This window comes from Massilia aquatica (genome assembly GCF_011682045.1).
Lineage (GTDB): Bacteria > Pseudomonadota > Gammaproteobacteria > Burkholderiales > Burkholderiaceae_D > Telluria_A > Telluria_A aquatica.
The window spans coordinates 1-57,171 of the sequence record NZ_VVIW01000014.1; the positions used below are offsets into that span (position 1 = coordinate 1).

General features: G+C 64.2%; 53 protein-coding genes. 40 read left to right on the forward strand and 13 right to left on the reverse strand.

Features of this window, described 5'->3' with window-relative positions; genetic code table 11:
* The 15 genes from F1609_RS34305 to F1609_RS35080 all read left to right on the forward strand — a co-directional run.
* On the forward strand, positions 1-341 hold a 341-nt coding region (locus tag F1609_RS34305; protein WP_206752968.1), incomplete at its 5' end, for a hypothetical protein.
* Positions 342-413: 72 nt separating this feature from the next.
* Positions 414-707 (forward strand): hypothetical protein, encoded by a 294-nt coding sequence (locus F1609_RS21050; RefSeq protein WP_167078622.1) that lies wholly within the window; start codon positions 414-416, stop codon positions 705-707.
* A 36-nt stretch (positions 708-743) separates the two neighbouring features.
* Entirely contained in the window at positions 744-938 is a 195-nt protein-coding gene (locus tag F1609_RS21055) for a hypothetical protein (RefSeq protein ID WP_167078623.1), read from the forward strand.
* Between the two features lie 11 nt (positions 939-949).
* Positions 950-1,162: a hypothetical protein gene (locus F1609_RS21060; protein WP_167078624.1), complete on the forward strand. Its 213-nt coding sequence runs from the start codon at positions 950-952 to the stop codon at positions 1,160-1,162.
* 386 nt (positions 1,163-1,548) lie between these two features.
* Positions 1,549-2,133, forward strand: coding sequence for a PEP-CTERM sorting domain-containing protein (locus tag F1609_RS21065; protein WP_229421986.1), 585 nt, complete (start codon positions 1,549-1,551; stop codon positions 2,131-2,133).
* 166 nt (positions 2,134-2,299) lie between these two features.
* Entirely contained in the window at positions 2,300-2,896 is a 597-nt protein-coding gene (locus F1609_RS21070; protein ID WP_167078626.1) for a hypothetical protein, read from the forward strand.
* Between the two features lie 65 nt (positions 2,897-2,961).
* Positions 2,962-3,711 (forward strand): ATP-grasp domain-containing protein, encoded by a 750-nt coding sequence (locus tag F1609_RS21075; RefSeq protein ID WP_167078627.1) that lies wholly within the window; start codon positions 2,962-2,964, stop codon positions 3,709-3,711.
* A 341-nt stretch (positions 3,712-4,052) separates the two neighbouring features.
* Positions 4,053-4,409: an immunity protein PIM1 family protein gene (locus F1609_RS21080; RefSeq protein ID WP_167078628.1), complete on the forward strand. Its 357-nt coding sequence runs from the start codon at positions 4,053-4,055 to the stop codon at positions 4,407-4,409.
* 271 nt (positions 4,410-4,680) lie between these two features.
* The gene (locus tag F1609_RS21085; RefSeq protein ID WP_167078629.1) at positions 4,681-5,817 is read left to right on the forward strand and encodes a hypothetical protein; all 1,137 of its coding nucleotides are present in this window, start codon (positions 4,681-4,683) and stop codon (positions 5,815-5,817) included.
* 389 nt (positions 5,818-6,206) lie between these two features.
* Positions 6,207-6,887: a hypothetical protein gene (locus F1609_RS21090; RefSeq protein WP_167078630.1), complete on the forward strand. Its 681-nt coding sequence runs from the start codon at positions 6,207-6,209 to the stop codon at positions 6,885-6,887.
* Between the two features lie 55 nt (positions 6,888-6,942).
* Positions 6,943-7,110: an ATP-grasp domain-containing protein gene (locus F1609_RS34165; RefSeq protein WP_187363092.1), complete on the forward strand. Its 168-nt coding sequence runs from the start codon at positions 6,943-6,945 to the stop codon at positions 7,108-7,110.
* Positions 7,111-7,319: 209 nt separating this feature from the next.
* Positions 7,320-7,580, forward strand: coding sequence for a hypothetical protein (locus F1609_RS21100; protein ID WP_167078631.1), 261 nt, complete (start codon positions 7,320-7,322; stop codon positions 7,578-7,580).
* 1 nt (position 7,581) lies between these two features.
* Positions 7,582-9,012, forward strand: a complete 1,431-nt coding sequence (locus F1609_RS21105; RefSeq protein WP_167078632.1) for an MbnB/TglH/ChrH family RiPP precursor modification enzyme — start codon at positions 7,582-7,584, stop codon at positions 9,010-9,012.
* 97 nt (positions 9,013-9,109) lie between these two features.
* Positions 9,110-10,261 (forward strand): serine hydrolase domain-containing protein, encoded by a 1,152-nt coding sequence (locus tag F1609_RS21110; RefSeq protein ID WP_167078633.1) that lies wholly within the window; start codon positions 9,110-9,112, stop codon positions 10,259-10,261.
* A gap of 3 nt (positions 10,262-10,264) precedes the next feature.
* A complete protein-coding gene (locus F1609_RS35080; RefSeq protein ID WP_267876803.1) occupies positions 10,265-10,390 on the forward strand; it encodes a hypothetical protein in 126 nt (41 codons plus the stop codon).
* 6 nt (positions 10,391-10,396) lie between these two features.
* On the opposite strand, the gene F1609_RS21115 is transcribed toward F1609_RS35080, so the two are convergent.
* Entirely contained in the window at positions 10,397-11,176 is a 780-nt protein-coding gene (locus F1609_RS21115) for a glutaminyl-peptide cyclotransferase (RefSeq protein ID WP_167078634.1), read from the reverse strand.
* Between the two features lie 135 nt (positions 11,177-11,311).
* Here F1609_RS21115 and F1609_RS21120 point away from each other — a divergent pair, with 135 nt between their 5' ends.
* From F1609_RS21120 to F1609_RS21130, 3 genes are all read left to right on the forward strand, one after another.
* The gene (locus tag F1609_RS21120) at positions 11,312-11,809 is read left to right on the forward strand and encodes an arsinothricin resistance N-acetyltransferase ArsN1 family B (protein WP_187363093.1); all 498 of its coding nucleotides are present in this window, start codon (positions 11,312-11,314) and stop codon (positions 11,807-11,809) included.
* An 85-nt stretch (positions 11,810-11,894) separates the two neighbouring features.
* A complete protein-coding gene (locus F1609_RS21125; RefSeq protein ID WP_167078635.1) occupies positions 11,895-15,215 on the forward strand; it encodes a DUF2339 domain-containing protein in 3,321 nt (1,106 codons plus the stop codon).
* A 17-nt stretch (positions 15,216-15,232) separates the two neighbouring features.
* Entirely contained in the window at positions 15,233-16,657 is a 1,425-nt protein-coding gene (locus F1609_RS21130; protein WP_167078636.1) for a DUF3999 family protein, read from the forward strand.
* A gap of 22 nt (positions 16,658-16,679) precedes the next feature.
* On the opposite strand, the gene F1609_RS21135 is transcribed toward F1609_RS21130, so the two are convergent.
* From F1609_RS21135 to F1609_RS21145, 3 genes are all read right to left on the reverse strand, one after another.
* On the reverse strand, positions 16,680-17,915 hold the full coding sequence (locus F1609_RS21135) for a DUF445 domain-containing protein (protein WP_370661652.1): 1,236 nt from the start codon (positions 17,913-17,915) through the stop codon (positions 16,680-16,682).
* 26 nt (positions 17,916-17,941) lie between these two features.
* Complete coding sequence (locus tag F1609_RS21140) at positions 17,942-18,445, reverse strand: pyridoxamine 5'-phosphate oxidase family protein (RefSeq protein ID WP_167078637.1); 504 nt, start codon at positions 18,443-18,445, stop codon at positions 17,942-17,944.
* A gap of 301 nt (positions 18,446-18,746) precedes the next feature.
* On the reverse strand, positions 18,747-19,805 hold the full coding sequence (locus F1609_RS21145; RefSeq protein ID WP_167078638.1) for an SDR family oxidoreductase: 1,059 nt from the start codon (positions 19,803-19,805) through the stop codon (positions 18,747-18,749).
* Between the two features lie 349 nt (positions 19,806-20,154).
* On the opposite strand from F1609_RS21145, the gene prsT reads away from it, so the two are divergent.
* The gene (gene prsT, locus F1609_RS21150; RefSeq protein ID WP_167078639.1) at positions 20,155-22,938 is read left to right on the forward strand and encodes an XrtA/PEP-CTERM system TPR-repeat protein PrsT; all 2,784 of its coding nucleotides are present in this window, start codon (positions 20,155-20,157) and stop codon (positions 22,936-22,938) included.
* Positions 22,939-23,209: 271 nt separating this feature from the next.
* Here prsT and F1609_RS21155 read toward each other — a convergent pair whose 3' ends face one another.
* Both F1609_RS21155 and F1609_RS21160 read right to left on the reverse strand, forming a co-directional pair.
* Positions 23,210-24,880, reverse strand: a complete 1,671-nt coding sequence (locus F1609_RS21155) for an FAD-binding oxidoreductase (RefSeq protein WP_167078640.1) — start codon at positions 24,878-24,880, stop codon at positions 23,210-23,212.
* A 12-nt stretch (positions 24,881-24,892) separates the two neighbouring features.
* Entirely contained in the window at positions 24,893-25,636 is a 744-nt protein-coding gene (locus F1609_RS21160; protein WP_167078641.1) for an N-acyl amino acid synthase FeeM domain-containing protein, read from the reverse strand.
* A 304-nt stretch (positions 25,637-25,940) separates the two neighbouring features.
* Between F1609_RS21160 and F1609_RS21165 the strand changes: the two genes are divergently transcribed.
* The 4 genes from F1609_RS21165 (at position 25,941) to F1609_RS21180 (ending at position 30,913) form a co-directional block, all read left to right on the forward strand.
* Positions 25,941-26,882 carry an EDSAP-1 family PEP-CTERM protein gene (locus tag F1609_RS21165; protein WP_167078642.1) on the forward strand — a complete coding sequence of 314 codons (942 nt, stop codon included), beginning with the start codon at positions 25,941-25,943 and terminating at the stop codon, positions 26,880-26,882.
* Between the two features lie 354 nt (positions 26,883-27,236).
* Entirely contained in the window at positions 27,237-28,766 is a 1,530-nt protein-coding gene (locus F1609_RS21170) for an XrtA system polysaccharide chain length determinant (protein ID WP_167078643.1), read from the forward strand.
* 18 nt (positions 28,767-28,784) lie between these two features.
* Complete coding sequence (locus tag F1609_RS21175) at positions 28,785-29,570, forward strand: XrtA-associated tyrosine autokinase (protein ID WP_370661653.1); 786 nt, start codon at positions 28,785-28,787, stop codon at positions 29,568-29,570.
* Between the two features lie 158 nt (positions 29,571-29,728).
* The gene (locus F1609_RS21180; protein ID WP_167078644.1) at positions 29,729-30,913 is read left to right on the forward strand and encodes a TIGR03088 family PEP-CTERM/XrtA system glycosyltransferase; all 1,185 of its coding nucleotides are present in this window, start codon (positions 29,729-29,731) and stop codon (positions 30,911-30,913) included.
* Positions 30,914-30,922: 9 nt separating this feature from the next.
* On the opposite strand, the gene F1609_RS21185 is transcribed toward F1609_RS21180, so the two are convergent.
* On the reverse strand, positions 30,923-32,005 hold the full coding sequence (locus F1609_RS21185) for a glycosyltransferase family protein (RefSeq protein ID WP_167078645.1): 1,083 nt from the start codon (positions 32,003-32,005) through the stop codon (positions 30,923-30,925).
* A gap of 181 nt (positions 32,006-32,186) precedes the next feature.
* Between F1609_RS21185 and F1609_RS21190 the strand changes: the two genes are divergently transcribed.
* Entirely contained in the window at positions 32,187-33,080 is an 894-nt protein-coding gene (locus tag F1609_RS21190) for a polysaccharide deacetylase family protein (RefSeq protein WP_167078646.1), read from the forward strand.
* Between the two features lie 15 nt (positions 33,081-33,095).
* Here F1609_RS21190 and F1609_RS21195 read toward each other — a convergent pair whose 3' ends face one another.
* Positions 33,096-34,667, reverse strand: coding sequence for an acyl-CoA ligase (AMP-forming), exosortase A system-associated (locus F1609_RS21195; protein WP_167078647.1), 1,572 nt, complete (start codon positions 34,665-34,667; stop codon positions 33,096-33,098).
* A gap of 196 nt (positions 34,668-34,863) precedes the next feature.
* Between F1609_RS21195 and F1609_RS21200 the strand changes: the two genes are divergently transcribed.
* Both F1609_RS21200 and F1609_RS21205 read left to right on the forward strand, forming a co-directional pair.
* Positions 34,864-35,721, forward strand: a complete 858-nt coding sequence (locus tag F1609_RS21200; RefSeq protein ID WP_167078648.1) for a hydrolase 2, exosortase A system-associated — start codon at positions 34,864-34,866, stop codon at positions 35,719-35,721.
* On the forward strand, positions 35,721-36,392 hold the full coding sequence (locus F1609_RS21205; RefSeq protein WP_167078649.1) for a hydrolase 1, exosortase A system-associated: 672 nt from the start codon (positions 35,721-35,723) through the stop codon (positions 36,390-36,392). Before F1609_RS21200 ends, F1609_RS21205 begins: the two co-directional genes overlap by 1 nt.
* A 15-nt stretch (positions 36,393-36,407) precedes the next feature.
* Here the strand turns inward: F1609_RS21205 and prsR are convergent, their stop codons facing one another.
* Together prsR and F1609_RS21215 are read right to left on the reverse strand one after the other, a co-directional pair.
* The gene (gene prsR, locus F1609_RS21210) at positions 36,408-37,763 is read right to left on the reverse strand and encodes a PEP-CTERM-box response regulator transcription factor (RefSeq protein ID WP_167078650.1); all 1,356 of its coding nucleotides are present in this window, start codon (positions 37,761-37,763) and stop codon (positions 36,408-36,410) included.
* A gap of 31 nt (positions 37,764-37,794) precedes the next feature.
* Positions 37,795-39,186: a TIGR03013 family XrtA/PEP-CTERM system glycosyltransferase gene (locus F1609_RS21215; protein WP_167078651.1), complete on the reverse strand. Its 1,392-nt coding sequence runs from the start codon at positions 39,184-39,186 to the stop codon at positions 37,795-37,797.
* Between the two features lie 183 nt (positions 39,187-39,369).
* On the opposite strand from F1609_RS21215, the gene nadB reads away from it, so the two are divergent.
* The 11 genes from nadB (at position 39,370) to F1609_RS21270 (ending at position 51,269) form a co-directional block, all read left to right on the forward strand.
* Complete coding sequence (gene nadB / locus F1609_RS21220; RefSeq protein ID WP_167078652.1) at positions 39,370-40,986, forward strand: L-aspartate oxidase; 1,617 nt, start codon at positions 39,370-39,372, stop codon at positions 40,984-40,986.
* A gap of 27 nt (positions 40,987-41,013) precedes the next feature.
* Entirely contained in the window at positions 41,014-41,919 is a 906-nt protein-coding gene (locus tag F1609_RS21225) for a DMT family transporter (protein WP_167078653.1), read from the forward strand.
* A 10-nt stretch (positions 41,920-41,929) separates the two neighbouring features.
* Positions 41,930-42,331, forward strand: coding sequence for a PPC domain-containing DNA-binding protein (locus tag F1609_RS21230; protein WP_167078654.1), 402 nt, complete (start codon positions 41,930-41,932; stop codon positions 42,329-42,331).
* A complete protein-coding gene (locus F1609_RS21235; RefSeq protein ID WP_167078655.1) occupies positions 42,321-43,154 on the forward strand; it encodes an NAD-dependent protein deacetylase in 834 nt (277 codons plus the stop codon). Before F1609_RS21230 ends, F1609_RS21235 begins: the two co-directional genes overlap by 11 nt.
* Positions 43,155-43,265: 111 nt before the next feature.
* A complete protein-coding gene (locus F1609_RS21240) occupies positions 43,266-45,452 on the forward strand; it encodes a TonB-dependent siderophore receptor (RefSeq protein ID WP_229421987.1) in 2,187 nt (728 codons plus the stop codon).
* Positions 45,453-45,469: 17 nt separating this feature from the next.
* Positions 45,470-47,650, forward strand: a complete 2,181-nt coding sequence (locus F1609_RS21245) for a TonB-dependent siderophore receptor (RefSeq protein ID WP_167078656.1) — start codon at positions 45,470-45,472, stop codon at positions 47,648-47,650.
* A gap of 18 nt (positions 47,651-47,668) precedes the next feature.
* A complete protein-coding gene (locus tag F1609_RS21250; protein WP_167078657.1) occupies positions 47,669-48,397 on the forward strand; it encodes a DUF4198 domain-containing protein in 729 nt (242 codons plus the stop codon).
* Between the two features lies 1 nt (position 48,398).
* The gene (locus F1609_RS21255; protein ID WP_167078658.1) at positions 48,399-48,704 is read left to right on the forward strand and encodes a DUF3649 domain-containing protein; all 306 of its coding nucleotides are present in this window, start codon (positions 48,399-48,401) and stop codon (positions 48,702-48,704) included.
* Positions 48,701-50,320, forward strand: coding sequence for a PepSY-associated TM helix domain-containing protein (locus tag F1609_RS21260; RefSeq protein ID WP_167078659.1), 1,620 nt, complete (start codon positions 48,701-48,703; stop codon positions 50,318-50,320). The genes F1609_RS21255 and F1609_RS21260 overlap by 4 nt, the downstream gene beginning before the upstream one ends.
* Positions 50,317-50,673 (forward strand): DUF3325 domain-containing protein, encoded by a 357-nt coding sequence (locus F1609_RS21265; protein WP_167078660.1) that lies wholly within the window; start codon positions 50,317-50,319, stop codon positions 50,671-50,673. The genes F1609_RS21260 and F1609_RS21265 overlap by 4 nt, the downstream gene beginning before the upstream one ends.
* A 71-nt stretch (positions 50,674-50,744) precedes the next feature.
* Positions 50,745-51,269: a lipocalin family protein gene (locus F1609_RS21270; protein WP_167078661.1), complete on the forward strand. Its 525-nt coding sequence runs from the start codon at positions 50,745-50,747 to the stop codon at positions 51,267-51,269.
* Here the strand turns inward: F1609_RS21270 and nadC are convergent.
* The 3 genes from nadC to F1609_RS21285 form a co-directional block, all read right to left on the reverse strand.
* Positions 51,259-52,125, reverse strand: coding sequence for a carboxylating nicotinate-nucleotide diphosphorylase (nadC, locus tag F1609_RS21275; RefSeq protein WP_167078662.1), 867 nt, complete (start codon positions 52,123-52,125; stop codon positions 51,259-51,261). The two genes, F1609_RS21270 and nadC, sit on opposite strands and share 11 nt — an antisense overlap.
* Entirely contained in the window at positions 52,122-53,255 is a 1,134-nt protein-coding gene (gene nadA, locus F1609_RS21280) for a quinolinate synthase NadA (RefSeq protein ID WP_167078663.1), read from the reverse strand. The genes nadC and nadA overlap by 4 nt, the downstream gene beginning before the upstream one ends.
* A gap of 121 nt (positions 53,256-53,376) precedes the next feature.
* Positions 53,377-54,975, reverse strand: coding sequence for an ABC-F family ATPase (locus tag F1609_RS21285; protein ID WP_167078664.1), 1,599 nt, complete (start codon positions 54,973-54,975; stop codon positions 53,377-53,379).
* A 203-nt stretch (positions 54,976-55,178) separates the two neighbouring features.
* On the opposite strand from F1609_RS21285, the gene F1609_RS21290 reads away from it, so the two are divergent.
* From F1609_RS21290 to F1609_RS21300, 3 genes are all read left to right on the forward strand, one after another.
* Positions 55,179-55,364 carry a hypothetical protein gene (locus F1609_RS21290; protein ID WP_167078665.1) on the forward strand — a complete coding sequence of 62 codons (186 nt, stop codon included), beginning with the start codon at positions 55,179-55,181 and terminating at the stop codon, positions 55,362-55,364.
* A 684-nt stretch (positions 55,365-56,048) separates the two neighbouring features.
* The gene (locus F1609_RS21295; protein WP_167078666.1) at positions 56,049-56,684 is read left to right on the forward strand and encodes a hypothetical protein; all 636 of its coding nucleotides are present in this window, start codon (positions 56,049-56,051) and stop codon (positions 56,682-56,684) included.
* A gap of 58 nt (positions 56,685-56,742) precedes the next feature.
* Complete coding sequence (locus tag F1609_RS21300) at positions 56,743-57,171, forward strand: hypothetical protein (protein ID WP_167078667.1); 429 nt, start codon at positions 56,743-56,745, stop codon at positions 57,169-57,171.

Genomic DNA, 57,171 nt, shown 5'->3' on the forward strand with positions numbered 1-57,171 from the left:
AAATCGCCCAATTCGAGGCCGGAAGCTTCTATTTCATTCGACTTTCGCACGCGAAAGTGAATCGCTATCGACGGCGGCGAAGACGCGCCTGGCATGCTCAGCGAAAAAACTGTCTGCCGCGCAGACTGCTAGCGGCGACCGGAAGAAGTATTCCACCCGAGAATTCGGTGCACAGCCTGGAGAATCTTCCTCAACATATTTTGGACGATCTGAATGCCATTCATGAAAAATGCGTGAGCTCGCTCTATGCGTTCGCTTACCTTTATCATGTGTCAGACGCGCCATTCGGGGAAGTGAAACATTATTTAGATCAAAGAGGCTGGCTCAGGGATGTGGACTAGGTTTTTACAGTCTCTCGTGGCCGCACACGCTCAGACTAGTATTGATGGGCTGTTTAATGAATGAATACCGACATGCGCAACGACAATTTAAGGATCGACCTGACCTACGCTCGCTCGGCGCTCTACGTGCGCCAGACCATTGCACAGGCGTTTGGTATCCCCCTCGGCCGGGAATTCACCTGGCACATCCTGCGGGATCTCATTTGCGGACTGCCTGCATCAGCGCTGCCAATATCGATCACATTCGCAGGCTGGGCACGAATGAGTATGGTAATCCGCGAAGAATCGGAAAACCTGAGCGCCTTCCTGAGCGAGCTTAAAAGAGTTCATCCCGACATCAAAGTCTGGATCATCATTCTTGACTGACATTTCATCAATACCCGGAGACTCCTGACCACACTCATGACGACTCAGATTACGAACGACAACATCGTGAATCTTGAGGGGACCATCAGCGCAGCCGATTTGCGCTCACTCGCCCAAAATGGCCCGATCGGCAAGCTTTGCCTGACCAAGATGCCCAAGCTGACTGCGCGCATTGCCACGGGCCTGTCTTCCTTGCCGTCGGTCGACCATGTGTGGCTGTGGTGCGAGTGACGCGTACTGCGATGCGCCACGTCGTTTCGATTCCTGGATTGCGCGTGCTGGATGTGCTCGACGTCGTAAAACCAGGCCGTCTGGAGGGTTGGCAGTTCGACGACGCCATGGCCGAGCAAACCTCTGTCGGCGCTGCCGTCGCTAAAAACGCATCTGGCTTGATGCTATCACCCCCACTTCGGCGCAACGAGATGCACTGGCGGCGCGCTACGAACACGTTCTGACCACGTGAATTGTCTCGATGAGCGCGGCGACAGGAGGCGAACTGTGGCGCCATTTCACTGCGCTGGTACAAAAATACCACAGCTTCACCATTCTTTTTACTCCTCGTCGAGGTCAAAATTATTATTTTCAGGAAACTCATGTTGGCTTAATGGCCAAATGCGTTGCACTGTGAAATAAGACGCTCCGCCGGCGCCAATAAATCATGACATACACACAAATTAAAATATGATAGGGAAATTAAAATATCCACGAGAGAATAATTACGTTAATCCTGTATTGACAAATGAAATTCGATCAATTTTATCAATGTATTAATTGTGACCTTCCCCTCCATACTGGTACCGCCATTTGGCCAACCTTATTGGAGACAGTCATGACGTCGTACATGAACAAGCTACTGACCGCACTTACCGTCGCTGCACTGAGTTTGCCGCTCTCGGCGGCGGCGGCTACCTATACGCTGACCGCCTCCGATACGGACCAATCCTGGATGTCCAACCCCGGAAACTTTGAAATCGGCCGTTTTTCCCTTCAATCGGACATCGTCGATATCATCAGCCTCAACTCATCGGTCACATTAATCGACCAGGGATGGGGCGGCGAGAATCCAGACAACGGTGTATCCGTCAGGCTGTTTGCAGGCGAAACCCAGATCTATTCCCTGCATGTGGCCGGTGCCAATCACGAGTGGAAGACGGAACTTTACTCCCTGACCTCAAACCCCGCAGACTTTGCCGGCTTGAATGCCGCGCTCGACAACGCCCAATGGGGCGCCGGCGTCACGGTGCGCATGTACACCAATGCGTGGGGCTATCCGGGATGGGAGCTGCACACCCGCAATGTGAGCCTGGACCTGACCTCGGGCGTCATCGCCGCAGTGCCCGAGCCGGCTACGTATGCGATGCTGCTGGGAGGCCTGACCGTGCTCGGCGCCGCCGCGCGCCGCCGCCGGGAACGCAAACTGCCGTAATGCAGTCGCGCGGCATGCAAGCAGCCTGCCGGCGCTGGCATGCCGCATAGTGAGCTCGGCTATGCATCACCAGTATATGAAATTACCCCGAGGCGCAGCAGCTTATCGAGCCTGACCAAACCGGATGCACCAATCTATAATGGCCATTTAATACCAAGTTTCCACCATGCTGACGCGCGACCAGATTGAAGAACTGAACGAACGCCTTGTCAGGATTCCTGACGAACCGTTAAAGGAACTGTACCAGCAGTGCGGCGCATTTAAACACGCTTCGCACTGCCAGACCTGGAATACGGTACAGCTATACCCGGTGAGCACGCTGCTGACCTGGCTGCATGCGGTCGCCGGTACCAAGCCAGCCGTCGGACTGCTTGGATATATTCACGACGTGTGGGGAGGACGCACGGAGCTGGACGTGATCGACGCGGAATCGGCCAAAATAATCAACGAAAACTACATCGTTTTCGGCGAGCGATGCATCAGCGACGACGTCTACGAGTACTGGTATTTCGACCGCAATGGTTTGTTTGGCAGCCTGTATTTCGACCAGGACCAGGGCGCTTACAACGTCTGGAAGCTCGAAACACTGGTCAACATCATCCCGCCCGATTCCATGGGCTTGTCCCCTGAGGCACGGCGCGCCTGCACACTGGCCGAGATCGCCACTGTGTCATCCGATGAAAACAGCTTCCCCAACAAGGAGTTGGACGCGTTGATTACGCAGCAGTTCGACGATTGCGCGCAGAGACTGGCGGAAGGCTAGAATTGCTACGTTGAAACGCGGCGCAGCCCGCCTTATCCCGAACAGCCACTCCCGAACCTTGCACCATGCCGACCCTGATCCTCACGCCCCGCTACACCGACGACGCCCAAGCACTGTGGAAAGCCGCCGCCGCACTTGGCTGGCAAGTCGAGCGCCTGGTCAGCTGGCGCGTGCCGGCCGCGCTGCAAACGCTGTCCGAGCCGGTGTTGTACGGCGAAGCACTGTTCGGCCCCGCGCTCGCTGCCGAACTGGGTCTGGACCTGCTGGGTCCGCCGGAAGACTGGCTGGTGCGGCTGCCGTTCGCCTACCGCAAACGCGCCATTTCGCTGAGCACGCTCGGGCAGGCGCGCCAGCTAACGGCGCCGGCGTTCGTCAAGCCGCCCAACGACAAGAGTTTCCCGGCCGCCGTCTACAAGGGCGCCGATCTACCAACGGAATACGACGACGACATGCCGGTGCTGGTGTCCGATGTCGTCACCTGGGAAAAGGAATTTCGCTGCTTCATCCTCGACCGCACCCTGCGTACCTTCTCGGTCTATGCGCGCGCGGGCGAGTTGCAGCGCGATGCCGACTTCCACAGCACCCCCGAAGAAGATGCCCAAGTGCAGGAATTCATTGGGCGCCTGCTGGCCGATCCGGCTGTCGACTTGCCGGCCGCCACCGTGGTCGATGTCGGCACGATCGCCGGCCTCGGCTGGGCCTGCGTGGAGCAAAACGCGGCCTGGGGCGCAGGCATCTACGGCTGCGACCCGTCCCAGGTGCTGGAGGTCTTGCAACGCGCCTCCATCAAGCTGGACAACAAGGATCGTCGTTAACAACGTCCAGAATGTCGCAAATCAAAGACCCAGACCGCAAGCCGCTTTCAAAACGATATCTAACCTCCGACTGCCAACTGGCCGCGAAGAACTTCCGCTTTCGGTCATCAGCAGGCGTTGTAAACTGACATGGAATGCCAGTGGAATACTGCTGGATCAAAAATCCGGTGTGACACCTACTCGCGAAACCATGAAAATACGTCATTTTGATGTAAGTAGATTTCCAGGTGTAACCCTCAAGCTGCGGAGAGTTAACAAAGACGATCTCTCGTTGTTCTCGAAAAAGAGTCTCCGTCGGCCCACACTGTGGATCCACCATGTAAGGGCTTATAGGAGAAGCGATGCAAACCAGCGACATTTTAGGCAAGATCAACGACGGCGTATTTTTCGAACGAATTTTCGGGCAGGAGCGCGACTGGGATGCAGCGCTCGACGCAAGAGACAGTCCCGCCTTCGATGCCGACTGGCTTGAGAGCAACGAAAAGCTGGCGGTCGGCTATCCGGTAGACGAGACGGCGACCATGGAGGTGAGGGAAGCGGTCTTTCAGACCGTGTTTCGACTAACGGCCAATCCAGACTTGGCCGCCTATGTTTCCGATGATTTTGATCTCATTACCCAGGCCAATCTCCATGGCGCTGATATTGCTTTCATCCGCCGGCTATGGGATTCGTATGTCCATGGTATTTTTCCAACGTAGCCAGATGGAGATAGACACCCAATGCACTGGCTGGCGCTGCGCAGGCGACGCCGTTCTTCCAGTCGAGCGCCGGAACGACAATGCATACGCTTGTGTAGACGTGACAAAGGCGGCGGTATAGAATTGTGCAAGGTGCCCACCTTACTTGCACACGAGTAAAAAAAGGCCTTGCCTCACTCTCACTGAAAACTTCTCTTTTGAGCCTCGTCGTCGGGGTCTTAAACGTGTGCGCCTGACCCGACATCGGCGTGGCATTTAGGAAAGGTTTTTCATGACAATCAGGGAACTCGCGTACGCCGCGCAGCAACACCTTCAAGTCAACACCAGAGGCATATTCAAGCGAGCCCATGTATACGAGCTGTTGGCAGCTTGCTTCGGCTTCAATTCATACGCCGCATTCGGTGTTGATACCGTATTCATGCAACTTCGCCAGAACGACACACCGGTGCCACCTCAACGCGCGTTAATCACGCGGCGTTGCATCGAACTTGGATTTCAACCTGACAAAGCGGTTCTGATCCCGGCCGTGCTGGAATCCTTCCTGGCTCAGCGCCAGATTGGTGTCGCAAGCATGTCGTCGTTAATCCGCTGCCTCCGAGGCGAGCCCCCCAATCAAGACGATTACCTCGCAGGCGAAGCAAACAGGCTGTTCAGCGACGACCAGGACGATCTATCCGATCCTGCTGACAACGTTGGATTCGGACAGGTCTTGGGGAGCGCTCTGGAAGCGGCCGCCAGTAAGGGACATGCCCTGGCCCATTACGCGCTCGCACTGATCAATGCCCCCGACAATGAAGACGACGAAGCTGACCCTGGGAGCGCCTACTGGCACGCGCAGGGGCAACAAGGTCGCGTGCTTATCGGGGTGGAAAAGGAATGGGCCGAAGCGTACGAGGCTCGTCTCACGCGAACAGAAAAGCACTTACGCCATCTTCGAGAGGCTGGTCGACTGGGCAATCAGCAAGCGCTTCTCGACTTGGCTGACGGGTTTGATGACCCGTCCTTCTTCGAGCAGTCGCGGCGCGATGTTGACGCAGACCCGGCAGTAGTGGCCGCTATCGCCGAGCGCATCGGGCGTTCTACCGATGCCAAGCATTGGTTGACCGTTGCTGCCGAGAGAGGGGACACGGATGCCATGCTCCAGCTTATCGAGAAACACGATCAAGATGATCTGCTCCGTTGCTGGATGTGGGTGTATCTCTCGCAGCTCGTGGGGACGGATCTGGCCGAGGATGCGTACTTCGCGATTCACGAGGATGGTTCCGGCTACGACGACGATGTTGGTGGGTCTGCCTATGTCGCTGGTCGCGATGGCGTCAATCTCGACCGGCTAAGTACGGAGCAAGACGCCGCTGCCAGGCTTGCGGCACACGAAGTGTTTGGTCAAATGCAGCGACATGGTGCATGATCCCGCTGCCGTAGCGTTGATTTGTAAAGCGATCTAACGGATGGCGAGGGGCGGCTCGAGGGGCGGCGCGAAGCTCCGCAATGGAGCGGCAGCCGCAGAGCCGTCAAGTACAATTCCAACAGTCGGCGAACGGCGGTGCGTTCATTTTCGAAAGCGGTGATATTTTATGACCGTCCGCTTCGGGGCGTAAGCGGCCTTCCATGCGGGCTGGAAGACCTTCTACGTTGCGCCGTAGGCTTAGCGTGCTTTTCCCCCGGGCGCCCCTCCTCTCCCTACCAGACCCCGCGCCGTCGGGCAAGTGACATTTTCGCTTCACAGCATGCGATGTTATATCGCTGACGTCCATATTAACTCGTCGTTTTTTCGATCTATTACAGGTTTGATTTCACATGCTATCTACCGATCAAATTTATCAACTACAAGAAACGCTTGAAGCTGCTGGCAAACGGCGCGAAGCCGCTGCAATAGCACTTGCGCCGAAGCACAAAGGCGGAGAATGGGAAGAGTTCCATGCTGCTGTCAAGGCAGAGCTCGTCGCTGAGCGTGCGCTCGCTGCTGCCCAAAACCAGGCATACGCCGTGCCCGTTGAGCTTCCGGTGCTGTGGGACACAGGAGCTCCGCTACCCCATCTTCTTCAGAACGACTATCAGGCGTTCCTGATTTTCTTCGTTCGGGATGCCGATCCGAGTTGGGACGGGTCATCCGTGAACATTCGTCGCCCCGACAGCCCTGCCGCCTTTCAATTGGCTGTGGTGGAGTTCAAGGGCTGCGTATCGACGATGATGGGATCTCCCAATGACGAGGTGCTACATGGCCACCCGCTCTACGGAAAGGGGCTTGAGGGGTATCGTCCCATGCGAATCGAAAACTCTGCGTGGATCGCAGAGCTTCAGCGCATCAACTCGGTTCATGACGGGTATGCGCCAGAACGGTGGCGCCGACTGTCACACTACTTTTTCGGGTTTCATGATGTGACGTTCGAGTGTGTCGCCGAATCAGTGAGCGTAGATCTGCACGAGTCGTCTTTGCCAGAGGTCCTGGCGAAGGTTTGCGAGAGGCTGCTTCGGTAAACCTGAACTTCCGGTTTGGGGCGACAGCGGCCGCGATCGGACTGCAGCGCAGCCCTTGCCGGCCGCCACCGTGGTCGATGCCGGCGCCATCGCCAGCCTCGGCTGGGCCTGCGTGGAGCAGAACGCGGCTTGGGGCGCAGGCCTCTATGGCTGCAACCCGGCCCGGGTGCTGGCGGTCTTGCAGCGCGCCTCCATCAAGCTGGACAATAAGGGTCGTCGTTAAAAACGTCCAAAATGTCGCAAATCAAAGGCATACCGCACCTGCCTTTGACGCTGCGCAAAGACGCTGCACTTGATGCAGGGTGAGTGAAGGCGGATGCCTATACTTTGAACAACAGCCAGCCTCAGCATTAACGCTGGAGGCCCTGCTGTCGGGGAAATGCGCCGCATTTTCCGAGGAGACACATCACCCACATACAGGAGCGTCACGTCATGGATACCAACGCCGTCGATCTGCGTACCACCCTGGCCGCACAACCCGTCAACCGCAGCGTCAGCGTCTCGGTGCCGAGCCAGGTGTATTTCGACCTGGACCAGTTCCAGCGCGTCCAGAAAGAGCTGCTCGGCCAGCTTGGCTGCCCGGCCTGCACCTCCGGCTTCGATATCCGCTACGATATCCAGCGCCGCTTCATCGTCGACGCCAACCTGGCGGTGCAGGCAACCGGGCTGGCGCAAGACCAGCTCTCGCCCTGACATGCGCGAGCTGCCCGAACTGGGCGTCGGCATGGTCTGCCTGCCCGGCCTCGAAGCCTTCATCGAGGCCGCGCACGAGCTGATCGACGTCATCGAAATCGAACCCCAGCCGCTCTGGTTCAAGTCGGCGGCGGCCGCGGTGCCGTACGCAGTCAATACCGGCGCCCTGGCGCAGCTGTGCGCCGATCCGCATCCCAAACTGGTGCATGGCATCGGTTTTCCGGTCGGCGGCAGCGTGGCGCCCGAGCCGGACCAGGTGGCGCTGTTTGTCGATGTGATCAAGGCGCTGGGCGCTTCCTGGGCCAGCGAGCACCTGAGTTTTTCGCGGGTCGATGGCGCCGCAGGCATGTTCAATACCGGCTTCTTGCTCCCGCCCCTGCAAAGCGCGCAAAGCGTGGCGCTGGCCGCGTCCAACATCCGCGCCCTGAGCGCGCAATTGCCGGTGCCGTTCGCCTTCGAAACCGGCGTCAACTACCTGCGCCCGCTCCCCGGCGAAATGTCGGACGGCGCCTTCTTCGGCGCCATCGCCGAAGAAGCCGATTGCGCCATCTTGCTCGACCTGCATAACCTCTGGTGCAACGAGCGCAATGGGCGCCAGGGCGTGCTGGCGGCGCTCGACGACATGCCGCTCGAGCGGGTGTGCGAAGTCCACCTGGCCGGCGGCGACCACCTGGACGGGTATTATCTCGACGCCCATTCCGGCCTGGTGCCGCCGGAGCTGATGCAGCTGGCACACAAGGTACTGCCGCGGCTGCCCAATCTGAAGGCGCTCTTGTTCGAGATCGTGCCCGCGTATATGTCGGCGCGCACCATCGGCCAGGGCGAACTGACGGCGCAACTGCGCGACTTGCGCCAGCTCTGGAACGAGCGCAGCAAGTCGCTCCAGGTGGCATGCGGCACGCCGCGCCCCATGGCGCGCACCATTACGGCCGCCGACAGCGCCTTGCCGTCGCCAACCGAGTGGGAGCGCGCACTGGCCGGCCGCGTGCTCGAATCCGACGCGGACGCGCCGTTTGCGCAGGTGTTCGATGCCGACAATGGCGTGGCCGTCCTGCGCCAACTGGTGGCGGCGGTGCGCAGCGGGACCATTGTCGATTCGATGACGCTCAGCTACCGCCTGATTGTGCTCAGCCTCGGCGAGCCGGCATTTTTATCGCTGCTGCGGGCCTTCTGGAAAACCCGCCCGCCGGAACCGTTTGCGACCGAAGAAGCGCTTAATTTCGCCGAATTCCTGCGCACCCAGGGGCTCGCCATTCCGCATCTGGACGAGGTGCTGGCGTTCGAACTGGCATCGCACCAGGTGCGCATGTACGCACAGCATAAAACCGTGCGCTTTACCTGTTCGCCGCTGCCGCTGCTGATGGCCTTGCGCCAGGCGCGCATGCCCGACTTTGCCGATCATGGCGATTTTGCGCTGACGATCGAGCCATAGATCGCGCCGACCAGCGCCTGCGCTCATCAAAACTCGACTTGAACCCCGCTTCGGGATACTTTAGGATGCCGGGTGTTTTGATGATTGAAAGGGCTCAATGCCATCCTCACGCGTGCCGCCGTCCAGGCGACGTGTTTTATCGGCGGCGCGGCTTCCCGTCGTGCTGCTGTCGGTCTTGCTGGCAGGGTGCGCCTGGCCTGGTTGTCCTGCTCCTGCGCCCCTGCACCAGCCAGAGACCTTGCAGGTTCTCGCTGAACGGCACCATGTTTGCGGCGTAGTGGTCGCTGTCATCAGGGACCGCCAGCTTGCGTCGATCGAGACGGCGAGCGCTTGCGCGCCGCCGGCCACGCTTGCGCCGGACAGCGTTTTTCAGGCGGCGTCGCTCAGCAAACCGGTGTTTGCCTACGCGGTGCTGAAACTGGTAGCGCAAGGCAAACTCGATCTCGACACGCCGGTCATGACATATTTGCCGCAAGGTTACCGGCACCAGCGCAACCTGTTAACGCCCGAACCATCCGATCTGGTCACCGACCCGCAACTGGCGGCCATTACCATCCGCATGGTGCTGAACCACACCTCGGGCTTGCCGAACTGGACCTCCGGCGTACTGCGTGTCGGCACCGCTCCCGGCACCACATGGAATTATTCGGGCGAAGGCTACGTGCTGTTGCAGCGCGCGGTGGAAAGCGTCACCGGCCAGCCGCTGGACCGATTCATGGCTGCGCAGGTATTCCAGCCCCTGGGCATGAACCACAGCGACTATGCATGCAATGAGCGCGTCGCCAAAAACCTGCTGCCGGGGACCAAAGCGAATGGCGCGCCAAGGGCGGCGATGACGCTGACCAACCCGAACGCCGCCTTTTCGCTCCACACCAGCGCCGCCGACTACGCAAAATTCCTGGTCGCGCTGATGAACGATGACGCCCTGCTGACACAGTCGACCGCGTCCCCTGTCGCTGTCGATCCAGCCTTGGGGATCAGCTGGGGATTGGGCTGGGGCATGGAGCGCGGGCGGGACGATGCGACCATTTGGCATTGGGGAAACAACACCGGTTATCGCGCCTTCGCCATGGCCTCGGTGCGCAGCGGCGACGGCTTTGTGATGCTGACCAACAGCGAAAATGGGCTGGAACTGGCGCCGCCATTGGCACAGAAAATCCTGCCGCGACAGCACACCGTCTTCCAGTCGCCGATCCTGGGTACCGACCTGCTCAATGTGCTCTGCAACACGCTGCGTATCTGCCTGTAACGCATGACGACGCCACCGAAGCCCGCGCTTCCGGGCGTGCTGCGCGGCGCCGGCGAATGGGACCCACCCGGCGGCTGGCGCGATTTCACCCTGGCGCGCGCTACCGGCGACCGGTTTTCCCGCGCTTGATGACGCTCAACGCGGTTGGCGCCGCACCAGTTCGATCTCGAACAGCTTCGGCCACAATTTGCCAGTGACAAACAGGCGCTTCTTCTTGCTGTCGTAAGCGATCCCGTTCAGCACATCGACCGCGCCGCTAGCGCGGCTCTTTTCGTCGAGCAGGCCGGCCAGGTCGATCCAGCCGACCACCTTGCCGCTGGCCGGGTCGATGCGCGCGATCACGTCCGACCCCCACACATTGGCATACAGTTCGCCGTCGACCCATTCCATCTCGTTGAGACGGTCGATCGGCTTGCCGTCGGCCGTCACCTGGATGCGCCGCACCTCCGCCAGCGTCTTGGGGCTGAGCACGCGAATGACGGCGGTGCCGTCGCTCATGAACACATCGGTGCCGTTATTGGCCAGGCCCCAGCCCTCGCCGGGATACGAAAAGGTCTGCTTCATCTTCAACGTGGCCTTGTCGAACACGAAACCGACGTGCGAGGTCCAGGTCAGCCCGACAATGGTGTTGCCGACATCGGTGATGCCTTCGCCGAAGTAGTCGGGCGCGATGTCGGTCTTCATCAGCACCTTGCCGGTTTTCAGGTCGGTCTTGCGCACCGAGGACTTGCCGTTCAGGCCCGTGCTTTCGTACAGAACGCCGTCGGTGTAAAACAAGCCCTGGGTAAACGCATCCGTATCGTGCGGGTACGTATTTTTGACAAGGAAGCCGTACACGGGAATGGCCGCCTCTGCTGCACCTGCAGCGGCGCCGGCCAGCAGCAAACTGGCGGCCAAGTTGATTAATCTCTTCAAATAACACCTCGGGTCGGAGCGGTGAAACAGTCTTCATACCGTTTCTCAAGGCATGAATACTAATACAATTGGGCGGGAACAGCGTCGCAGCAATGGCGCTGCCCGAAAAACCATCAATCACCATGGGAGTCCTGCTTGAACATTCGCGATGCCGAAGCCGTCGACGCCGGCGCAATTGTCTCGATCTATAACCACTACATTCTCAGCACCGCCATTTCATTCGAAGAAGAAAGCGTCAGCGAACCGGCCATGGCCAGCCGCATTGCCGACATCCAGGCGGGCGCCCTGCCCTTCCTGGTGCTGACCGATGGCGACACCATCGCCGGCTACGCCTACGCCACCAAATGGCGCGTGCGCCACGCCTACCGCTTCGCGGTCGAGAGTTCAATCTACCTGTTGCCCGGCCACGGCGGCAAGGGCCACGGGGCGGCGCTGTACGCCGCCTTGCTGGCGCGCCTGGGCGAGGGCGGCTTTCATATGGTCATCGGCGGCATCGCGCAGCCCAACCCGGCCAGCGTGGCGCTGCACGAAAAACTCGGCTTCAGGAAAGTCGCCCACTTCAGCGAAGTCGGCTTCAAGTTCGGGCGCTGGATCGACGTCGGGTATTGGGAGCTGAAACTCGGGGAGGCGTAACAAGCCACCAAAAATTGAACAGTAGCGGTTTCTCTTGGGAATGATAATATGCAAAATTGCCTAGTATGCAACCCAAGGAAAACCGATGGATGTATTTTTGTTATTGCTGGTGGTGGCGTCCTACGTGCACTTCCTCAGAGCAAGAGGGGATGCCCGAAGGCGGGTAGATTCGCTTGAAATTACGCTGGCGGAACTGACGGCGGAAGTTGTCGCGCTCAGGGATAACGTCAACCGCCGCACGGACCCCGCCGCAGAGAGCACGACGGCAACGGCGGTGCAGGACGTGCTGCTGCGTAACCAGGCTGCCAGAGCGGCCAGGGCGGCGCGCATGGCCGCCGGCGGCGACGCCGCCGAAGCGGTGGTGCCGGCGCCCCAGCCGGCGCCAACGCCGGCTCCCGCGCCTCGTGCGCCTCGCCCTGCCGAGGCGGCCACTGTCACCCCCGCTCCGCTCGCGCCTCGGCCTGCCGGGCCGGTGCCGGCCACTCCTGCTCCGCTCGCACCCCGCCCCGCCGAGCCGGCTACTGTCAGCAGCGCGCCCGTGGCCCCCGCGCCTGCGCCGGCACGCCCCGTAACGTACACGGATCGCAGTGATACCGCGCCGGCCTGGATCACGGCGGCGAAAAAATGGATGTTCAGTGGCAACCTGGTCGCCAAGCTCGGCTTGCTGATCCTGTTCATCGGCGTCAGCTTCCTGCTCAAATACGCGGTCGAACGCAACATCGTGCCGATCGAACTGCGCCTGGCCGGTATTGTCATCGCCGATATCGCCCTGCTGGTCTGGGGCTGGCGCATCCGCGACAGCCGGCGCGGCATCGGCCTGCCGGTGCAGGGGGCGGCGCTGGGCATCCTGATGCTGGTCACCTTCGCCGCCTTCCGCATGTATGATCTGATTCCGGGCGGCATGGCGTTCGGCCTGCTGTTCGCGCTGACCTTCTTTACCTGCCTGCTGGCGGTGCTGCAAAACGCCTTCTGGCTGGCCGTGTTCGGCATAACCGGGGGCTTCCTGGCGCCGATCATGACTTCCACCGGCCAGGGCAGCCACATCGGACTGTTCTCGTACTACACCTTGTTAAATGCCGGCATCCTCGCCATTGCGCTCAAGCGCGCCTGGCGTTCGCTCAACCTGATTGGCTTTGCCTTCACCTTCGTCATCGGCACCGCGTGGGGCGTGCTGCGCTACGTCCCCGAAAACTATCTGTCCACCCAGCTGTTCCTGATCGTCTTCGTGCTGTTCTACGTCGCCATCGCGGTGGCCTACGCCACGCGCCAGGCGAGCGCACTGAAAAACTACGTCGACGCCACCCTGGTGTTCGGCGTGCCGCTGGTCGCCTTCGGCCTGCAGTACGGCATGGTCAAAGACACCCGCTTCGGCGTGGCCTTCTCGGCGCTCGGCCTGGGCTTGTTCTACACCACGGTCGCGCTGGTCATGTGGCGGCGCGGCGCGCAGAATTTCAGGCTGATGGTCGAATCCTTCCTGTCCATGGGCCTGGTGTTCGGCACCCTGGCCCTGCCGTTCGCCCTGGACGGACGCTGGACCTCGGCCGCCTGGGCGCTGGAAGGCGCCGGCGTGGTCTGGGTCGGCCTGCGCCAGCGCCAGGCGCTCACCTGCGCGTTCGGGCTGCTGGTGCAAGCCGGCGCCTGGATTTCCTTCCTGGCGGCGATCACCGGCATCGGCGCCGACGCGGCCGAGGCCAACCTGTGGCTCGGCTTCCTGCTGTTGACCGGCACCGCCTTCCTGATGGCCACCAACTTCCGCTCGCGCGAGGCCGACATCCCGTCGCCGCTGCCGCGCTGGCTCGGCGGCGCTTTCCTGACCGTGGCGGCGATCTGGCTGGTCGCCGGTGCCTGGACCGAAGCGGTGCTGCGCACCAGCGGCGCCACCCAAGCAAGCCTGATGGCCGCCAGTGCCCTGGTGGCATCGATGATCCTGGCGTTCATCGCCAAACGCATGCAGTGGCCGCTGGCGCGCGCCCTGGCGCTGGCCGTGCAGGTGGTGGCCGGCGCGGTCCTGGCCATGCTGATCTGCATCATGCTGCTGGTCGCGTTCGAGCCCGACGCGAACCTGTTGCGCACGCCATTCCTGGCAGCGCTGCTGATTTTCGCCGGCGCCATTTTCAGCAGCTGGGCCATGCAACGCGGGCCGCAGCCGCAACAAGCGGTACTGTCGCGCATCATGCTGGCCTGGTCGGCGGGGTGGTGGTTCGTGCCGGTGCTGGTGCTGTTCTGCGTGTGGGCCACCCGCAACTACCAGCTGATCGGCGGCGGCTACTCGCGCGACACCGCCATGCTGTACGCCTATGGCGTGGCGCTGTCGCTCTCGGCGCTGGCGTTCGCGGCGCTGGCCAGGCGCCTGGCGTGGCCGGCGCTGCGCTGGTTCAGCGCCGCCGCCTGGGCCGGCCTGGCCGTGGCCACGGTCTGGATCCTGGCAGTGCTGTACGGCGGCGACACGGTGGCGTTCGAAGCCGGCGTGGCGCTGGCCTGCCTGTGGCTGACCTCGGAATACATGCTCAAGCGCTGGCCCGCCAGCGGCTGGAACCTCGCCGCGCCATGGTTACAGGTGCTGCACACCGTGCGCACCGCCGGCCCATGGCTGATGATCTGGCCGGCCGTCTCGATCGCGGTATCGCGCTGGTTGTTCGGGGTCGACGACGCCGATGCGCTGCTGCTGAGCCAGGCCGGCTGGCAAACCAGCGGCAGCTGGGCGCGCTTCATCCCGGCCTGGCTGATGATGCTGGCCATCGTCTGGCTGATCGCCCGCGCCCGCGCCGGCAAGTGGCCTGCGGCCCCGGTCGCCAGCTGGCACCGCGCCACCCTGATCCCGCTGGCGACCGGCTGGTCGCTGATGCTGGCCGCCGTCTGGAACCTGACGCAAGATGGCGCCATGGCGCCCCTGCCCTACCTGCCGGTGCTTAATCCCCTCGACCTGACCAGCGGCTTTGCCATGGTGCTGGCGGTGGCGTGCTACCGCATGCGCCTGATGGACGCAGGTACCGGCGAGGAGCGCGCCGTGCTGGCGCGCGTGCCGGCGCTGCTGGCCTGGGCCGGCTATGCCTGGTTCAACCTGATGCTGCTGCGCACGGCGGCGCATTATCTGGGCATTCCGTACAACGTCGACCAACTGTTCGCCTCGCAGTTCATCCAGGCCATGCTGTCGCTGGTGTGGAGCATTTCGGCCCTGGTGCTGATGTGGCGCGCTGCAAAGCAGGCATCGCGCAAGCAGTGGGTGATTGGCGCGCTGCTGCTCGGCGTGGTGGTCGGCAAGCTGTTCCTGATCGACCTGTCGAATGTGGCCGGGATGGCGCGCATCGTCAGCTTTGTCGGGGTCGGCTTGCTGATGCTCGTGATCGGCTATATTGCACCGTTCCCAACGCAACCAGAAACCGCGCCGGAAGCACCGGCGCAATGAACCAAGGATCCATGTCGATGTCCAACTCACCTCTTGCCTCGCTTTGCCTGGCGGCGCTGGCCGCAGCCAGTTCTCCCGTGGCGCTGGCCGACGCCCCGGCGACCGACCTGCCGGGCGACTACCGCCATGTCCTGCCGCTGACCGTCAGCGGCAAGGAATCGGTGGTCCAGCTGCGCCTGCCCAAGGACGTGTACCTGCACGCCCGCACGGTCGACTTGCGCGACCTGCGCCTGTTCGATGCGCAGGGTAACAAGCTGGCGTTCAGCTTGCAGGAACCGCTGCCGCGCGCCGAGCGCTCGCGGCGCGACCTGCCGGTGCGCCTGTTCGGGGTGCAAACGACGCGTCCGGCCGGCTCGCTGGCCGACACCGATATCGCAGTGCAGCGCTCCGGCGACGGCACCGTGCTGTCGGTCAGTGCGCGCGCGCGGCCGGCCGCGGGCACGCCCGCTGGCGGCATCGACACGCTGGTGCTCGACCTCGGTGCGAATGCCGCGGCCGCCACTATCGATGCCCTGCGGTTTACCTTGCCGGCCGGCGTGAGCAGCTACAACGCGCGCGTGGTACTCGAAGTGAGCGACGATCTCAAGCACTGGGATACGGCCGGCGAGACCGACCTGTCCTGGCTGGTCAACGAGCGTTCCGAAACCCTGTCCAGCGACCGCATGGAGTTCGAGGCGCGCGCCTTCCGTTATGCGCGCCTGAGCTGGCGCCAGGGCAAGCCGCTGCAGTTCGCCGCCATTACCGCCGAGTCGCCGTTGGACACAGCGCTGGCGCCGCAGGTGGAGCGCCTGCTGATCCAGCCGAAGCCCGGGCGTTTTGTCACAGACCATGTATATCCGGCCTCGGTCGCCATTCCGGTGCAGCGCATCGGCGTCGACCTGGGCGAACAGAACGTGGTGATGCCGGCCCAGCTCGGCCGTTACGTTGAATTGCCCGATCCCCAGGGCGGCAAGACCAGCACCTGGCAGTTCGAACCGCTGGCCGCCGCCACGTTCTATCAGCTGACCCAGGGCGGAAAGCGGCGCGCCTCGGGCGATATCGGCATCACGCCGGCGCACCAGGCCGAATGGGTGCTGCGCACGGAAGCAGCGGGAGCGCCAGCACCGAGCCTGGGCCTGTCATGGACGCCGTCCACGCTGGTGTTTCTGGCCAATGGCAAGCCACCCTACCGGCTGGCCTTTGGACGCGCCGACGCCAAGCCGGGCGCCAGTTCGCTGGCGCAGGTGGCGCCCGGTTTCAGTCCCACCGAAATCGCCGCCCTCGAAAGCGCGGTGGCGGGGCCGCTGCAAACGGCCACGGCCGCTGTTGCAGAGGGGCCTGGCGCCGCCGATAAAGCGGCCGCCGCCGCGCGCACCCGCATGTTCGCCCTGTGGGGGGCGCTGCTGGCGGGCGTGGGCGTCTTGGGCTTCATGGCCTGGCGCCTGGTCAAACAGATGAAATAGTCGGGCCCGCGAACGGTGGGCCTCAGGTGAACAACAGCGACACGCAATGCAGCGCCAGCCCCACCAGCCCGCCGACGATGGTGCCGTTGATGCGGATGTATTGCAGGTCGCGCCCCACGTGCAGCTCGAACTTGCGGGCGATGGTGTCGGCATCCCAGCTGCGGATCACGCGCCGCACCAGGGCGATGATCAGTTCGCGCTTGGAGACGATGGTCTCTGCCGCAAAGGTGCGCAGCCAGTCGTTGATGCGCTGCTGGATCGCCGGATTGCGCTCAAGCGCGCGGCTGAACGCCTGCAAGGCCGATTGCAGGTGCGCCGAGAGCTGCGAATCGTCCGATTCGGCATCGGCCAGCAGGCGGTCGCGCACGTCTTCCCACACCTGGCCCACATAGGTGCGGAACAGCGGGTGGTTCAGGCTGCTTTCCAGCAGGCTGCGCAGCTTTTCCTCGTATTCCGGCGAATGCGCCAGGTTCTCGATCAGCTCTTCGGTGGCGGCCTGGAAACGCACGCGCCATTCGCTGTCTTCGCCCTGGATCTCTTCCAGCGTATTTTGCACCCCTTCCATCAGGCGCTCGTAGAATTTTTCATCTATGGCGCGCGGCAACCAGCGCGGGCTGTGTTCGTGCACCTTCTGGCGGATATACGGCCGGTGTGCTTCCAGCGCGCTTGAAATGAGCCCGAGCAGGCGTTCCAGCAGCACATGGTGTTGACGGCCGGCCACCAAGACCGACAGCACCTGCGACAGGATCGGCGCCAGCTTGACGTCCTGTAGCGCGCCGGACAGCGCTTCACGCAGGAAACCGGCGGCATCCTTGTCGTCGATCATGCGCAGCAGCACCGGCACCGCGCTCACGGCCTGGTCGGCCACGGCGCGGCTGTTGGCCGGTTGCGCCAGCCAATGCGCGGCCGAGCCGGCGAAGTCGATGCGCACCAGTTCGGCGTGCACCACATCGTAGCTCATGAAATTTGTTTCGAGAAAATTGCCGAGATTTTCCCCGATCTTTTCCTTATTGGTCGGAATGATGGCGGTATGCGGGATCGGCAAGCCGAGCGGATGGCGGAACAAGGCGGTCACGGCGAACCAGTCGGCGATCGCGCCCACCATCGCCGCTTCCGCGAAGGCGGCAACGAAGGCAAACGCCGCATGGCGCGGCTCGAGCACACGCGCGGCGACGAACAGCACCGCCATCGCCACCAGCAAGCCAGTGGCGATCAGACGCATGCGCGTCAGCCCGGCCTGCTGTTCGCTTTCACGCACGGAGCGTGGCGTATCAGGGTTGAAACTCAGAGCTTGATCGTGCCGTGTTCGCCAGGATCCACATCGGGCGTGGTGCCGGTCAGGACGGCCTTGGCCATTTCGAACAGGCTGACCACCTTGCCGCCGGTCGAATCCCAGTACTCGGCGTTGCTCGAGACCACGCGCACCAGCACCACGTGCGGATCATCCGGGCCGTGCGGATACCAGGCCTGGACCGCAGGGTTCCACATGGCCTTGATCGTGGCGCGGTCGACGATGCGCTCGGCGCGCCCGCTGACCGACACGTAGGTGTGGTCTTCCGGCTCGGCAAAGCTGACATTGACTTCAGGGCGGGAAACGATGTCTTCCCACAGTTCGGTATCGGTCGAGGTGTAGAACCACAGGTTGCCTTCGGTATCGGTTTCCTGGTTGGTCATCGGACGGCTCACGAGGCGGCCCTGCTCGTTTACGGTGGTGAACATGGCGAAGCGAATCGACTTGATCTTGGACTTCAACTCAGCCACTTGATCGGAATGGTTATATGCTGACATGGGCTTTTCCTTCACGCAGTTCTAGGTTATTAAGAAACTGTATCGTAATCGCAATACTCTAGTGCTTCTGTGCGCAAGCGAACTTATTGGGCAGCATGGCGCGCACCGTCTCTCACTACGTCAGCTCGTAAAACTCCCCATTGGTTCAACTGCGCACATTGATGTGTATCAGTTTGCGTATTGAGCGCCTGGGGGTGTTTACGCGTCCGCGCGCGTTTTGAAGACCAGTACGCCGGCGACTTCCTGCAGATGCCGGTCGCGCGCTTTTCACGCGCGCCATGCGCGGCAGCTTGCCCGAAAACTAGGCGCGCGGCGCGCCCAGATGCGCCACATACCAGTCCAGCGCTTCCCGCAAGCCCTGTTCCAGGCGGTGCGTGGGCTGGTAACCGAGCAGGCGCGCAGCTTTCGAAATGTCGGCCTGCGAATGGCGCACATCGCCTGCCCGGAACGCGCCATATTCCGGCTTGTAATCTTGCAGGTGAGCGAAGCGGCCAGCCAGCAGCGCATGCATCATCGCGTACAGTTCGTTCAGGCTGGTGCGCGCGTTCACCGCCACGTTATACACCTGGTTGACCGCCGCCGGATCGCCGACCAGGGCCGCCAGCAGATTGGCCTGCACCACGTTATCGACAAAGCAGAAATCACGGCTGCTGTCGCCATCGCCATTGATATGCAGCGGATGGTTGTGGATCATGGCGTAAAACCACTGTGGAATCACGGCCGCGTACTCGCCGCGCGGGTCCTGGCGCGGCCCGAACACATTAAAGTAGCGCAGCCCGATGGCGTCCAGCGCGTAGCAGCGCGCAAACATCTCGGCATACACTTCATTGACGTGCTTGGTGAGCGCGTACGGCGAGAGCGGCCGCCCGATATGCTCTTCCACCTTGGGCAAGTCTGGATGGTCGCCGTAGGTCGCACTCGAGGCGGCGTACACGACGCGCCGCACCCTGGCGTCGCGCGCGGCCACCAGCACGTTCAGGAAACCGATCAGGTTGACGTCGCTGGTCAGGATCGGATCGGCGATCGAGCGGCCGACCGAACCGAGCGCCGCCTGGTGGAGCACCACGTCGACGCCCTGGCAGGCGCGCCGGCAACTGTCCAGGCAGCGGATATCGCCCTCGATGAAGTCGAAATTCGCCCAGGCCGATGACGGCACTACGGCGCGCACTTGCGCCAGGTTGGCGCGATAGCCGGTCATCAGATTGTCCAGGCCGGTGACGCGCTGGCCGAGCTTGAGCAAGGTTTCCAGCAAATTCGACCCGACAAAACCGGCCACGCCGGTGATGAGCCAGTGGTGCGGGGTCTGGCGCAGGTCCGACAGGACCTGCTGGTAACGCCTGTTTTCGGGGGTGCTCAGCATTAACATCTCCAGGCAGGGCAGACAGCACCAGCGGCCAACCTGCACGTACAGCGACATCGCACCGGCGCGGGGCCGGCAGGATGCCAATGATCGGGAAACCGGCAACAACAGACCGGCAACGGCACTATCTTGCATCGCCGGGGAAGCCGACGCCCATCCCGGCACGACCACGCTGGCGTCTCAGGAAATTCTACGGAGCACGGCGTGCTAAATTTTGATTTTGAGCAACTTCATGCCGATCAGATCGTCATTTGCACAGACGCAAAATATTGACGCAACACAATGAGTTGCGACGCCGACTGCCTACCCTAGGCAGGATGCCAGCACCCTGGCGCGTCAGGAGAACCTCATGTCCCATTCCATTTCCCGCTGGCCGCGTTCGCTCGCCGCTGCGGCCATCACGCTTGCCCTGCTGTTGGCAGGCGTGCTCGGCGGATGCAAGTCGAGCGACCCCGCCGCCCTGATGGCCGAGGCCAGGCAACTTCGCGTGAAGGGTGATTGGCGGGCGGCGGTGATCGTGCTAAAAACTGCCATTCAGAAAAATGGTAGCGACCGCGATGCGCGCCTGTTGCTGGGTGAAGTGTATCTCGAGCAAGGCGATGCGGCCTCGGCCGAGAAAGAATTGCGGCGCGCGCGCCAGCTCGGCGCGGCCGCACCCGGTCTGCCGCTCTTGCTGGGCCGGGCCATGTTGATGCAGGGCCAGCATGAACGTTTGCTGGCCGAAATCGGCCCCACCGCCCCGGCGGCCGAGCGTCCCGCCATCCTGGCCCTGCGCGCGAACGCCCTGCTCGCCAGCGGCGACAGCGTCCAGGCCGGCGCGCTGTTCGCGCAAGCGCTCAGCCTGCAACCGGACTTGCCCGACGCCCTGCTCGGCATGGCCCGCATGGCATTGGCCGGTAAGCAGGACGGCGAGGCCGCCGCACTGATCAAGCGCGCCCTGGCCGCCCATCCGGACCACGTTGAGTGCCTGCGTTTTCATGCCGACTTGCAGCGCGCCGCCGGCAAGCCGGCACAGGCATTGGCCGCGCACGAGCGCATCCTGGCTCTGCAACCGTACAACGTACAAGCCCGGCTGGACGTGGCGAGCCTGCACAGCGACGCCGGGCGTTTCCCGGAAGCGCGCGCGGCGCTGGGCGCCGCCCGCAAACTGGCCGGGGCCTCGCTCCCGGTGGTGTTCGCCGAGGCCATGGCCGACTTTCGCGAGAAAAAACTGACCTCCTCCCTGGCTTCGCTGCAACAAGTGCTGCGCGTCGCGCCAGAATACTATCCCGCCATCTTGCTCTCCGGGGCCGTGCAATTGGGCCTGGGGGCGACCGGACAGGCGGAGCAGCATCTGCAAAAATTTCTCGCCGCCTATCCCGGCGATCCGTACGCCACCAAGCTGATGAGTACATTGCACATCCGCGCCAACGCCCCCCAGGCCGCCCTCGACCTGCTCACACCCTTGCTCGAGAAAAACCCCGCCGACCTCGAACTGCTGACCCTGGCCGGCGAAGCGAGCTTGAGCGCGCTCAAGTTCGGCCCCGCCACCGCCTACTTTGAACAGGCCCTGGCGCTCGATCCGAAAGCCACCTCGCTGCACACCTCGCTGGCATTAAGCCGCCTGGGCAGCGGCGACACCGGACGCGCAGCCGCCGAATTGCAGCGCGCCTCCGCACTCGACGGCGGCGCGCCGCGCACCGGTTTACTGCTGGTCATGACCCATCTGCGCGCCAACGACACCGACAAGGCGCTCGCGGCCGTGAAGGATATGGAGCAACGCGGCAACAATCCACTGGTCCAGAACCTCAAGGGCGGTATTTACCTGGCGCGGCGCGAGGCCGGCCTGGCACGCGCCAGTTTCGACAAAGCACTGCTGCTCGAAGCACTGTACCTGCCCGCGCTGGCCAACCTGGCCCAGCTCGACCTGGTCGAAGGCAAGCCGGCCGACGCCCGCAAACGCTACGAAGCGGCGTTGCAAAAAGCGCCGCGCGACGTTGCGCTGCTCGACGCGCTGGCGGACCTTGCGCAGCGTGAAGGAAAGATGGGCGACGCCATCGCCTGGCTGGAACGCGCGCGCAACATCGAGCCCGACGCCCTGCCGCTGGCGCTGCGTCTGGCCGACATGTATGCCCGCGCCGGCAGCAAGGACAAAGCCCTGCGCCTTGCCCGCACCCTCCAGACCGCCAATCCCTCCAGTCCGCAAGCGGCCGGGATGCTGGCCCAGGCCTACGTGCTCAACGGCGACCTGAACGCCGCCATTGAAGCCTACGGCCGCCTGGCAGCCCTGGTCCCGGCCTCGCCCGCGCCACTGTTGCGGATGGCTAAGTTGCAAGTGGAGATGCAAGACGACAGCGCCGCGCTCACCCTGCTGCGCCAGGCCATCGCCGTCGACCCGGCCTCGTTCGACGCCCGGATTACCCTGGTCAATCTGCTGACCAGGCAACAGAAATTTGCCGACGCCCGCGCCGTCGCGCTCGACGCCCAGCAAGGCGCACCCGATTCCGCAACCGGACACAAGCTCGAAGGCGACGTCCATGCAGCCCAGGGGCAGCATGCGGCCGCCCTCGCCGCGTGGGAACGCGCCTTTGCCCGCAAGGCCGACGGTGGCCTGCTGATCCAGATCCACGGCGCCCTCAACAAGCTCGGGCGCGCTGCGGACGCCGACGCGCGCATGGCCCGGTGGTTCAAGGAGCATCCGGCCGATGTGCCGGCGCGCCTGTACTATGCCAGCAGCAAGCTGGTCGCGAACGACCACAAGGGCGCCATCGCGCATCTGGAAGCCATCCTCAAGGCCGATCCCGACAACGTTATTGCGCTCAACGACATCGCCTGGGCCTGCCAGCAGAGCGGCGATGCCCGCGCCCAAGCCTACGCCGAGCGCGCGCATGCGCTGGCGCCTGGCAACCCGGCCGTCCTCGACACGCTCGGCTGGATTGACGTCGAGCGCGGCAACTTCGCCCGCGCCGTGCCCTTGCTGCGCAAAGCCAATGCGCTGGCGCCCGCGGCCGGCAATATTCACTTCCACCTGGGCATGGCGCTGGCGCGTTCGGGCGACAAACGCGGTGCGCGGCGCGAACTCGAACGCCTGCTTGCGAAGCCGCAGCGTTCCGCGCATCACGAACAAGCCGCCGCCCTGCTGCGTACCCTGTAGGCCGGCGCCTTGCGCGACCGGGCCCGTCCGCCAGGGCTGGCCCGATGATTCCAGCCAGTCAGGCGCACGGACGCTGCGTTGACATCACCGCACCCGGCGTCGCGTCGCAGCGTCGCCACACAATCTTATGCCACCGATCGCCGGCGGCGGGCGTGGGCGGCAGCGCCGCAACGCCACAGCCGGCCGTCGATCGCCATCGAACGACGCTGCACGGTAGCGCCGCCATGGCAAGTCGCCATCGTGCATCCTGCGGCCAGCGAAGCGGCGGGCCTCAGGTCCGTCCCGGCTCGTACCGGCCCGGCGCAATGATCCCGGCGGGATCGAGCGCCTTCTTGATCCGCGCCACCGTCTTCCAGTACACATCCCCGTGCGGATCGAGCTGCCCCATCGAGTGGTTGCCGACCCGATAAGGAATATAGCCGGCGTCCATCACGCTGTCGAACACCGCCTGGTAGCACTGCCTGGCGCGCATCACTTCATCGGCATCCTCCTTGTCGTAGGCAATCGTCAGTACCGCGCCCAGCGAACGCTCGTTGATCATGCTGAACGTGACGAACAAATCGACACCATGCGCCGCGAACAGCGGTTCGACCAGCGCGTGCAACTCCAGCACATCGGCCCCGCGCATCGGCAGCACCGGGGAGATCCACAGCATGCCGCAATTGTCCTGCGCCGGATCGGCCCGCTGCGGGAAGCCGGGCGGCAGTGCCGCGCGCCGTCGCCAGTAGGCACCCGCGAGAAAACGTCCGTTCGGCTTGCCCCGGTTCATCGCGAACAGCGCTTCGCCCAGCCCGACCTGCGCGCGCAGACGCTGGCCGGCCCGCGATGAACCGAGCATGCGCGCCAGCACGCCGCCCCAGCGCAGCTTGCGCTCGTTCAGGAACGCGGTGCGCGCGCGCGTGCCGCGCAAGGCCGTCTTGATCGCAGCCCGCGCCGCCGCCACCTGCGCGGCGCTGCCATACAGCGCGCCCGATACGGTCCACGCGCCAATCGCCGCCGCCTCGCGCAGGGCGCCGCGCAGCGCCTGCGGAAGACAGGACTGGCCTGGCGCCAGCGCACGCGGAAACACGCGCCCGCCGGAAATCACGCGCAAGTCATTGCCAATATGAACAATGCTGCGCAAGGTGCCGTTCATGCGCAACGGCCGCAGCGCGTCGACCACCGCGCCGATGTCTTCATGCTCAGACACCGAGCACAGAAAATGGTTCACGCACTCGGCGGCGGGCACCAGCCAGATGCCGATGCGCGTGACGATGCCGAAATTCGACTGGGTGAACATGCCATCGATGAACGGCCCCACGCCGTAGGGAAACAGGTGGGTGGCGCGGGCCTGCGGATAGTGGCCGAAGCCGGTGTCGAGCACCTCGCCGCTGGCCAGCACGACGCGCATGCCGGACACGTGCTGCAGCCGGTTGCCGTACGGCGAGTGGCCGAAGCCGCGTTCCAGGATATTGCCCATGAAGCTGGTATCCGGACCGGCGCCGGTGCAATCGATCCACCAGTCCAGATGTTCGGCCTGTAAATAATCCGACAACTGCTGCTGGGTCACGCCCGGCTCGATCACCGCGTAACCGAGCTCGGCGTCCACGGTGATGATCCGCTTCATGCGGCCCAGGTCGACGATCAGCTGCGCCTCGCCCACCGCGCAGGCGTCGCCGTAGCCCCAGTTGCGCCCGGTACTGATCGGATACAGCGGCAAGCCCAGCTCCGCACCCAGCCGCACCACGGCCACCACCTCGGCCTCGGTGGCGGGCGCGACCACCGCCAGCGGCCTGGTGGCGCGCGCGGCGGTGCTGCAACTGTAGCGCTTGAGCGCATCGAGTTCAGCGCTGGCATGGGCCGGACCGACGATCGCGGCCAGTGCCGCCAGCAGCCGGTCCTGTCCGACCGCGGCCCCGTACGGTCCGGTGTGTCGGAATTTTTGCTCATCGAAAATGTGCATTTCGCCCCCGTGTCAGTGATGGCCGCCATTCAGGCGCGCGCTGATGCCCGGTTCGTCCCACACCGGAAAAAAGTACGGGTAGAAGGAGCGCTCTTCGCCGTGCTGCTCCATCAGTCCGCCCCATTTGCGGATCTGTACGCCCATCTCTTCCAGCGGCAGGCGCAGCAGGACCGCCGGCGCGCCGACCCGGCTGCACGGACGCTCGCCGCCGAAGTCGGAAAAACCGAGCATGCGCTTATAGAACATCACGTGGCGTGGATTGACTTCGATCACGTAATCGGTAAATCCATGCAGCTTGTGCGAGTACAGATACGAAATATGGATCAGCGCGGCGAACACGCGCTTGGTGACGCCCTTGTCGATCGCCAGCCGCGACGGCTCGCACAAGCGCCGGCCCTGGCTGCGCAGCGCGTCGAGCCTGTCGCGAAAATTGTCATCGGCCGGCAGCCCGAATGCACTGTCCAGGCACAAGCTCATGGTGCCGACCAGCACTCCGCCGGTTTCGGCGTACAGGGTCACCTTGTTCGGATCGTGTTGCAGGCTGGGCTCGAACGCATAGCCGCGCCAGCCGTACATCTTGCGGATCAAGAGGCTGGCGGCCTCGCGCCGTCCGGCCGAATTGGCCAGCCGGATATGAAAAACCTGCAACTGCTGCCCCGCTTCGTGGGCCGCCGCCGGAGGCGCCTCGCTCGGTTCCGGCACGCGCAAGCCCGCCGGCATCTCGAAGGTTGCAATCGGTAGATCGTCTTGAAACATGGCTCTCTTCCTTCCACGTGATCGCACGGTCCGCCTACCGGTCCGCGCGCAAAGTTGTGTAAGTCAGACAGGGCCATCAGTAAGGAAGTTCACGCTGTCCGCACGGACATTGTTCTGCAACAAACGTGGAATGTCGGGAAATTTTGCATCCGTGGGGAAACTACAGGCCAGTGCCGAGATTGACTTGCCAAGTCATTGATTATCAAGGAAAAATCGAGCTGGCACGGTTGCTGCATAGAGGCTTGGCACGGCGGCGCCGCAAGCTGTCGACGCTTCCCCACCTGATCCCACCGGAGAGTTAATTATGAAACTAGTCCCGACATCCCTGATGAAACATGCGGCGATTGCCGGTCTCTGCCTGGCCGCAATGAACGGCGCGCGTGCCGATGCATTCGCCCAGTCCGTTCTCCTGATCGACAATTTCCGCCTGCTCCATCACACCGGCGACGCCTTCAAGTCGACGGATTTCACCTCGCTCAACGGCGCCGTCACCGCCCGTGCCACCGCTTCCCTCAACGGCGCAAGCATCATCGCGAATGCGCCCAGCACAAGCATCCTGAGCAGCACCATGCCCGATGTGGCGCACCAGTTCATCGGGCTGCCCACGCCGCCGCGCGCCGAAAACGATTTTGGCTATTTTTCCGTATCGCCAAGCCTGCCCGGCACCTTCGGCTATGCCGACCAGAACATGAGCGGCAACGCCGTGACGATCGGTTCGCGCCTGGCCGGGGCCCGCGTCGAAACGCGCGCCGACGCTTCCCTGCGCAGCGTTGGCGAGGCCGGCGGCCAGTCCGACGTCGGCACCTCGACCATGTTCCGCTTCACCCTCGGCGCCAGCGAGACCATGTCGGTTTCCTTCGACGGCAGGCCGATGACCCAGGCGTATGCCAGCAGCGGCAGCGGCGGCGGGACCAACGCCATCGCCCGCCTGGCGTGGAGCGTGAACATCATCAACCTCGATACCGGCACAATCATGCTCAACTATGCGCCCGACGACCTCAACGGCAATAGCCAGCGCAGCCGCAATGGCGACTACGCTGGCGACTCGACATTCGATCCAGGCTGGCTGACATTCTCGGCCACGTCGCTCATGCTCAACGCCAATGAAAACTATCAGCTGACCATCAACCAGACCACCCTCGCCAACGCCACCCAGGACCGGGTGGCGGTGCCGGAACCGGGCGGCCTGGCGCTGTTCGGCCTGGGCCTGCTGGGTATGTCGCTGATGACCCGGCGCCGCAACTAAGCCGGCCATGCGGACAAGAACAACAAGGTGGCCACGCAGTTGGCGGTCATTCCAGGGCCCGCAGCCGGTGCTGCGCGGTCGGCGCCGGCTGGGGATGCGGGCGTCGGACCGCCCCGGGGGACCCTGATGCACGGCTCGCTGGCAGCCGGCATTTTTCCGGTCAGGAGCGCGCCTGGCCGGGCGATTTTTTTGCTCGGGGCAGGCGACGGGCGCATGCTCTTTTTACTCTTGACGCGAATCAACGCGCCCGTGATCAGAGGAAACTTACAGTTTCCACGGACATATAATCGAACGAGTAGTGAAGCTGGCAGTGTCGCTTCCCATCGCCGCCCGACTTACGGAGACCCACACGATATGGAGGACTTCATCAGCCAGTTGCTGCTGCATGTACGAGGCATCTGGAAATACCGGTGGCTTGCCATCGGCACCATGTGGGTCGTGGCCGGACTGGGCTGGGTGGTGGTACTGCGCCTGCCGAACGATTACCAGAGTTCGGCGCGCGTGTTTGTCGATACCCAGAGTATCCTCAAGCCGCTGATGGCCAGCATGACCAGCATGCCGAACGTGCAACAGCAAGTGTCGATCATGAGCCGCACCCTGCTCAGCCGGCCCAACCTGGAGCGCGTCCTGCGCACGGTCGACCTCGATGTCGACGCCACCACGCCGCGCCAGCGCGAACGGCAGATCGACGAGCTGGCCATGCGCCTGAAAATTTCGGGCACCAGCACCAACGATATCTATTCGATCACCTACGGCGGCGACAACCCCAGGCAGGTGCACGATGTGGTGCAGGCGCTGCTGACGATCTTCCTGGAAGGCAGCTTCAAGGGCAAGAAGGCCGATTCGCAGAACGCGATCCGCTTCATCGACGACCAGATCAAGAACTACGAGCAGCGCCTGGTGGCGGCCGAAAACACGGTCAAGGAATTCAAGTTGCGCAACAGCGCGCTGCTGCCGCGCCAGGGCGTCGATTACAGCGCCCAGCTGGCCATTGCCAGCGACGCGCTCAGCACCGCCCGCATCGACCTGCTCGAAGCGGAACAGGCGCGCATTGCGATCCAGGCCCGCATCAACGGCGATCCGCTGCCGGCCGGGGCCGATCCGCGCCCGCGCGCCATTGTCAACCCGGACATCGACGCCCGCATCGCCGCCATCAACAAGAACCTCGACACCCTGCGCCTGCAATACACCGACCTGCACCCGGACGTGGTCAGCGCGCGCCGCCTGCTGGCCCAGCTCGAAGCGCGCAAGGTCGAAGAAAGCAAGCTGGCCCAGCGCGATGGCGACCCGGGCCGCTTCTACAGCCCCATGCTGCAGCAGCTCAAGGTGGCGCTGACCGAGGCCGATGCCAAGGTGGCCTCGATGCGGGTGCGGGTGCACGAATACAGCGTGCGCCACGAGCGCCTGCGCGAGCAGAGCAATGCCGTGCCGGAAGTCGAATCGCAACTGGCCCAGCTCAACCGCGATTATGAAATCAACAAGGACAACTACGAAAAGCTGATCGCGCGGCGCGAGTCGGCCAGGATCTCGGGCGACCTGAGTTCCTCGACCGAGATGATGACCTTCCGCATCATCGATCCGCCCACCATGCCGATTTCGCCGGTCGGTCCCAACCGCCGCCTGTTCCATACCGGCGTGCTGCTGATTGCCCTGTGCGCCGGCCTCGGCGTGGCGACCCTGGTCAGCCAGATCCGTCCGACCTTTATCAGCCCAGGCGCGCTGCGCGAGATCACCGGACTGAACGTGCTCGGGACGGTCTCGATGACCTGGAACGATGCCGAACGCAACAAGCTGCGCCGGGGGCAATACCTGCTCGGCGGCGCCTTCACCGCCCTGCTCGGCCTGTACGGCGCGATCATGGCATCCGGATTTCTCACGGGTTAAGCCCCAAGGGAGTACAACGTGGACAGTTCCCTCACTCCGGCCGCTGCGCCGCACGGCCCCGACGCGCCCGCCGGCGCCGAGCCACTGCGCGAAGTCGACATCAATCTGGCGCGCCTGCAGCAGATGGGCATGGTCACGCATGACGGCGGACGCACCAGCGTGGCCGAGGATTTTCGCATCATCAAGCGCCCGCTGCTGCGCAATGCGCGTGCGGCGGTGTCCGGCGGGGTACGGCACGGCAACCTGATTGTCGTCACCAGCGCCCTGCCCGGCGAAGGCAAGACCTACTGTGCGATCAACCTGGCGATGAGCATCGCCATGGAAAAAGACCACACCGTGCTGCTGGTCGACGCCGACGTGGCGCGCCCCTCGGTGCTGCGCACGCTTGGCCTGGCGCCGGGGCTGGGGCTGATGGACGTCTTGCTCAACGAAGACCTGAGCCTGACGGACGTGATCCTCAAGACCAACATCCCGACCCTGAGCCTGCTGCCGGCCGGGCGCAACAACAAGCACGCCACCGAGCTGCTGGCCAGTCACGCGATGAGCAAGCTGCTCTCGGAAATTGCCAACCGCTACCCGGACCGGATCGTGATTTTCGATTCGCCGCCGCTGCTGCTGACCACCGAAGCGGCGGTGCTGGCGGCCCAGATGGGCCAGGTGGTGATGGTGGTCGAGTCCGAGACGACGACCCAGCGCGAAGTCAAGGAAGCGCTGCTGCGGCTCGACAACTGCGCCCGCGTCGACCTGATCTGCAACAAAGCGCGTGCCTTCAACGGCGGCGACTACCACGGCTACTACGACTAGCCGATGCCAGACAACAAGCTGGTGTCAGACATGACACCGGGGTTTGAAGTTGAGTTCGTGTCCGGATGTCAGACCTGACACCGGTGTGTAGTTGAGGGCGGCGCTATCCGCGCCATCCTGTTTGTTCCCGTTCGCCCGATTAACCTTTGGAGTCGACCATGACTACTTCCCTTGAACCGCCGCGCCTCGTGGTGCATCTGATCCACCAGCTCGACGTCGGCGGTCTCGAAAATGGCCTGATCAACCTGATCAAGCACATGCCGCCCGAACGCTACCGGCACGCGATCGTCTGCCTCAAGGATTATTCGGAGTACCATGCGCACATCAAGCAGCGCGGGGTCGAGATCATCAGCCTGAACAAGCGCGAAGGCAAGGACTGGGGCCATTATCTGCGCCTGTTCCGCGCCCTGCGCGCGCTGCAGCCGGACCTGATCCACACGCGCAACCTGTGCGGCATCGAAGGCCAGCTGGTGGCGGCCCTGGCCGGCGTCAAGCTGCGCGTGCACGGCGAGCATGGCCGCGATATGAGCGACCTGTACGGCAAGCGCCTGAAATACAAGCTGCTGCGCCGCCTGCTGCGCCCGCTGATCGGGCACTTCATCGCCGTCAGCGCCGACCTCGAACACTGGTTGATCGACAGCGTCGGCGCCGAGCCCGAAAAAGTGTCGCAGATTTCGAACGGGGTCGACAGCATCCAGTTCCACCCGCGCCTGGGCCCGCCGGCCGCGATCGGCCCGGCCGGCTTCATGCAGGACAATGCTTTCGTCATCGGCAGCGTCGGCCGGATGGAGGAAATCAAGGATTACGGCACCCTGGTCGAAGCCTTCCTGCGCCTGATCGCCTCGCCTCATCCGGCCCACCAACGCATGCGCCTCCTGATCGTCGGCGACGGCCCGCAGCGCGCCGCCTGCCTCGATACGCTGACCCGCGCCGGCGCCGCGCACCGCGCCTGGCTGCCGGGCGAGCGCACCGACATCGCCCAGCTGCTGCGCGCCATGGACCTGTTCGTGCTGCCCTCGCTGGCCGAAGGCAGTTCGAATACCATTCTCGAAGCCATGGCCACCGGGCTGCCGGTGGTGGCCACCGCCGTGGGCGGCAATCCGGTGCTGGTCCATCCCGGCTTTACCGGCATCCTGGTGCCGCCGCGCGCGCCCGACCTGATGGCCGCCGCGATTGCCGATTACTGCCGGATTCCCGACATGGCGGCGCGCCACGGCATGCGCGCGCGCAGCCAGGTCATCGCCCGCCACAGCCTGCCCGAAATGGCGCGCGGCTACCTGCGCGTGTACGATGCGCTGGCGCACCCGGACGGTGGCTGCCCGGGCCCGGCCACGCATACCTGAAAGCGGCGCTCATGCCCAGGCCGGCGCACTCTGGCGCCCGGCGTGCACCGCGTGCACCTGCGCGTAGCAGGCCGCCACCTGCCGCGCCACCCGCTCCCAACTGTCGCCGCGCACCAGCGCCCGCACCTGCTCGCGCGGCGGCGGCGACACCAGCAGCCGCAGCACCGCGCGCTGCTGGGCGTCGGTATCGTCCCAGTCGACCCGCGCCAGCGCGAACTCGGCCCCGGCCAGGCTGAAAGGCGAGTCGCGCGCGATCAGCATCGGGCTGCCTGCCGCCAGCGCGTCGCGCACCGCCAGCGCCGTGCCCTGGCCGTCGCCCGGCGCGATGCACAGCGCCGCCGCCGCGTAGGTACTGGCCAGCATCGCTTCATCCTGGCGCAGCGCGCCCAGGCACGTCAGGCCGCGCACGCTGCGCAATTCCCGCAGGTAATCCTGGTCGCGCTCGACAACCTCGCCCACCAGCACCATCGGCAGCGACAGCGCCGCCATCGCCTGCGCCATCGCCAGCTGGTTCTGGTACGGCGAAATCGGGCCGGCCATCAGCGCGAACGGCCCGCTCATGCCGGTGCGCTGGCGAAACAGCTCGCCATCGGCCGCCAGCAAGGCCGGGTTGACGCCGTTCGGCAGCACCCGCACCCGGCCGCTATCGATCAGGAAACCGGCGCCGATGGCAAGCTTTTCGGCTTCGCCGAGCGCCACGATCAGGCTGGCCTGCTGCAAGGCGCGCCGGGTCTGGGCGTAGCCGGACTGCACATTCCATGAGGTCAGGCTGCCCAGCCGATGGTCGGCGGCGCGCGCGCTGGTGCCGCTGGCGCGGTTCCAGCCCGGCGCGATCAGCGGCGTGAGCACCACCGGCACGCCCTGCTCCACGGCCGCTTCCACCAGGCGCAAGTTGCCGTGGGTGGCGGAAAACACGTGGACCAGGTCATAGCCGTCGAGCCGGCTGGCGTAGGGATTGACCAGCTCGACCTCGATTCCGGAGCCGGCCTGCGCGCCCAGTTGCACTAGCGCACGGATGGTCTCGCGGACCTGCTGCTGGACACCGTCTTCACGTTCGAACAACATGGGATAAGACAAAATTCCGATACGCATGCACGCCTCCATTGTCAACACGGGCCGGTCGCCGGGGACCAGCAAGGCGGGCGGCATGAGAATGCTCAACAAGTCGCCACCCGCGCTGATTTAGTATTGCCTCAACTTAAGAGTTTCAGTGTACCGACGGGCACAGGCGCATCATTGAGGCAAGTCAATTAGTTTCACCAAAGAAAATCACATGCGCGTTCCGCTTTCGATTCTCATTTACCAGCGCGTGCTGGCCACGCCCGACCCGCTGTTTCCCGAGTGCCTGCACGCGCGCCGTTTCGAGCAGCAGCTGCGCCTGCTGCGCCGCTGGTTCCGCCTGATGCCGCTCTCGCGCGCCGTCACCCACCTGGCCGAAGGCACCTTGCCGGCGCGCGCCGCCTGCCTGACTTTCGACAACGGCTACGCCGAACACGCCACGGTCGCGCTGCCCCTGTTGCAGCGCTACGGCGTGCCGGCCACTTTTTTTGTCGCCGCCAGCTACCTCGACGGCGGCTGCACCTGGAGCGACATCGTCACCGAAGTGGTGCGCAACGCGCCCGGCGAGCGCCTCAACCTCGGCCGCAGCGGCTTTGCCAGCTACGACATCGCTTGCCCGGTGCGGCGCCGCGCCGTGATCGAGATGCTGCTGGCCACGCTGCGCCTCTTGCCGCCGGCCGAACGCGCCGCGCGCGTGCTGGCGATGGCGCGCCGCCCGACCCCGACCATGATGAGTTCCGACCAGGTGCTGGCCCTGCACCGCGCCGGCATGGAGATCGGCGCCCATCCGCTACACCACACGGTGCTCTCGAGCCTGTCGAACGCCGCCGCGCGCGCCGAAATCGCCGAGGGCCAGTGCCGCATCGAAGAATTGATCCGCGCCCGCGTGAGCCTGTTCGCCTACCCGAGCGGCAAGCCGGGCGAGGATTTCGAGCAGCGCCATGGCCTGATGCTGCGCGCCCAGGGCTTCCAGGCGGCCGTCGGCAGCGCGCGCGGCGCGGCCGGCAGCGGCAGCGACCTGTTCGCGCTGCCGCGCTTTAGCCCGTGCGAGCCGGGCAATGGCGGCTTTCTGCTGCGCCTGGCCGGCAATCTGTTTACACGCGGCTGATTCTCTGCCCGCCGGTCAGGCCGCGCCCGCCATCTGCGCGGCCAGCAGGCGCCGGTCGAAGCTGCCGTTGGGACTGCGCGGCAAGGCCGCCGCCCGCACCTGCGCCAGCAGCGGCATCATATAAGAGGGCAACTTGGCGCGGCAGGCGGCCAGCAGCGCCGCCGGGTCCAGCAGGCAGCCCGAGCGCGGCGTGACCGCCAGCGCGATCGATTGGCCCAGCACCGGATGATCCAGCCCCAGCGCCGCCGCCTCCTCCACCAGCCCGGTCGCGTACAGCACTTCCTCGATCTCGCTCGGGCTGACCCGGTAGCCGCCGGTCTTGATGGTCTCGTCGCTGCGCCCGATAAAATACAAAAACCCTTCCTCGTCGATGCGCACCGTGTCGCCCGACCACAGTGCCAGCTCGGCCAGCGGCAGTCCGTCGCAGGGCGGCAGCGGGCGGAAGCGCTCGGCGGTGCGGGCGCGATCGTTCCAGTAGCCGAGCGCGACCAGCGGGCCGCGGTGCACCAGTTCACCCGGCTCGCCCGGCGCGCACGGCTGGCCGTCGGGGCGCAGCACCAGCACCTCGGCGTTGGCAATGGCCTTGCCGATCGAGTCCGGGCGCAGGTCGAGCTGTTCGGGCGCCAGGCAGGTCGAGCGGAACGCCTCGGTCATTCCGAACATCAGGTACAGGCGCGCCTGCGGCAGGCGCGCGCGCAGCGCGTGCATGGTCGCGCGCGGCAACACCCCGCCCGAACTGGTCAGGTAACGCAGGCTGCAAGGTGCGCTCCAGTGCAGCTCGGCCAGCTGGATCCACAGCGGCGGCAGCGCGGCCAGGCCGGTGATGCGTTCGCGCGCCACCAGCTCGGGGATATCGCGCGTCAATAGCGGATTCATCAGCACTACGGCGGCGCCGGCCGCAAAGGCGCCGGTCAGCTGGCTCAGGCCGTAGGCCAGGCTGAGCGGCAGCAGCGCCAGGATGCGGTCGTGCGCCGTGTGCCCGAGCTCGGCCGCGGCGCTGGCCGCGCCCGCCACCAGGTTGCGGTGCGACACCACCACGCCCTTGGGCGCGCCGCTGTCGCCCGAGGTGTACAGCAGGGCCGCGATGTCGGACTCGATTGAGCGGTGCGGCGCGCGCAGCGGTGCGGCGGCGGCGCGCCGTATCCAGCCATCCCAGCCGAGCACGCCCAGCCCGGGCAGCATGCCATCCTCGCGCCCGGTTTGCAGCACGCAGCGCAGGGCCGGGCACTGGACCAGTTCCAGGTCGAGCCGCGCCAGCCTTCCCGGCGAGGTCAGCAGCACGCGGGCGCCGCTGTCGCGCAGCACATGACCGACCTGGGCTGGCTTGAGCAAGGGATTGACCGGCACGAACACCAGCCCGGCCGCAGCCGCGCCGAACAGGGTCAGCACCGCCTCCTCGCACTTGTCGAGAAATATCGCGACCCGCTCGCCGCGCGCAAGGCCCAGGGCCAGCAAACCCTGCGCCGCCACATCGATACAGCGCGCCAGCTGGGCATAGCCGAGGCTATTGTCGAGATAGCGCAAGGCCAGGCCCTGCGGCGTGCGGCGGGCGGCTTCGGTGATCAGTTCGTACACGAGCTGGGCCATAAATTCCCCTACAAAAAATAATTTCTCAATGGCATCAATCATTGGGAAAAACGGCCGCGCTGTCCTTGACGCGGGTCAAACAAGCGCATGGCACTCTTGAGCTTGTGCGCGCGCAAGAGGCATGCAATTTCGGGGGTGTTTAATGAAACCGGTGTCCCGGCAGGCTGCCGGGAACCGTACCGGAGATCAGAACACCATGAATGCGCCCCTGTTGCCGCTACCGCGCGTGTACCCGTTTTTCTTCGATGTCGATCCCGGCACGCGTTTCAGCCTGTATCACGCGCCCGCGCCGCAGGCGCGCGCGCGCGGGGCGATCCTGTACGTGCATCCGTTCGCGGACGAACTGAACAAGGCGCGCCGCATGGCCACCCTGCAAGCGCGCCGTTTCGCCGCGGCCGGCTACGCGGTGCTGCAGATCGACCTGTTCGGCTGCGGCGACAGTTGCGGCGACCTCAGCCTGGCGCGCTGGGACATCTGGAAACGCGACCTTGCCATCGCCCGCGACTGGCTCGGCGAGCGCGCCAGCGACGGCCCGATGCATCTGTGGGGGGTGCGCCTGGGCGGCTTGCTGGCCCTCGACGCCGCCTGCAGCATGGCGGTCGACGGCGTCATTTTGTGGCAGCCTTTTCTGAACGGACGCACCTGCATCAACCAGTTCCTGCGCCAGGACCTGGCCGCGCGCATGCACGGCGCCGACCCGGCCGATCCGTCCCTGCTCGGCACCACCGGCCAACTGCGCGCCGAGCTGACCACGCGCGGCATGCTCGAAGTGGGCGGCTACGAACTGGCCGCGCCGCTGGTGCACGCCATCGACGCCTGCGACGCCGCCGCGCTGCCGTTGCCGCCCTGCCAGGTGCACTGGTTCGCCAGCGGCTCGCCGGCGCCGCAGCGCCTGGCCGCCAGCGCCGGGCGCATCGCGCGGCGCTGGCAGGCGCGCGGGGCCACCCTGCATTTTAACGCGATCGAGGGGGCGCCGTTCTGGGGCGCCAACCAGATCGCCGAATGCCCGGCCCTGCTGGCCGCCACCAGTGCTGTCTTTACGGGGGAAGGCTAATGTTTGCCGAACAACGCGCACTCCAGTTCACCTGCCAGGGCCATTCCCTGATCGGCATCCTCGACCTGCCCGAACGAGCGCTCGCGCGCGGCGTGCTGGTCGTCACCAGCGGCCCCCAGTACCGCATCGGCCACCACCGCCATTTCACCTTGCTGGCGCGGGTGCTGGCCGGACGCGGCATTCCGGTGCTGCGCTTCGACCACCGCGGCATGGGCGATTCCGAGGGCGAGGCGCGCACCCTCGACGCCCTCGGCGACGACATCCACGCCGCCACCCGCGCCTTCTTCGCCCAGGTGCCCGAGATGCGCGAACTGGTGCTGTGGGGGCTGGGCGACGCCGCCATGGCGGCCCTGCGCTATGCGCAAGCCGACCAGCGCGTTTCTGGCGTGGTGCTGCTCAATCCCTGGGTGGCGCCGAACCAGGCTGAATCGGCGCTCGCGCCGGGCGCGCTGCCGCAGCGCGTGCTGTCGGGCCTTGCCGCGTTCGATGGGGCGGCGCTGGTGATCTTCGGCGCCGACGATCCGGCCGCGCAGCAGTTGCCGGCCTTGGCGGCGCGCTATGAGCTGCGCTGCAAATGCGTGACCATCGCCGGCGCCGGCCGCACCTTCGCCAGCCGCGCATGGCGCGACGAAGTGGCGGAGATCAGCGCGAACTGGATCGCGTCCTGGTGACGTTGATGATGCACTTCACGGAGAAATCCGGATGCCGTGATGGTGCATCAGGTCATACAGCGTCGGGCGGCTCACGCCGAGCAGCTCGGCGGCCTTGACGATCGAGCCGTTGGTGCGCGCCAGCGCCGTCACCATCACCTTGTATTCGGCGGCGTCGCGCACCTGGCGCAGGTTGACCGGGGCATCCGGCTGCGGCACGCCGCCCAGGCCCAGGTCGCGCGCGCTGATCTGCGGCCCTTCGGCCATGATCACCGCGCGCCGGATGCAGTTTTCCAGCTCGCGCACATTGCCCGGCCAGCCATACTGCTCGATCGCCAGCACCGCGTCTTCGGTCAACGCCGGCACGTTGCGCCGCTCCATCAGGCTGGCCTGGTGCTTGAAATGGTGCGCCAGCAGCACCGCGTCGCCGACCCGCTCGCGCAGCGGCGGAATGGCCAGCACCACTTCGCTCAGGCGGTAGTACAGATCCTCGCGAAAGCGTCCCTCGCGCACCAGTTTCGGCAAGTCCTGGTGGGTGGCGCAGACGATGCGCGCGTCGATCGCGATTTCGCTGCGCCCGCCGATTCGTTCGATCACGCGCTCCTGCACGAAGCGCAGCAGTTTGGCTTGCAGCGCCATCGCCATGTCGCCGATTTCATCGAGAAAAAACGTACCGCCCTGCGCCATCTCGATCTTGCCCAGGGTTTGCTGGCCGGCCCCGGTGAATGCGCCTTTTTCGTGGCCGAACAATTCGCTCTCGAGCAGGTCGGCCGGAATGGCGGCGCAGTTGATCGCGACAAAGCGCTTGTCGTGGCGCGCCGACAGGTCGTGCAGGCCGCGCGCGAACAGCTCCTTGCCGCTGCCGGAGTCCCCCAGCAGCATCACCGTGGCCGACGACGGCGCCAGCTTTTCGACGCTGCGGCACAGGCGCAGCATGGCCGGATCGCGCGTGACGATGCGCGCCAGCGGCGAATCGGCCGCGATCTGCAGCATGCGCTGGTTCTCTTCCTGCATCGCGTGCAGATAAAAGGCCCGCTCCACCACCAGCTTCAAGGTATCGGCGTCGAACGGCTTCTGGTGAAAATCGTAGGCGCCCATCCCGATCGCCTTGAGCGCGTGGGCGCGCTCCTGGTTGCCCGACAAGACGATCACCTTGGTGTCGGGCGCTTCGCCCAGCAGCGCCTGCAAGGTCGCCAGGCCTTCGGTGGCGCCGTCCGGATCGGGCGGCAGGCCCAGGTCGAGCGTGACCACCGCCGGCCGGTGCCGGCGCAGCTGCGCCAGTGCGCTTTCGCGGTCCTCGGCGATCAGGACGTCGTAGCCATCGAAGCTCCAGCGCAGCTGCTTTTGCAGGCCCTTGTCATCCTCGACTACCAACAGCTTCTTTTTGCCCATTGTGCAGCTCCTTGTAAGAGGTGGGTCGCCTTCAGCGGCTTCCCTTGCCCAGCAAAACCACCTGCACCGTGTCGATCAGGATCAGCAGATCGAGGAACAGGCTATTGTTCTTGACGTAGTAAAGGTCGTATTGCAGTTTCTGGATCGCGTCTTCGACCGAGGCGCCGTACTGGTAGCGCACCTGGGCCAGCCCGGTCACGCCCGGCTTGATGCTGTGGCGCACGTTGTAGTAAGGGATATCGCGCGCCAGCTGGTCCACGAAAAAGGCGCGTTCCGGGCGCGGGCCGACGAAACTCATCTCGCCCTTGAACACATTGAGCATCTGCGGCAGTTCGTCGATGCGCAGCTTGCGCAGGTAATGGCCGACGCGGGTCACGCGCGGATCGTTGGCGCTGGCCCAGGTAGGCACGCCCAGCGCTTCGGCGTTCTTGCGCATGCTGCGGAACTTGAGCACATTGAAGATTGCGCCATCCTTGCCAACCCGCTCCTGCTGGTAGAACACCGGCCCGCCGTCTTCCAGAACAATCGCGGCGGCGGCCGCCAGCATGACGGGCAGCGAGACCAGGGTGATCAAGCCGCTGGCGAGCAGGTCGAAACTGCGCTTGACGCTGGCGCGCCAGAAGCTCTGGTCGAAGCCGCCGCCGAAAATCAGGTAGCTCGGTTGCAGCGAATCGAGCCGGATCTGGCATGCTTCGCGCTCGAAAAAGGTGGCCGCGTCGATCACGCGCACGCCGCCGAGCGCGCAGGCGAGCAGGTCGCGCACCGGGAACTCCTTGCTGCGCCGGTTGGTCACCGTCACCACCAGTTCGCGCGCCTCGTAACGGCGCGCCATCGACAGCAGAGACTCGCCCACCGGCAGCAGCTGCGAAGCCGGCACGCAGCTGTCTTCACCGCTGATCGGCACGCAGCCAACCACGCTGAACTGGTGAAAGCCGATCTTGCTGTGCGCCAGATCCATGCATTCGCGCGCGAGCGGCCCGCTGCCCACAAAAATCAGGCGCGCTTCGAGCAGCGCCGACTCGGCCGACTTGAACACCACCAGGCGCGTGAGCACCACGGCGGTGGCGCCGATGGCGAAGATCACGCTGCTGATGCCGCGCCCGAAATAGAACTCGGGGCGCACCGCGATCAGGGCCGACAGCAGAGCGAAACCGAGCGCGAACGAGGGCATGATGCGGATCAGGGTGGTGCGGATGCCTTCGCGTGAACTGTGCTGGTACATCCCGAGCGCGCTCATGCTGAAAATGATCACCAGCGCGAAGGTCAGCGAGGACAGATACAGGTTATCGGCCCTGAAACTGCCGTGCTGGTCCGAAAACCACAGCACCGAGGCCACGCTGGCCGAAGCAAGCAACATCAGCAGTTCGAGCAGCAACAGCACGAACGCCATTTTGGATACATAGTGACTGAAAATCCGGATCACGCTTCCTCCATGCCAGCGATACTTGTTGCCCCCATGCCAGACGACACGGCGTGGTAAATAATCGCTTACAGAGACACAAGAGGTATTGACTAGAAACAAGCGTTTCCGGTCATTTCTTGAAGGCGAGACACGGTCCAGCCAAATAGACTATAGTGATGCTTCGATATTTATTACTCGCCCAACATGAAATTTGACGTCGCTATCGTCGGCAGCGGACTGGCCGGTCTGTCGGTTGCACTGCACCTTGCGCAAACGCGCACTGTGGCCATCATCTCCAAACGGGCGCTGCTCGACGGAGCCAGCAACTGGGCCCAGGGCGGCATCGCCGCGGTGCTGGACTCGGGCGACAGCCACGCCCAGCACATCGACGACACCCTGGTGGCCGGCGGCGGCTTGTGCGACGAAGCGGCCACCCGCTTCATCGTCGAACACGGGCGCGAAGCGATCGAATGGCTGATCGACCAGGGCGTGCCGTTTACGCGCGACCCGACCGCCGAAATGGGGTTTCATCTGACCCGCGAGGGTGGCCACAGCCAGCGCCGCATCATTCACGCGGCCGACGCCACCGGGCACGCGGTCCAGGTCACGCTCGAACAAAAAGTGCGCGCACATCCGAATATCAGCCTGTTTGAACAGCACTGCGCGATCGACGTCATCACCTCCGACAAACTCGGACCAAAACCGGCCGCCGCCAGCGCCGGCCAGCCGCATTGCTACGGCCTGTACGTGCAGGACGAAAAGACCGGCCAGGTCCTCACCTTCGAGGCCGAGCATACGGTGCTGGCCACCGGCGGCGCCGGCAAGGTATATTTGTATACGACCAACCCGGACACCGCCACCGGCGACGGCATCGCCATGGCCTGGCGCGCCGGCTGCCGCGTCTCGAACATGGAATTCATCCAGTTTCACCCGACCTGCCTGTACCACCCGTACGCCAAGTCCTTCCTGATCACCGAAGCGATCCGCGGCGAAGGCGGCTTGCTCAAGCTGCCGCCGGAAGCCGGCGCAGCCGCCGGCACGCGCTTCATGCCGATGTACGACGAACGCGGCGAACTGGCCCCGCGCGACGTGGTGGCGCGCGCCATCGACTTCGAGATGAAAAAGCGCGGCCTCGATTATGTGAACCTCGACATCAGCCACCAGTCGCCCGAATTCCTCAAAGAGCATTTCCCGACCATTTACGCGCGCTGCCTGGAACTGGGCATCGACATCACCAAGGAACCGATTCCGGTGGTGCCGGCGGTGCACTTCACCTGCGGCGGCATCGTCACCGACCTGGCCGGGCGCACCGATGTACCGGGCCTGTACGCGGTCGGCGAAACCGCCTGCACCGGCCTGCACGGCGCCAACCGCCTGGCCAGCAATTCGCTGCTCGAATGCCTGGTGGTCGGCCGCGCCTGCGCGCACGAAATCGCCGCCATGCCGAAAGGCGAAACGCGCGACCTGCCGGCCTGGGATGAAAGCCGCGTCACCAACGCCGACGAAGAAGTCGTTATCGCCCACAACTGGGACGAACTGCGCCGCTTCATGTGGAATTATGTCGGCATCGTGCGCACCACCAAGCGCCTGGAACGCGCGCAGCACCGCATTGCGCTGCTCAAGGAAGAAATCGACGAGTACTACCGCAATTTCCGCATCACCCACGATCTGCTGGAACTGCGCAATCTGGTCGACGTGGCTTCGCTGATCGTCAACAGCGCGCTGACCCGGCGCGAAAGTCGTGGCCTGCATTTCAGCCGCGACTATCCGAACACCTTGCCGAAGGCCTTGCCGAGCGTGCTCACGCCACCGCGCCGCTAACCCGTCGTTCCCGCGAACGGCGCGGCCATGAACCAAAAACTGTCCCCCTCCACCATCGGTTTGCTGACCCTGCCCCCGCTTCTGTGGGCAGGCAACGCCATCGTCGGACGCCTGGTGCGCGAGGCGGTGCCGCCGATGACGCTCAACCTGCTGCGCTGGTCGATCGCCATGCTGATCCTGCTGCCGCTGGGCCGGCGCCTGTTCGCCAGCGACGCCCTGCGCAGCAACTGGCGCCGCTTCGCCCTTCTCGGCCTGCTCGGGATCGGCCTGTATAACTCCCTCCAGTACCTGGCCCTGCAAAGCTCCACCCCGATCAACGTCACCCTGGTGGCGGCCGGCATGCCGGTCTGGATGCTGGCCATCGGCGCGCTGTTTTTCGGCGTGAAGGTCGGGCGCCAGCAAGTCATCGGCGCGGCCATGTCGATCGTCGGCGTGCTGGTGGTGCTGTGCCGGGGCGACTGGCAGCAGCTGGCGGCCATGCGCCTGGTGGCCGGCGACCTGTACATGATCCTGGCGACCATCGCCTGGTCGTTCTACAGCTGGCTGCTGACCCAGCAAAAAGACCCACCCGCCGTGCGCGCCGACTGGGCCGCCTTTTTGCTGGCCCAGGTCATTTACGGGGTCCTGTGGTCGGGCGTGTTCGCCGGGGTCGAATGGGCCGGCGCCACCCATGCCATCCACTGGAGCTGGACCGTCGCGGCTGCACTGATGTACGTTGCCATCGGTCCGGCCATCATCGCCTTTCGCTGCTGGGGCGCGGGCGTGCAGCGCGCCGGACCGAGCGTGGGCGCCTTCTTCACCAATCTGACCCCGCTGTTCGCGGCCATGATGTCGTCGGCCTTCCTGGGCGAACTGCCGCACCTGTACCACGGGGTAGCGTTTGCGCTGATCGTCGGCGGGATCGTGTTCTCGTCGCGCCGCAAGGCCGGGTAGAATCGGGCACATGAAGACACTTCCCCTCAGACTGATGCCGGGCCAGGACTTGCGCGCCACCCTGGCCGGCGTGCTGGCCGGGCATGGCGCGAGCGCCGGCTTCGTCGTGCAAGGCATCGGCAGCCTGCTCGGCGCGCGCCTGCGCCTGGCCGGTGCGCCCGATGCGACGGAGCTTGAAGGCGACATCGAAATCCTCACATTGGCCGGCTCGCTCTCACCGGACGGCCCGCACCTGCACATGGCGCTGGCCGACGCGAACGGGCGCGTAATGGGCGGCCACGTGCTGGCCGGCTGCACCATCCGCACCACGGCCGAGATTTTGATCGCCCTGCTGCCCGATCATCGTTTCGCACGCGAGCCGGACGCCGCATCCGGCTTCGACGAACTGGTGGTGCATTCGCATGACTGCTGACAGCGAAGCACTCGACCTGCTGGCCGATTTCGTGGAGCGCCACCGGCGCATCCTGGTGCTCACCGGCGCCGGCATGAGCACCGCCTCCGGCATTCCCGACTACCGCGACCGCGATGGCGTACGGCGCGGGAAAACGTCCGTCCAGGGGCCGGAATTCCGCAAGCTCGAAGCCGTGCGGCGACGCTACTGGGCGCGCAGCATGGTCGGGTATCCATCCTTGTCGGCCGCCGCCCCGAACGCCGGTCACCTTGCGCTGGCGGGCCTGCAATCGGCCGGGAAGCTGGGCGCCCTAATGACCCAAAACGTCGACGGCCTGCACCAGCGCGCCGGCAGCGCCGGTGTACTCGAACTGCACGGGAACATCCACAAGGTGGTCTGCCTCGACTGCCACGCGAGCTTTCCGCGCACCTTCGTCCAAGGACAACTGGTCGAGGCCAATCCGGCGCTGGCCGGCGCCGTGGCCACGCCCGCGCCGGACGGCGACGCCCACCTGGAACCGGACGCGCTGGCCGAATTCCACCTGCCCTACTGCGTGCACTGCGGCGGCACGCTCAAGCCCGACGTGGTGTTTTTCGGCGACGGCGTGCCGGCCGACGTGACGCGCGACGCGCTCGAACGCATGTCGGACGCCGACGCCCTGCTGGTGATCGGCTCCTCGCTGATCGTGTATTCCGGCTTTCGCTTCTGCCGCATGGCGGCGGACAGCGGCAAACCCATTGCCGCCATCAACCTCGGGAAAACCCGTGCCGACGAGCTCATTTCACTCAAAATCGAAGCCGGTGCCGAGAGCACGCTGCCCGCGCTGTTAAGCCGATTTGCATAAGCGTCCATTGCCCGATTGAAATCAAACAGCTATAATTGAGAATAATTCTCATTCAATAGCCAGCCACAGTGTCGTCCAGCCAGCCATTGCACTCACTTTCAGGATGGCTCCATGGCGCACCACGCACCTTTCGGCCCGGCGTACGCCGGCGCCGCGCACTGTAATCCCCTCCCGCTGGCCGCAGCGGTCCGCTCCGCTCTGATGTTCGCCGCACTCGCCGGTCCCGGCGCACTGGCCTGGGCAAATGACGTTGTCGACGACGCTGTCGCCATGCCGGTCATCACCGTCGACGGCAAAAAAGAAGACAATGGTTACGTCGCCCGCCGCAGCGGCGCCGGCACCAAGACCGACACGCCGCTGATCGAAACGCCGCAGTCGATCAGCGTGATCCCGCGCGAACGCTTCGAGGAACAAGGCGCCCAGACCCTGCGCCAGACCCTGAACTACAGCGCCGGCCTGGTATCGAGCTACTTCGACAGCCGGGTCGATTCGGTCACCTCGCGGGGCGGCAATCCGGCCATGCTGCAGGACGGCGTGCAATCAAACTTCGGCAGCTACAACACTACCCGTCCCGATCCTTACACGCTCGAACGGGTCGAAGTGCTGCGCGGGCCGTCGTCGGTCCTGTACGGCCAGGGCGGCATCGGCGGCGTGGTCAACCTGGTCTCCAAGCGCCCGATGGCGAGCTCGCAGCGCGAAGTGCAGGTACAAATCGGCAGCAACAGCCGCAAGCAGCTCTCGCTCGACATCAACCAGGTACTCGACAACGACGGCCACTGGCTGGCGCGCCTGGTCGCCGTGGGCCGCGACAGCGGCACCCAGGTCAACATGGTCGACGACGACCGCAAACTGATCGCCCCCTCGCTGACCTGGGCGCCAAATGCCAACACCTCGCTCACCCTGCTGGCCCTGCGCCAGGAAGACCAGAGCGGCTCGATGATCGGCTTCTTCCCGTGGCAAGGCACCCTGCTGCCAACGAAGTTCGGCCAGATTCCGACCAGCCTGTTCACCGGCGAGCCAGGCTACGACGCCTACGACACCGAACAAACCGCGCTCGGCTACCTGTTCAGCCACCGTTTCAGCGATACCCTGAGCCTGCGCCAGACCATGCGCAAGACCAAAAGCGAAGTCGATTACCGCAGCGCGTATACCAGTTTTACCGCCGTTGCCGCGACCGGCCGTCCGGCACGCCCGGTGTTCAACGCCGACCAGCGCACCATCAACCGCGACCTGACCCAGAACCTGAACAACCTGGAAACGCTGATGGTCGATACCCAGCTGGAAGCGAAGCTGGTCACCGGAGCGCTGCAGCACACCATCCTGTTCGGCGCCGACGTGCAGCGCGTCGAAACGCGCCAGGCCAGCGGCCGTGGCGTGGCCGCGCCGCTGGACGTGTACGCGCCGGTATACGGCAACTACACCAGGCCGGCCTCGCTGGCCCACCTGCCGACCACCAACCTGCGCCAGAACGGCTACTACGCGCAGGACCAGGTCAAGTACGGACCGCACTGGGTGGCGGTGCTCGGCCTGCGCCACGACGGCGTGACCAACGATGTCGAAGGGCGCGCCAGCGCGCGCACCGACGACAGCGCCAACACCAAACGCGTGGGCTTGTTGTACCTGGCCGACGGCGGCTGGTCGCCCTACATCAGCTATGCCGAATCGTTCCTGCCGCTCGGTGGCGTGGATTTGAAAGGCAAGGCCTTCGAACCGCAGCGCGGCGAACAATGGGAAGCGGGCCTGAAATGGCAGCCGCCCGGCCGCAACCTGATGACCACTCTGGCCGTATACGACCTGCGCGACACCAACCGCAAGACCGCCGACCCCGCCAACCCGCTCAACAACATCCAGATCGGCGAAGTGCATGTACGCGGCCTGGAACTGGAAAGCGCCGGCGCCCTGGGGCGCGACTGGGACTGGACCGCCGGCTATGCCTACACCGACGCCACCGTCTCGCGCAGCAATGGCGCCGACAACGGCAAGCGCCTGAGCGGCATCCCCAAGCACAACGTGTCGGCCTGGCTGACGCACCGCTTCTCGGTCGCGCAGCGCGACGGCTTCAGTGCCGGCGCCGGTGTGCGTTACCTCGGGTCCTCCATGGACGGCCTCGATCAACTCGAAACGCCCGACATCACCCTGCTCGACGCCATGCTCTCGTACAGCAGTGGACCGCTGCGCCTCGCGCTCAACGTCACCAACCTGACCGACAAAGTCCAGATATCCACCTGCCTGGCGCGCGGCGACTGCTTCTACGGCCAACGCCGCGCCGTCGCCCTGACCGCCCGCTACACCTTTTAAGCTTCCTTGACATGACCATGACCTTACATCCCCTCGCGCTGGCCGTTCGCTCGGCGCTTCTGCTGTCCATCGCCGGCACGGCCCACGCCGCGGCGCCCGAAGCGCCGCTCGATGACGCCCCTGTCAGCATCGTCGAAATCCGTGGCGACAAGGACGACAGCGCGTCCTACGGCGCAAAGGCCGCCAGCACCGCCACCCGATTCAAGCTGTCGCTGCGCGAAACACCGCAGTCGGTCACCGTTGTCACGCGCCAGCGCATGGACGACATGAACCTGACCAGCATCGCCGACGTGCTGGTGCAAACGCCCGGCATCACGGTGCAGGAAAACGATACCGAGCGCACCGGCTTCTCGTCGCGTGGCTTCTCGATCAGTAACTTCCAGGTCGATGGCGTGGCTGCCAACTACAGCTCGGGCAACAGCGCCCTGTTCGACACCGCGCTGTACGACCGCATCGAAGTGGTGCGCGGCGCGACCGGCCTGGTGACCGGCGCGGGCGACCCGTCGGCCACTATCAACATGGTGCACAAGCGCCCGACGCGCCAGTTGAGCGGCTCGGCCTCGGTCAGCGCCGGATCGTGGGACACGCGGCGCGTGCAGGCCGACATTTCGGCGCCGCTGAACGCAGCGGGCACCGTGCGCGGCAGCCTGATTGGCGTGGTGCAGAACCGCCATTCGTACCTGGACCTGTACAAGGAGCGCAAGATCGTCGCCGGCGTGCTGGTCGAGGCAGACCTGGGCAAGGGCAGCCTCCTGACCGTCGGCGCCGACTACCAGCACAACACGCCCAAGGGCACCACCTGGGGCACCACCCCGCTGTACTTCAGCGACGGCTCGCTGGCCAAGCTGCCGCGTTCCTTCAACGTAGCGGCCGAATGGAGCAGCTGGGAACGCACCTACCGCAACGTATACGCCAACCTCGAACACCGCATCAACGACGACTGGAAAGTGAAAGTCTCGTACAACCGGCTCGACTCTACCTCGGACGGCGCGCTGTTTTACGGCGGCAGCGGTTATCCGAACCGCGACGGCTCCGGCCTGGGCGTGTGGTCCAACGTGTTCCCGTACGAAGAAACCCAGGATAACCTGGACCTGTATGCGACCGGCGAATTCAATCTCTTCGGACGCAAGCACGAACTGGTGGCCGGCTGGAACGGCTGGCGCCGCGAGGGCGTGAGCCCGGCCGTGCAGCTGCAAGACCCGCTGCCGTTCCCGCTGACGATTGCGGACTACCGCAACTGGACCGGCAAGGTGCCACAGCCGACCAGCTGGCGCACCGGCGCGAGCAGCGCAGCGGTGACGGAGCAGTCGGGCGCCTACCTGGCCGCGCGCCTGCGCCTGGCCGACCCGCTGCAAGTGATCGCCGGCGCGCGCCTCTCCACCTGGAAGACCCGCACCGATAACTTCAATACCAGCGGCGCCTTTGTCAACGCCACCGCGCGCTACGCCTCGAAGGATGTGCTCACACCCTACGCCGGCGTGGTGTTCGACCTGGCGCCGAACACCTCCCTGTACGCCAGCTACAGCGATTTGTTCAAGCCTCAGAACTACAAGGACAAGGACAACAACTTCCTCGACCCGGTCACCGGCAGCAATGTCGAAGCCGGCGTCAAGGCGGAATTTTTCGGCGGCCGCCTGAACGCCGCCGTCGCCGTGTTCGAAGCGAAGCAGGACAACCTGGGCGAGGAAGACACCTCGGTGCCGCAAGGCGTGCTGCTGCCCGATGGCACACGCCCTTACATCTCGACCGGCAAAGGCACAAAAAGCCGTGGCGTGGAAGCCGAAGTATCAGGCTCGCCGATGACAGGCTGGCAGCTCTCGGCCGGGGTCACGCGCAGCACCTCGCGCAACGCCAAGGATGTATTGGTCAACACGACCCAGCCGCGCGACATGGTGCGCATCACCACCACCTGGCGCCTGCCGGGCGAATGGCGCGATGTGACCATCGGCGGCGGCGTGAACTGGCAGAGCGAAACCTACACCACGGCCACCGGGCCGGCCGGCAAGCTGCGCGCCAGCCAGTCCGCCTACACGCTGCTCAACCTGATGGGCCGCTACCAGATCACGCGGCAGCTGTCGGCCGGGGTCAACGTCAACAACCTGCTCGACAAAACCTACTACCGCCGCATCGGCTTCTACAACGGCGGCTATTACGGCGAGCCGCGTTCGGTGTCGGCCAACCTGCGTTATCAATACTAATCAAAACAAGGACAACTCATGAACAAGCTCACACGTACCCTCCTCGCCACGCTGCTGTGCGGCGCCTTTGCCAGCGCCAACGCGCACCAGATCTGGATCGAACAGGATGGCAAGACCGCCTCGGTCTACTTCGGCGAATTCGGCGAAAACCTGCGCGAAGCCTCGCCCGGCCTGCTCGACAAATTCACGTCGCCCAGCGCCACCCTGATCGGCGCCGGCGCCGACCGCAAACTCAAGCTCGATAAAACCGCCGGCGCCTTCGTGCTGTCGGCGCGCGCCGCCGAGGGCCAGAGCATCATCGCCGAAGAAGCGAGCTACCCGGCGTTCGAAAAGAAAACCGGCGACACGGTGGTGCGCTCGATCTGGACCCCGGCCGCGCGCCTGGTCACCAGCGGCGCCGCGCAGCCGGCGCGCCTGACGCTCGACATCGTCCCGACCGGCAAACCGGGCCAATTCCAACTGAGCTACCAGGGTAAACCCTTAGCCAAGACCAAGGTCGGCGTGGTGGCGCAATCGGGCTGGGGCAAGGAAGCGCAGAGCGATGAGCAGGGCATGGTCAGCTTTGCCATGCCGTGGAAAGGCACCTACGTGCTCGAAGCGCACCACACCGACAAAACCGGCGGCCAGCGCGATGGCAAACCGTATGATGTGGCCAACTACGTCACCACCATGAGCATGGTGCAGAGCGTGGGAGCCGCCGCCATCGCGGCGCCGCCAGCGGCCAAACCGAACGTCAATACGCCGTAACATGCGCCTGTCCGCCCCTCTCGCTTACCGGCTCGGCGTCGGCTCGCGCGCGCTCGCCGCCATCCTCGGCGGCTACCTGCTGGCGGCGGCGGCCAGCGCCCTGCTCGCGCTGCTGCTGCCGCGCGTGATCGGTACCGGACGCGCCGACGCCGTCATCGCCGCCACCCTGGCCTCGTTCGCCATCTACGCCGGCGCCGTGATCTGGGTATTCGCCGCCCGCAGCGCCACGCGCGCCTGGCTTGGCCTGCTGCTGCCCGCGGCCGGCATGGCGACAATCGTCTATCTTCTGTACCGGAACGTCCCATGAAAGAAAATCTTCGCCAGTCGATGGCCTGGCTGCATACCTGGTCCGGCCTGTTGACGTGCTGGGTCCTGCTGCTGATCTTCGCCGGCGGCACCGCCAGCTACTACCAGGAAGAGATCACCTTCTGGATGGAGCCGGAACTGCACGGCGTGGCCGCCAGCAAGGCCGGCAGCGTCGACGCCGCCGAGATGGCGGTCAAGGCGCTGCAGGCGCGCGCGCCGGATGCGCCGCGCTGGTTCATCAACCTGCCGACCGCGCGCAATGGCGCGGTGCGCATCGCCTGGACCGCGCCGCCGCCACCCGAAGGCGCGCCGCGCAAACGCCAGCGCCTCAAGTCGGCCCTGATCGATCCGGTCACAGGCGCCGCGCTGGCCGAACCGCGCGACACCCGCGGCGGCCAGTTTCTGTACCGCCTGCACTTCGATCTGCACTACATGTCGCCGCTGTGGGCGCGCTGGATCGTGGGCTTTTGCGCGATGTTCATGCTGGTCTCGATCATCAGCGGCGTGATCACGCACAAGCGCATCTTCAAGGACTTTTTCACCTTCCGCCCCAACAAGGGCCAGCGCTCATGGCTGGACGCGCACAATGCGACGGCGGTACTGGCGCTGCCGTTCCACCTGATGATCACCTACACGGGTCTCGTGACCTTGATGTTCATGTACATGCCGGGCGCCGCCCAGGTGGCGTACAAGGGCGACCGCGACAAATTTACCGAAGAAGTATTCCCGAGCGCGGGCAAGCCGGCCAAGAAGCCGGGCGAGGCGGCCGTGCTGGCGCCGCTGCGGCCGATGCTCGAACAGGCCGAAGCCCGTTGGGGCGCCGGCGGCCATGCCGGGCAGATCACGGTCAATCATCCGAACCACGCCAACGCCAGCATTTCGGTGACGCGCGCCGGTGGACGCGACCTGTCTTACAAGCAGCCGGCGATGCAGTTCGACGGCGTGACTGGCGCGCTGCTGGCCAGCGCGGGCGAGCAGCTGGCGCCGCCGGCGGCCACGCACGGCGTGATGTACGGCCTGCACGTGGCGCGCTTTGCCGAGCCGCTGCTGCGCGCCTTGTTCTTCATCTCCGGCCTGGCCGGGTACGCGATGGTGGCGACCGGCGCCATCCTGTGGGCGGTCAAGAGCCGCCAGACGCAGGCCAAGGCGCTCAAGGCCGGCGCGCGCGTCAAGCTCGGTACGCGTCTGGTGGAGGCACTCAACATCGGCGCGATCGCCGGTTTGCCGATTGCGATGGCGTGCTACTTCTGGGCCAATCGCCTGCTGCCGGTCGGGATGGACAAACGGCCGGAAAATGAAATCGCGGTCTTCTTCGCCGCCTGGGGCGCGGCCGCGCTGCTGGCGCAGATCAAGCCGGACCGCGCCATGTGGCGCTTGCAGCTGGCCGCCGGGGCGGTCCTGTTCGGCGCGATCCCCCTTCTCAATGTGTTCACGACCTCGTCGCACCTGGGCGTGACCCTGATCGACGGCCCGAGCGCGGTGGCGTGGTTCGACCTGACGGTGCTGGCACTGGGGCTGCTGCTCGGGTACGGTGCGCTGCGTCTGGGCCGGGGCAAGGCCAAACCCGATGAGAAAAAAGCGCCTGCCGTGAACGCCGGAGTGGGAGCGGCATCATGAGCGGCGTGTGCTATCTGGTGGCGGTGTTCGCGCTGTGTCATGCCGGTTTTGGCGCGCTGAGCGTGGCGATGCAGCGCCATTACGCCGATATGCATGGCCGCGGCCTGGAAGCGCCGCCCGAGCTCAGGCGGCGTTTGCAGGCGGCCGGCGCCGGCGCGCTGGTACTGGCGTTCGCGGCGGCGGTGCTCAAGGGCGGCGGCGGGCACGGCACCCTGACTTGGCTGGGCGGGATGACCACGGCGGCGCTGGCGTTGATGATGCTCCTGACCTATGCGCCGCAACGGGTGGCACGGCTGGCGCAGGCGGCCGGCGCCATCGGACTGGCTGCGTTCGCGCTCGCTACGCTGCTGTAGCAATCGCGCAAGGGGCTGGCAACCCCTTGGGCTACAATCGAACTCAACATTCTTACTATGCGGAGTTCATGATGAAAACATTGTTAGCGGTAATGGCGTTCCTGCTGGCCGGCTGCGTTTCCAAGCCGCAGGGCATCGAACCGGTGGCCAATTTCGACTCGGCCAGATATCTCGGCAAATGGTACGAAATCGCGCGCCTCGATCATTCTTTCGAGCGCGGCTTGAGCCGTGTATCGGCCGAGTACAGCATGCGCGACGATGGCGGCATCAAGGTCATCAACCGCGGCTATAACGCCGAGAAAAAGGAATGGAAAGAGTCCGAGGGCAAGGCGTATTTTGTCGAGAAACCCGATGTCGGTTATCTGAAAGTGTCATTCTTCGGCCCCTTTTACGGCTCGTATATTGTGTTCGACCTCGATCGCGAGAAGTATGCTTATTCGCTGGTGAGCGGACCGGATCGCGACAATTTCTGGCTGCTCTCGCGCACCCCGACCATGGATGAGGCAACAAAAAAGCGCCTGGTCGATAAAGCCCAGGCGCTTGGTTTCAATACATCGAAACTGATTTACGTCGATCAGTCCGCCGTCAGTCAATAATCCGCAAAGAGAAATCGGTGGCCTTGATGTCTTTGGTCAGGCTGCCGATGGAAATACGGTCGACGCCCGTTTCGGCAATCGCCCGCACGCTATCCATATTCACCCCACCCGAGGCTTCCAGCAAGGCGCGGCCGGCATTGAGCGCGACCGCGTGACGCATCGTCGCCAATTCAAAATTATCGAGCAGGATCGAGGTGGCGCCGGCGTCCAGCGCTTCGCCCAGCTGGGCCAGGGTTTCCACTTCAATCTGAATCGATACGCCGGCGTCCAGCGCCTGCGCAGCGGCCAGCGCCTTGCCCACGCCGCCGGCGGCCGCGATATGATTTTCCTTGATCAGGATGCCGTCGTATAAAGCCATGCGCTGGTTCTTGCCGCCGCCGACCCGCACCGCGTATTTCTGCGCCTGGCGCAGGCCCGGCAGGGTTTTGCGCGTGTCGAGGATCGAGGCCTTGGTGCCTTCGACCACTTCCACGTAGCTGCGCGTCACCGTCGCCACGCCGGACAGCAATTGCATGAAGTTCAGCGCGGCGCGCTCGGCCGTCAGCAAGGCGCGCGGCGGCGCTTCGATGGTGCAGACAACGCTGCCGGCGTTCATCAGGTCGCCTTCGGCATATTGCCAGTCGACATCGATGCTCGGATCGAGGGCCAGCATCACGCCTTCGAACCATGGGCCGCCGCAGAGTACGGCTTCTTCGCGCACGATCACGCGGGCGCGCACGCGGGTGTCGTCCGGCACTAGTTTGCCGGTCAGGTCGCCGCTGCCGACGTCCTCGAGCAGGGCGGCCAGCAGGTTCGATTCGAACGCGGTTTGCAGGGCTTCGTCAAAGACAGCGTAGGGATTGCGTAAATTGCTCATGCTGGGCCGACTCCGGAAAACAGGGATGCTTCATTGGCCAACGCGCTGGTCGGCAAGGCTTTGGCTTTTTTCGCGGCCGCAAAATCGAGCATGCGGTCGATGGCGCGCACGGCTTCCTTGCCCACTTGCGGGTCGACATGGATTTCGTTGCTGAAGTTCTCGAGCACGTCGGCCAGGTTTTGCAGGCCGTTCATCGCCATCCAGGGGCAGTGCGCGCAGCTCTTGCAGGTGGCACTGTTGCCGGCGGTTGGTGCTTCGATGAAATGCTTGCCCGGTGCGGCGGCGCGCATCTTGTGCAGGATGCCGTTATCGGTGGCAACGATGAAGGTGGTGGCGTCCATCGTCTGCGCGGCGTTGATCAGCTGGGTCGTGGAGCCGACCACATCGGCCAGGGCGACCACGTTGGCGGGCGACTCGGGATGGACCAGCACGCGCGCCTCGGGATGCTCGGCCTTGAGCAGGTCGAGTTCGATGCCCTTGAATTCGTCGTGCACCAGGCACGACCCCTGCCACAGCAGCATGTCGGCGCCGGTTTGCTTTTGAATGTAGGAACCGAGGTGCTTGTCCGGCGCCCACAGGATTTTTTTGCCCTGGGCGTGCAGATGGGCCACGATGTCCAGGCCAATGGACGAGGTCACCATCCAGTCGGCGCGGGCTTTGACGGCGGCGCTGGTGTTGGCGTAGACCACCACCGTGCGGTCGGGATGGGCGTCGCAAAAAGCCGAGAATTCATCGGCCGGGCAACCCAGGTCGAGCGAACAGGTTGCGTCCAGGTCCGGCATCAGGATGCGTTTTTCGGGACTGAGGATCTTGGCGGTCTCGCCCATGAAGCGCACGCCGGCGACGACCAGCGTTTTTGCCGGATGATCGCGGCCGAAGCGCGCCATTTCGAGCGAATCGGAGACGCAGCCGCCGGTTTCTTCGGCTAGGTCTTGCAGGTCGCCATCGACATAATAGTGGGCGACCAGCACCGCTTCGCGTTCTTTCAGCAGGCGCTTGATGCGCTCCTTGAGCGCTACCTTTTCGGCGGCGGACGGCGTGGCCGGGGCGCGGGCCCAGGCTTGCGCGGTGCAGCTCAGGCCCGCTTGGGGATGCTCGTATTCAACGGCTTTGATAGGGAGAATATTCATATCGGTACTATCTCACAAGAGAAGATTCGTTGCAGGGAGTGCCCGCAAAATGACGCGCGGGCACCGTGGTGCCCGCTCTGCCACATCAACTTCACGGGGCGCGAACGCCCCGCTGCCATGTTTAGTCGATACCCTGGCTGGTCAGATAGTCTTCGTAGTTGCCACGGAAGTCGACGATTTCGTTTTCCTTGATTTCGAGGATGCGGTTGGCCAGCGACGACACGAATTCGCGGTCGTGCGAGACGAAAATGAGGGTCCCGGTGTATTTTTCGAGCGCAATGTTGAGCGACTCGATCGATTCCATGTCCATGTGGTTGGTCGGCTCGTCCATCAGCATGACGTTGTGGCGGCCGAGCATCAGCTTGCCGTACATCATCCGGCCTTTTTCACCACCGGACAGCACGCGTACCGATTTCTTTACGTCGTCGCCGCCGAACAGCAGGCGGCCGAGGATTGAGCGCACGGCCTGGTCGTCGTCGCCTTCCTTGGTCCACTGGCCGATCCAGTCGGTCAGGACCGCATCGGTGGCGAATTCTTCGGTCGGATCTTGCGGCATGTAGCCGACATTGGCGTTTTCGGCCCATTTGACGCGGCCGGTATCCGGCTGCAGACCGGTCAGTTCGCCACCGATCGAGCGCAGCAAGGTGGTTTTGCCGGCGCCGTTGGCGCCGATGATGGCGATGCGCTCGCCGGCTTCCACCATGATGCTGAAATTCTTGAACAGCTGGCGGTCGTACTTCTTCGAAATGCCTTCGACTTCCACCGCCAGGCGGTGCAATTTCTTCTCGGCTTCGAAACGCACGAAGGGATAGGCGCGCGACGATGGCTTGATGTCGTCGACCTTGATCTTGTCGATCTGCTTGGCGCGCGATGTGGCCTGACGCGCCTTGGACTTGTTGGCGGCGAAGCGGCGCACGAAGTCTTGCAGCTCGGCGACTTTTTCTTTCGCCTTGGCGTTGTTCGCCAGTTGCTGGTTGCGCGCCTGGGTCGAGGCGAACATATACTCGTCGTAGTTGCCCGGATACACCTTCAAGGTGCCGTAATCCATGTCGGCCACGTGGGTGCACACCTGGTTCAGGAAGTGGCGATCGTGGGAAATGATGACCATGGTCGAATTGCGGTCGTTGAGTACGTCTTCGAGCCAGCGAATTGTGTTGATGTCCAGATTGTTGGTCGGCTCGTCGAGCAGCAGGATGTCCGGATTCGAGAACAGGGCCTGCGCCAGCAGCACGCGCAGCTTCCAGCCCGGCGCCACGGCGCTCATCGGGCCCTGGTGCTGGTCGATCGAGACGCCGGCGCCGAGCAGCAGTTCGCCAGCGCGCGCTTCGGCCGAGTAGCCGTCGTATTCGGCAACCTTGCTTTCGAGTTCGGCCGCGTGCATGTAGTCGTCGTCGGTCGCTTCCGGGTTGGCGTAGATGGCGTCGCGCTCGGAGATCGCGTTCCACAATTCGGTGTGGCCCATCATCACCACGTCGAGCACGCGCATGTCTTCGAACGCGAACTGGTCCTGGCGCAGTTTGCCGAGGCGCTCGTTGGTATCGAGCATGACGGTACCGCCCGATGGCTCGAGGTCGCCACCGAGGATCTTCATGAAGGTCGACTTGCCGCAGCCGTTCGCGCCGATCAGGCCGTAACGGTTGCCGTCACCGAATTTGACGGAGATGTTCTCAAACAGCGGCTTGGCGCCGAACTGCATGGTGATATTTGCTGTGGATAACATGCGTGATGGGTCTCTTGCGAATGGAAACAGGCGCTGGGCGCGAATCGGCCATTATACAATACGCACCACAAACCACTGTACAACACCGTGAAAAACAATGACTTAGCGCTGTATTTCAAACGATTTGACACAGACAGGATGCCTGGTATTGCTCAGTTGCGCGGTCACTGTCCGACGTAGAGTTGCGGCAGGAAGGTTCGCCCATGACCGACTGTCGCCAGGACAGCAAGACTGCGGCCTTCCTTCTGGAGGCGCTACACAGGAAGCGAGCATTCGATCAGGATGCCGCGACGAAACTACTTCGCAAGGAACTGGTGTCGGACGACCTGGCGCGCGCGGCGCTGGTTTGCACGTATGAGCGTCGGCAGCATCATGAAGGCACGCGATGAGACTGCTGTGCTATCTCCGCCGGCGGCTCGACCATGACCTGCACTGACCACTACTCCATGATAGTTGCCGAGTTCGGATCCCCCTGGTCACCTTGCCGCTCTGTCCCCCGAAACGACATCCTGTTCCCGTGCATCGATACTAGAACCGGGTCGATCAAGACACGAATGATCGGCTCCGGACGCGCATCAGCTCCAGGTGCTTACAACGTCAACTCAATCCAGTTCGCCACCTTGCACATCGCGAGGTGGCTCCGTGGCCCAGAGTCTGCGTAGATATCTCGATCGAGCCGGCGCGCCCCGCGCTCCCACAGTGTTTTCACAGAACTGGCATTCAGACAGTACATCTCAACTTCCCGCCTTGTGAATTTGAATTTTTTGCAAAATTTAACGCGACTGCGAACCGCACGGAACCTTTCAGCACGGCGTCCATCTAACCCATGACAGCGATTTCCGAGAGATGTCTTCTCAGCGCACTGCTTTTACCAATTCTGGCGTGACGTGCGAAACTGCAAGCTTCCGGCCGCATTAGGGGAAGTTGGCGGAGTAATGCAGGGAAATTTCATCCCTGGACGCATTAGTTTTTTGCTTCATTCGCAGAAAGGTTCGACTGTCTGCGCTTTGCGCAGAGGCCAGAATTCTGTGCTTTGCGAGCCTATCAAAGCGCGCCTTCCAGTTGGGGTTTCAATGAGCGCAAAAATTCTCGCAGGGGGAATCAATGTGCTGCAGTTCGTCCCATCGAGTGACGCTAAGTCAAAAAATTCCGATGAGCTTCATCATGATGTAGCGCAGTTTTCAGCAGCCTTGAATTCTTCGATCCACCGTCTTAAAAGTCAACTTAAGCAGCCGCCGATGCACAATTCATGGAACTGTGACTACGACGAGGATCGCCCGCAAAAAAGCCAATGCGACAATGATGATGAAGGCCCTGGGGGCGGATGGGACTGGGGTCCTGATGGTTACGATGGAGGAGGTTTCGGAACATATAAATGCACAACAGGGCCAATTTCGGTGTGCACAATTACCGAGACGTTGCCACATCCAAGCCCATATCCGGAAGATGGTGGCTTACCGTCGATGGGTCCAAGTACTCCGACGATTTGCGGTATCACCGGCTTTTTTTGCGCTGCTCCGGGGCAACCCCTTCTGCCTCCGGCAGAAACCGTGGAGGAGCGAAAACAACGGTGTGATCGGAAAGGTGACCGAGATATGGACGAGTGCAAAGCGTATTCGCGAGCAATGGACTACCGCTCGTTCAAAGCGTGCAAAGATAGAGCAGCGCAATACTATGCGGATTGCCATCGCGCTGCGGAGCTGCCATAAAGATGACTAAAAATTCTAGGCAAGCTGCCCTACAGTTTGCCTTTTTTAAGGAAAAAAAATGAGACTTCCTCGCATCGAGATTTACATCAACGACAAATCTGGCATTTCAGTTGCTCACGTGAAGGTCGATGGTGAGACTTTGATTTTCGATTTCTCGCTTGATCAACTGCTAGTAGAAGGTGAAGGCAACGCCGCGCTGACTCTGGGAGAATCGGCGCTAACAGTCCTGAAACTCTGGCATCCGAATATTCTCAAAGACGTTGCGGCGCCCGCCCCTATTTCACGCGCAGAGATCAAAGAATCGTTATCGCAGGAATTGATTGGACTCTCGATATCAGAGCGCACCGACAAGTATATCGACACAATCGACAATTTATTAAGCGAATCCAGCATCGAGCTCGGCGCTGATTTCCTTGTAAATTCTTGGCCCGTCATACGTAAGCGAATCATCGAGCTCAAGGTTAGCGGCAGTGACAGCAAAATATGA

Excerpts from the sequence above, each read along its gene's own strand:
- prsT (WP_167078639.1), top strand. The coding sequence starts at position 20,155 with ATGTCCCATTCCATTTCCCGCTGGCCGCGTTCGCTCGCCGCTGCGGCC.
- F1609_RS21270 (WP_167078661.1), top strand. The coding sequence starts at position 50,745 with ATGAAAACATTGTTAGCGGTAATGGCGTTCCTGCTGGCCGGCTGCGTT.
- F1609_RS21285 (WP_167078664.1), bottom strand. The coding sequence starts at position 54,975 with ATGTTATCCACAGCAAATATCACCATGCAGTTCGGCGCCAAGCCGCTG.
- F1609_RS21060 (WP_167078624.1), top strand. The coding sequence starts at position 950 with ATGCGCCACGTCGTTTCGATTCCTGGATTGCGCGTGCTGGATGTGCTC.
- F1609_RS21080 (WP_167078628.1), top strand. The coding sequence starts at position 4,053 with ATGCAAACCAGCGACATTTTAGGCAAGATCAACGACGGCGTATTTTTC.
- F1609_RS21065 (WP_229421986.1), top strand. The coding sequence starts at position 1,549 with ATGAACAAGCTACTGACCGCACTTACCGTCGCTGCACTGAGTTTGCCG.
- F1609_RS21295 (WP_167078666.1), top strand. The coding sequence starts at position 56,049 with ATGAGCGCAAAAATTCTCGCAGGGGGAATCAATGTGCTGCAGTTCGTC.
- F1609_RS21195 (WP_167078647.1), bottom strand. The coding sequence starts at position 34,667 with ATGGCCCAGCTCGTGTACGAACTGATCACCGAAGCCGCCCGCCGCACG.
- F1609_RS21235 (WP_167078655.1), top strand. The coding sequence starts at position 42,321 with ATGACTGCTGACAGCGAAGCACTCGACCTGCTGGCCGATTTCGTGGAG.
- F1609_RS35080 (WP_267876803.1), top strand. The coding sequence starts at position 10,265 with ATGACGACGCCACCGAAGCCCGCGCTTCCGGGCGTGCTGCGCGGCGCC.
- F1609_RS21145 (WP_167078638.1), bottom strand. The coding sequence starts at position 19,805 with ATGCTGAGCACCCCCGAAAACAGGCGTTACCAGCAGGTCCTGTCGGAC.
- F1609_RS21180 (WP_167078644.1), top strand. The coding sequence starts at position 29,729 with ATGACTACTTCCCTTGAACCGCCGCGCCTCGTGGTGCATCTGATCCAC.
- nadA (WP_167078663.1), bottom strand. The coding sequence starts at position 53,255 with ATGAATATTCTCCCTATCAAAGCCGTTGAATACGAGCATCCCCAAGCG.
- F1609_RS21260 (WP_167078659.1), top strand. The coding sequence starts at position 48,701 with ATGAAAGAAAATCTTCGCCAGTCGATGGCCTGGCTGCATACCTGGTCC.
- F1609_RS21190 (WP_167078646.1), top strand. The coding sequence starts at position 32,187 with ATGCGCGTTCCGCTTTCGATTCTCATTTACCAGCGCGTGCTGGCCACG.
- F1609_RS21140 (WP_167078637.1), bottom strand. The coding sequence starts at position 18,445 with ATGTCAGCATATAACCATTCCGATCAAGTGGCTGAGTTGAAGTCCAAG.
- F1609_RS21105 (WP_167078632.1), top strand. The coding sequence starts at position 7,582 with ATGCGCGAGCTGCCCGAACTGGGCGTCGGCATGGTCTGCCTGCCCGGC.
- F1609_RS21265 (WP_167078660.1), top strand. The coding sequence starts at position 50,317 with ATGAGCGGCGTGTGCTATCTGGTGGCGGTGTTCGCGCTGTGTCATGCC.
- F1609_RS21075 (WP_167078627.1), top strand. The coding sequence starts at position 2,962 with ATGCCGACCCTGATCCTCACGCCCCGCTACACCGACGACGCCCAAGCA.
- F1609_RS21225 (WP_167078653.1), top strand. The coding sequence starts at position 41,014 with ATGAACCAAAAACTGTCCCCCTCCACCATCGGTTTGCTGACCCTGCCC.
- F1609_RS21165 (WP_167078642.1), top strand. The coding sequence starts at position 25,941 with ATGAAACTAGTCCCGACATCCCTGATGAAACATGCGGCGATTGCCGGT.
- F1609_RS21230 (WP_167078654.1), top strand. The coding sequence starts at position 41,930 with ATGAAGACACTTCCCCTCAGACTGATGCCGGGCCAGGACTTGCGCGCC.
- F1609_RS21070 (WP_167078626.1), top strand. The coding sequence starts at position 2,300 with ATGCTGACGCGCGACCAGATTGAAGAACTGAACGAACGCCTTGTCAGG.
- F1609_RS21055 (WP_167078623.1), top strand. The coding sequence starts at position 744 with ATGACGACTCAGATTACGAACGACAACATCGTGAATCTTGAGGGGACC.
- nadC (WP_167078662.1), bottom strand. The coding sequence starts at position 52,125 with ATGAGCAATTTACGCAATCCCTACGCTGTCTTTGACGAAGCCCTGCAA.
- F1609_RS21160 (WP_167078641.1), bottom strand. The coding sequence starts at position 25,636 with ATGTTTCAAGACGATCTACCGATTGCAACCTTCGAGATGCCGGCGGGC.
- prsR (WP_167078650.1), bottom strand. The coding sequence starts at position 37,763 with ATGGGCAAAAAGAAGCTGTTGGTAGTCGAGGATGACAAGGGCCTGCAA.
- nadB (WP_167078652.1), top strand. The coding sequence starts at position 39,370 with ATGAAATTTGACGTCGCTATCGTCGGCAGCGGACTGGCCGGTCTGTCG.
- F1609_RS21090 (WP_167078630.1), top strand. The coding sequence starts at position 6,207 with ATGCTATCTACCGATCAAATTTATCAACTACAAGAAACGCTTGAAGCT.
- F1609_RS21290 (WP_167078665.1), top strand. The coding sequence starts at position 55,179 with ATGACCGACTGTCGCCAGGACAGCAAGACTGCGGCCTTCCTTCTGGAG.
- F1609_RS21110 (WP_167078633.1), top strand. The coding sequence starts at position 9,110 with ATGCCATCCTCACGCGTGCCGCCGTCCAGGCGACGTGTTTTATCGGCG.
- F1609_RS21130 (WP_167078636.1), top strand. The coding sequence starts at position 15,233 with ATGTCCAACTCACCTCTTGCCTCGCTTTGCCTGGCGGCGCTGGCCGCA.
- F1609_RS21245 (WP_167078656.1), top strand. The coding sequence starts at position 45,470 with ATGACCTTACATCCCCTCGCGCTGGCCGTTCGCTCGGCGCTTCTGCTG.
- F1609_RS21205 (WP_167078649.1), top strand. The coding sequence starts at position 35,721 with ATGTTTGCCGAACAACGCGCACTCCAGTTCACCTGCCAGGGCCATTCC.
- F1609_RS21200 (WP_167078648.1), top strand. The coding sequence starts at position 34,864 with ATGAATGCGCCCCTGTTGCCGCTACCGCGCGTGTACCCGTTTTTCTTC.
- F1609_RS21250 (WP_167078657.1), top strand. The coding sequence starts at position 47,669 with ATGAACAAGCTCACACGTACCCTCCTCGCCACGCTGCTGTGCGGCGCC.
- F1609_RS21255 (WP_167078658.1), top strand. The coding sequence starts at position 48,399 with ATGCGCCTGTCCGCCCCTCTCGCTTACCGGCTCGGCGTCGGCTCGCGC.
- F1609_RS21185 (WP_167078645.1), bottom strand. The coding sequence starts at position 32,005 with ATGCGTATCGGAATTTTGTCTTATCCCATGTTGTTCGAACGTGAAGAC.
- F1609_RS21155 (WP_167078640.1), bottom strand. The coding sequence starts at position 24,880 with ATGCACATTTTCGATGAGCAAAAATTCCGACACACCGGACCGTACGGG.
- F1609_RS21125 (WP_167078635.1), top strand. The coding sequence starts at position 11,895 with ATGGATGTATTTTTGTTATTGCTGGTGGTGGCGTCCTACGTGCACTTC.
- F1609_RS21085 (WP_167078629.1), top strand. The coding sequence starts at position 4,681 with ATGACAATCAGGGAACTCGCGTACGCCGCGCAGCAACACCTTCAAGTC.
- F1609_RS21240 (WP_229421987.1), top strand. The coding sequence starts at position 43,266 with ATGGCGCACCACGCACCTTTCGGCCCGGCGTACGCCGGCGCCGCGCAC.
- F1609_RS21100 (WP_167078631.1), top strand. The coding sequence starts at position 7,320 with ATGGATACCAACGCCGTCGATCTGCGTACCACCCTGGCCGCACAACCC.
- F1609_RS21170 (WP_167078643.1), top strand. The coding sequence starts at position 27,237 with ATGGAGGACTTCATCAGCCAGTTGCTGCTGCATGTACGAGGCATCTGG.
- F1609_RS21300 (WP_167078667.1), top strand. The coding sequence starts at position 56,743 with ATGAGACTTCCTCGCATCGAGATTTACATCAACGACAAATCTGGCATT.
- F1609_RS21050 (WP_167078622.1), top strand. The coding sequence starts at position 414 with ATGCGCAACGACAATTTAAGGATCGACCTGACCTACGCTCGCTCGGCG.